Below are 56,234 nucleotides of genomic sequence, written 5' to 3'. Positions count from 1 at the left end.
CTAGGGCTGAAGTCGACCATCTCCAACGCGGCCTTCGACGGGCTCATCCCCGGCCTGCAGAGTGACCGCTGGGACCTCGTGCTCTCCTCCATGAGCGACACCGAGGAGCGCCGGGCCGCCGTCGACTTCGTCGACTACTTCAACGCGGGCGGGGCCGTCATGGTGAAGAAGGGCAACCCGGAGGGCGTCAAGGACCTCGCCGACCTGTGCGGCCGTACCGTCGTGCTCGCCAAGGGCAGCTCCAACCTGGCCATCGGCGAGAAGCAGAACGACAAGTGCGACAAGAAGATGACGATCATGCAGAGCGAGGACGCCCCCACCGGCCTGCTCAGCATCGACTCCGGCCGCGCGGTCGCCACCATCGTCGACTCCCCGGTGGCCGCCATGTACGCCGAGGAGACCGGCAAGTACGAGGTGCTGCCCGGCCAGTACGACGCCGGGCCGTGGGGCATCGCCATCGACCGGCGCGACACCGCCCTGCGTGACGCGGTGGCCAAGGCCATGCAGGAGCTGATCGCCGACGGCGGCTACAAGAAGATCCTCGACACCTACGGCGTGGCCGCCAACGCCGTGCCCGAGGTCATGGTGAACACCAAGCCGTGGAAGTGACCGAACTGCCCGTGGACGCGGTACGGCCGCCGCGCCCCGGACGGTGGCTGGCCGCGGCCGTGGCCGGGCTGTTCCTGATCTGGCTCGCCTACACGATCATCGTCAACCCGAACCTGCACTGGGACGTGATCATCGCCTTCCTCGGTGACGGCAGGATCCTCGGCGGGCTGTGGGTCACCATCCAGCTCACCGTGCTGTCGATGGTGATCGGTCTGGCCCTCGGCGTGCTGACGGCGGTGATGCAGCAGTCGGGCGACCCGGTGCTACGCGGGGCCGCCGCGCTGTACACGTGGTTCTTCCGTGGCACGCCGCTGCTGGTCCAGCTGATCTTCTGGTTCAACATCGGGCTGGTCTTCCCGACGATCGCGATCGGCATACCGTTCGGCGGTCCGAAACTGGTCGAGTGGCAGGCGAACGAGCTGGTCACGCCGTTCACCGCGGCGCTGCTCGGGCTGGCGATCAACGAGGGCGCGTACATGGCGGAGATCGTCAGGGCCGGCATCCGTTCGGTCGACCCCGGGCAGCGGGAGGCGGCCGAAGCCCTCGGCATGTCTCACAGCCAGGTGCTGCGCAGGGTGGTGCTGCCCCAGGCGATGCGGGTGATCGTGCCACCGACCGGCAACCAGTTCATCTCCATGCTGAAGACGACGTCGATGGTGTCGGTCATCGCGGGAGCCGAGCTGCTGACCGTGGCCCAGCGCATCTACCTGGGCAACTTCGAGGTCATCGCGCTGCTGGTGGTCGCGTCGATCTGGTACGTGGTGCTCACCACGATCGCCAGCGTCGGGCAGCACTTCGTCGAGCGGCGGTTCGAACGCGGCCACGGCACGCTGCCTGCCAGGGTGCGCCGCAACCTGCGGCCGTTCGCCGGAGGTGGGGTCTAGTGGACCGTCCCATGGTGGAGATCCGCTCGGTGCGCAAGCGCTTCGGCGCGCTCGAAGTGCTGAAGGGCGTGAGCCTCGACGTGCCCGAAGGCGGCGTGGTGTGCGTGGTGGGCCCGTCGGGGTCCGGCAAGTCCACCCTGCTGCGCTGCGTCAACCGGCTCGAGACGATCGACGCCGGTCGGATCAAGGTGGACGGCGAGCTGATCGGATTCGAGGAGCGCGACGGCCGGCTGCGCCACCTTCCCCCGGCGAGGCTGAACCGGCAGCGCCAGAACATCGGCATGGTCTTCCAGCGGTTCCACCTCTTCCCGCACCGCACGGCGTTGGAGAACGTCATGGAGGGGCCACTGATCGTCGGCGGGGTGTCCAGGGAAGAGGCCCGGCGACAGGCCGAGGAGCTGCTCGACCGGGTGGGCATGGCCGAGCGGGCCGGCCACTACCCGGGGCAGCTCTCCGGCGGCCAGCAGCAGCGGGTGGCGATCGCCCGCAGCCTGGCCATGCGCCCCAAGGTGATGTTGTTCGACGAACCGACCAGCGCGCTCGACCCCGAGCTGGTGCAGGAGGTGCTGGCGGTGATGCGCGACCTGGCGGCCAGCGGGATGACCATGATGGTGGTGACGCACGAGATGGGCTTCGCCCGTGAGGTGGGCGACCACCTGGTCTTCATCGACGACGGCGTGATCGTCGAGCAGGGTGACCCGCGTGAGGTGCTCGCGGACCCCCGCAACGAGCGCTTCCGCGCGTTCCTGGGACGGGTGCTGTGAGACTCGACCTGCTGGTCCGTGGCGGGCTGCTGGTCGACGGCACGGGGGCGCCGCCGCGGACCGCCGACGTGGGCGTGGCCGGGGGGCGGCTGGCCGTACTGCCCGCCGGGTCGGGCGCGGACGCCCGCGAGACCCTGGACGCGTCCGGGCTGGCCGTCGCCCCCGGATTCATCGACGTGCACACCCACTCCGACGGGATCGCGCTGCTCAGCGGCGACCGGGAGCTCGTACGGGCCCCGGTGCTGGGCGGGGTGACGGCCGAGATCTGCGGCAACTGCGGCTCCGGGCTCTTCCCGGCGCTGCCCGAGCGGATGCCGGAGCTGCGGGCCGAGGCGTCCGTCACTTTCGGCGGCGACGTCGGCTTCTGGGAGGACTTCGCCGGGTTCGCCGCGGCGCACGCCGCCGCGCCGCGCGTCAACCACATCACCTCGCTGGTGGGGCACGGCACCCTGCGCGCCGGGGTGCTGGGGCCTGCGGACCGTCCCGCGACCCCCGCCGAGCTGGCGATGATGTGCTCGCTGCTCGACCGGTCGCTCGCCCAGGGGGCCGCGGGCCTGTCCACCGGGCTGATCTACACGCCCGGCACCTACGCGGACACCGACGAGGTGGTCGCGCTGGCCCGCGTCGCGGCCCGCCACGGCAAGCCGTACGTCACCCACCTGCGCGACGAGATGTCGCGGGTCGAGGAGGCCCTGGAGGAAGCCGTGGAGATCGCCCGCCGCAGTGGCGCGGCCCTGCACGTCTCGCACCACAAGACCGCCGGCAAGTACGCCTGGGGCCGCACCGAGCGGACCCTGTCCAGACTGGCCGGGCTGCGCGCCGAGGGCCTCGACGTGACCTGCGACGTCTACCCCTACACCGCGGCCAGCACGCACCTGTCCGCGATGCTGCCGCCCTGGGCGTCCGACGGCGGCACCGCCGCGCTCACCGCGCGGCTGGCCGACCCCGGGCAGCGCGACCGGATGCGGGCCGCGATCGCCGAGGGCGTGCCCGGCTGGGAGAACACCGTGGGCAACACCGGCTGGGACCGCATCGCCGTCGCCCGCGCCCCCCGCCACCCGCACACCGAGGGCCGTACGGTCGCCGAACTGGCTGCGAGGGACGGCCGCGATCCCTTCGACGTGGCCGCCGACCTGCTGCTGGCCGAGCGCGGCGAGGTGGTGATCATCAGCCACTCGATGGTGGAGGACGACGTGCGCCGGGTGCTGGCCGCGCCGTACGCGATGATCGGCTCGGACGGCGTGCCGATGCCGGGCGGGCGTCCCCATCCGCGCTGGGCGGGCACGTTCCCTCGCGTGCTCGGCCGCTACACCAGGGACCTCGGGCTGCTCGACCTGGCGACGGCGGTGCGGAAGATGACGAGCCTGGCGGCGGAGCGGTTCGGGCTGGCCGGGCGCGGGACGATCGTGGACGGGGCGCACGCCGACCTGGTGGTGTTCGACCCGGCCACGGTGTGCGACGGCGCGACCTTCGCCGAGCCGCTGTTGCCGTCGAAGGGCGTGCACACCGTGGTGGTGGCGGGCCGGATCGTGGTACGGCAGGGCGAGGAGACGGCCGCGCGGCCGGGAACGGTGCTGACGCCATGATGATCGCGGTCTCGGTGCCCGGTGAGATCGCGATCAACGACGACGCCGAGCTGCCGCTCGCCAGCGTCGGCAAGCTGCCGCTGCTGGCCACGGTGGCGCGGGCGATCTCCGCGGGCGCGCTGGACCCCGCCGAGCCGGTCGAGCTGCGCGACGAGGACTACGCGGGCGGATCGGGGCTGCTGCGAGCCCTTTCGGGACGCCGGTGGCCGGTCGCCGACCTGGCCCTGCTGACCGCCGCGGTGAGCGACAACATCGCCACCAACGCACTGCTGCGCCACGTCGGCCTGGACCGGGTCGCCGAGCAGTCGCGGGCGCTGGGCCTGTACCGTACCCGCGTTCTCGACCGCATCCGCGAGCCGCGCCTGCCCTCCGACCCGCCTGCCTTCGCCGTCGGTACGGCCGGCGAACTGGCGCGGTTCGCCGCCGCATTGGACGGGCGGGAGGAGTGGACGCGGCTGATGCTCGGCTGGCTGGCGTACAACACCGACCGCGCCCTCGTCCCCGCCCTCCTGCCGCACGACGCCGAGGATCGCCGGTTCGCGGCGACGGCGCCGCCCGGCACGGTGTGGGTGGCCAACAAGACGGGCACCGACGGCGGCGTGCGCGCGGACGTGGGGGTGATGGTCGGCGAACGGCGCATCGGCTACGCCGTCCTCGCGTCCGGGCCGCCGGGAAGCGACCACGAGCTGGTCGCCCGCGTCCGCGAGGCCGGCCTGGACGTCGGCCGGCTCGTCGGAGCCGCCCCGGCCGGGCCCCGCGACCAGTAACGGCTTCCTGGAGGGCACGGCCTCAGCAGGTGGTGCTGCGCAGGCGAGCGGCGGCGTCCAGAAGGTAGTCGAGCAACGACCGCAGGGCCGGGTTCGGGTTGGTCGGCCGTACGGCGGCGCCGATCCGGCGGTGCAGCCGAGGCCCCTCCACCCGGCACACCTGCACGCCCGTGGCCCCGTGAACGCCGAGGCTCGGCACCAGGGCGACGCCGAGCCCGGCCCTGACGAGGCCGAGGGTCACCTCGTAGTGGTCGCTGCGGCAGCGGATCCGCGGGCTGAACCCCTCCAGCGCGCCGGCCCGTTCCAGCACCGAGACGGGAGTGTCGGTGCCATGGGTGGTGATCCACGACTCGTCGGCCAGGTCCGCCAGCCGTACCCTGGCCGCCCGGCCGGCCGGGTGCCCAAGGGGCAGCACCAGTAGCTGGGGCTCCTCCAGCAGGGGAGTGATCTCCACGCCCTCCGGCGGCCGCCACGGATCCAGCCCGTGCTCGAACACCACGAGGACGTCGAGCGCGCCCCGTTCCAGGTCGGGCATCAGCTCGTGCGGCTGCCCCTCCACGAGGTCAAGGTCGACGGCGGGGTGGCGGGCCGCGAACCCCGACAGCGCCAGCGGCAGCAGCCGGTAGCCCGACGAGGCGAAGAAGCCGATCCTGAGCTGGCCGGCGTCGGCCCTGGCCTGGGCCAGGAGGTCCTTCTCCGCGGCTTCGATGAGGTCGAGCACCTCCTGCGCCCTGGTGGCGAGCCGCCGGCCGGCCACGGTGAGCCGCAGGCTCTGCGCGCCCCGCTCGACCAGCCCCACCCCGGCCTCCTCCTCCAGCCGGGACAGCTGGTGCGACACGGCGGACGGCGAGAGCCGCAACGTCCGGGCGGCTCCCGCGATGCTCCCCGTCCTGAAGACCTCCCTGAGAACCCGCAGGCGGTGACTGCTCAACACGTCACCAGTATCCCGCCCACGTGCCGGACATCCCTTTCCCGCCGGCGTCCGTGATCAACGGGCGGCCGGCAGCGCCGCCATCACCCGGGGATCACCACTTGTTCGAGCAGACCCGGATGGTGCGGGCGAGAACGACCGGATCGAGACGGACTTGCTCTTCGGCGCGATCCGACCGTTCGCCGGTGTCGCCGCAGCCGAGGCGGGCGCGGACCCGACGGCGGCCATGGCGACGCCCATCGCGAATCGCGGTGTTGTCGCCGCCCGCCAAGTGGCCGCTGTGCCAGTGCTCACATCGCGGTCCCGTCACGCAGCCTGGCCCGGTTTCGTCGTATCTCTGACGCAACCAACCTGGACGAGGGATGCCCTGATGACGAACACCCGGACAGCTCTGCTCCGCGACCTGCACAAGCCCGGCGACCCGCTGGTCCTGCCGAACGTGTGGGACGTGGCCTCCGCGACCATCGTGGCCGACGCGGGCAATCCCGCCCTGGCGACCGCCAGTGCGTCCATCTCAGCCATGCTGGGATACGACGACCACGAGGGCGCGCCCGTCGACGAGATGCTGGACATCGCGGCCAGGATCATCCGTGCGGTCGACGTGCCCGTGACCGTTGACGCCGAGGCCGGTTACGGCCTGACACCCGCGGAGCTCGTCGAGCGGCTCACCGCCATGGGCGCGGCCGGTTTCAACTTCGAGGAGACCGACCATCGCGCGGGCGGACTGCTCGACGTGGATGCCCAGGCCGCCCGTATCGCGGCGCTCCGGGCGGCGAGCCCCGACCTGGTGATCAACGCCCGGATCGACCTGTTCCTGACCGGCTCCCCCTCGGTGGAGGAGGTCGCCGAACGCGGCCGGCGCTATCTGGAGGCCGGCGCCGACTGCGTCTTCCCCATTCTGGCGCCCTCGGAGAAGGTGGTCGCCGAGCTGGTCAAGGCCATCCCCGGACCGGTCAACGTCACGTGCCTGCCCGGCATGGACCTGGGCAGGCTGGCCGCGCTCGGCGTGGCCCGGATCTCGTTCGGCCCGATGACCTACCTGACGGCGCTGGAGGCCCTCAAGTCCATGACCAGCCGGATCCGGTCGGGCCAGGACCCCTACGCAGCTTGACACCCGCCCCCGGCGCCGTGCCTTCCGGCCGGCGCCGCGGGCACGCCCGGCGGCGATTCCCTCTTGCGGCACGACGCGACGCTATCTATCGTTGCGATGTATCGACTCGATATATCGGGTCAACGGGGCTCCGTAGCCCGGCAGACGCGGGAGATGCGATGAGGCGGATCGACTACGACACGGAGCAGCACCAGAACTACGCGCGCGGCCGTGCGCTGTCCGAGCAGCAGCTGCGGACCTGGATCAGCGCCTTCGAAGCGGTGCTGCCCGAGCGGCGGCCGCTGGAGGGGCTGGACGTCGGCTCAGGGACCGGCAGGTTCACCCCGGCGCTGGCCCGGACGTTCGGCCCGGTGACCGGCGTCGAGCCGTCGGTCCGCATGCGCTCGGTGGCCGAGGAGCAGTCCCGGCATCCCGACGTGCGCTATCTGGCAGGCTCCGCCGAGGACATGCCCGTGCCCTCCGGCAGCGCCGACTACGCTCTCATGTTCCTGTCCTGGCACCACGTCCAGGACAAGCCGCGGGCGGCCAAGGAGCTGGCCAGAGTGCTCAGGCCCGGCGGGCGGCTGCTCCTGCGCGCGAACTTCCGCGACCACCATCCCAGGCCGTGGTGGCTGGACCACTTCCCCCGCGGCTTCGAGGCGGACGCGGCGCTGTTCCAGCCGCTGCACGAGGTCATCGAGATGTTCACCTCGGACGGCTGGCGCGTCGTCAGCTTCGGCATGGTCACCGAGCCGTCCTACGGCACCCTCGGTGACATGCTCGAACGGCTGCGCCTGCGCACCCTTTCGTTCTTCTCGCAGCTCAGTCCCGACGAGCTGGAGGCCGGCTTCCGCAGCCTGGAGCAGGCCGTCGCCGCAGATCCCGGCGCGCCGGCGCCGGTCTTCTCCGAGCCGCTGCTCACACTCGAACGGAGCCGGCCGACGGCACCTCGGTGACCCGCGTCACCACGCCGTCAGCGCGACCCGCTCTCCTTGACGTACTCGGCTCCGAGGACGTTCAGGAGAGCCAGGGCCTCGGCGCCGGTGGATCCCGGCGGCGCGCTGTAAAGGACGAGGTGCTGGTCGCGGTCGGTCAGCGCGAGCGCGTCGCAGTCGACGGTGACCTCGCCGACGACGGGGTGACGGAAGGTCTTCGTGAGCATCGGCGCAGCCGCGACGTCGTGCCGCTCCCAGAGCCGGGCGAACTCGGGGCTGCCCTCACGGAGCTCGTCGACGAGTCCGGTCACCGCGGGGTCGGACGGGTACCGGGCCAGGGCGGATCGCAGCTCCATGACGACGTGCTCCCGGAACTCCGCGGCGTCGGAGACCCCGTACAGCGGCGCATCGGCGCGCGGCGAGTGGAGGAACGCCCGGCGCGCGAGATTGCGGTCCTCCGGGGCGAGCTCGCCGAAGTCCTCCATGAGCGCGGCCGCGAGGTCGTTCCACGCGAGCACCTCGAACACGGCGGACGTCACGAAAGCGGCCGTCTGCGGCAGCCGATCGAGCAGCGCGAGGATGCTCGGGCGGACGTCGCGCCGATGCAGTCCGGTACGGCTCGGCGCAGTGCCCGCGAGGACGTGGAGATGATCGGACTCGGCGGCCGTGAGCCGCAGCGCGCCCGCGATCCCGGCGAGGACCTCGCCCGACGGCCGCGGCGCCCTGCCCTGTTCGAGGCGGACGTAGTACTCGGTGGAGATGTGCGCGAGGACCGCCACCTCCTCGCGGCGAAGACCCGGTGTGCGGCGTCGCGAGCCCGAGGGGAGACCGACGTCCTCCGGCCGGAGCCGCTCACGACGGCTACGGAGGAACGCCCCAAGTTCCTGTCTGTCCATACCTCCAGTCTGCCCACTGCACGGCGACGGATCCTGGTACTGCCTGTGCCTGCATCCGGTCCGGTGGCCCGGCTGACACTGGCGTCATGACGAACAACACCATCGACATCGCACCCGTCGGCCTGCTCACCGGCAAGGTCGTGTTCATCACCGGCGCCAGCCGCGGCATCGGGGCGGCCGCCGCCCGGCTCTTCGCCTCCGAGGGAGCCGCGGTCGTGCTCGCCGCCCGCAGCACCGACGCCCTCGAGCAGATCGTCACCGAGATCCGCGCCGCCGGCGGCGTCGCGGACGCCGTGACAGTGGACCTCGCCGACCGTGCGAGCATCCGCGCGGCGGTCGACCGCGTCGAGCAGCTGCACGGCCGGCTCGACGGCGCCTTCAACAACGGCGCGACGATCCAGCAGCCGGGACCGCTCGACACCACGAGCGACGAGGACATCGACCAGCAGTTCGCCGTGAACTTCCGCGCGCACTGGACCGCCATGACCGCCGAGGCCGCCCTCATGCGGCGGAACGGCGGCGGGGCCATCGTCAACACCTCGAGCATCGGCAGCCGCCGCGCGAACCCCGCCCTCCCCGCGTACGGCGCCATGAAGCGCGCGCTCAACAGCATCACCGAGACCGCCGCGGTGAGCTGGGCCCGTGACGGCATCCGGGTGAACGGCATCACCCCCGGCGGCACCGCCACGGAGATGATCGACACGTGGGAGTCGGCGACCCCGGGCATCATCAAGCGGATCAACGCATCGAGCCCGCTCGGCCGGATGGCCGAGCCTCGCGAGATCGCCGAGGTGGCCGCGTGGCTGCTCAGCGACCGCGCCTCGATGGTGACCGGCGCGAGCGTGCCGGTGGACGGCGGCGCCGGCGCCTGAACCTCCCGTCCAGGTCATCACTTCCGGCCGTACGGATCGTGACGACCTCCGTGGGCACACCATTGTCCACCTCGGTGATGAGAAAGCTGTCCGTACATTCGACGCGCAGACTGTCGAGAGCGCTCGCAAGGAGGACTGCCATGGGGATTTTCTTTCTGTGAGCCGCGCCATGATCCTGGAAAGTCTTCTGTTGGCTATCGCCGTAGGCTCAGTGGTCATGGCGGATGTCGTTATCCGGGTGAAGCCCTGCGAACGCAAGAATCACAACCCAGATACAGAGGGATGCGGCTGGCGGAGTGACCTCCGAATCGAGGGCACCGGTCGTCAGGACAGCACTAGAAGGACTACGAACGGGAGTGGGATGAGGGTAGCCGTACCGAGCCATGCCGCCAGCCTTTGTCCGCGCCCGAGTGGGAGAAACACGTCGACCGCAACCACCAATGCCAACGTGAAAACGCTCGTCACCGCCAGGAGGTACATGACGACGGGCGAGTGATCGAGCGTCGTGTAGTCGCAGTTGACGAGATCAGGCTTGGCCAGGTCTTCCGTGCTCTTGCAGTCCATCGGCATGTACTCGGTCAGCAGCCACCACGCTAGATAGAGCGGGATGATCGCGGGCACGCCACGAGCGAGGTTGGCCAAGGCAGGGCCCCACAGGCCGCGGCCTAGCTGTCCGAGGCCGCATCCGACGGCGGGACCTCGCCGACGAAGACCAGGAAGGCGAGCTTGCCCGCGAAGTGCTGGAAGTCGTCGGTGAACGCCTCACGGAGGACCGGGTCGACCTGGGGCTCGCTGATCGCGCCAAGGCGGAACCCGGCCGCCATGAAGGCATCGGTCATCGCATGCAACGGCCGGCGCCAGAAGGTCAGCGGGAAGGACTGCCCGTCGAACGTCCATGCGTCGGTATTGCTGGTGGTGGAGAAATAGCTGGGCCGAGGATTCGAGGCCAGGTGGTCCACGAAGGGGTGGTTGACCGACACGATCAGCCGGCCGCCGGGCTTGAGCACTCGCCGCATCTCGGCCAGCGTCGGCCCCCAGTCCTCCAGATAGTGCAGCACCAGCGACGCGACCACGTCGTCGAACTCACCATCGGCGAACGGCAGCGGGTCACGCACGTCGACCACCTGCAGAGCCACGTCGTCACCCAGCCGCCGCCTGGCGATCGCCAGCATCCCGGCGCTGGCGTCGATGCCGGTGACGTTGGCACCGCGGTCGCGTAGTGCAGCCGACAGAGGGCCCGAGCCGCAGCCGGCGTCCAGGATCCGGCGGCCGGCCACGTCTCCGACGAGAGCCATGATCGCGGGCCGCGCCCAGTACGCGTTCAGGATGTTGTTCTCGGTCTCCGCCGAGTACGCCTCGGCGAAAGCGTCGTAGTTGTTCACCTGCGCCGGATCTGCGGGCTCGCTTGCGGTCGAAACCCAGTCAGGACGCCCTACGGAGAAATTTTCCGGCGACTCGGGTACGCGTTCCATCGTCGCAGCCTAGCGATCCTTGGCCGCACTTCCGGCTGTTTGTAGAAATTTCCCGACACGCGCCAATCGGCCGTGCGCCACTCGACCATGCCCGACGACCCGGATGATCTCGCGTTATGGGCTTATATTTTCCAATGACATCTCGCCATAGCCGCTATGGCACGTTTGGACGTTCACGGGACTCACATTATTGAGTACGGTCATCAATGTCATTGGCTATGGCAAACACAATTCCTCGTCCAACCCTTCGGCGGCCGGCACGGCGCTGGATGCCCGGACGACCCGCCCGGGCGTGTGACTTTTGTCAGTCCGAAGGCACGACAACGTTCACTAACACCGTGAGCTGGGCGTTTCTAGCGTTGAGGGCATGGAAGCGATCAGCGTTGAAGGCGTGGCCAAGAGCTACGGGAACGTGCGGGCCGTCGAGTCGTTGAGCCTGCGGGTGCCCGCCGGCCAGGTCGTGGCGGTGCTCGGGCCGAACGGGGCCGGGAAGAGCACCACGGTCGGCATGATGCTCGGCCTCATCGAGCCCGATGCGGGGCGGGTCGAGGTGTTCGGGAAGACCCCGGCCGAGGCCGGCGCCGCCGGGTTCGTCGGCGCGATGCTCCAGAACGGCGAGCTGGCCCCGAATTTGACCGTCCGGGAGGTCGTCGGGTTCGTACGGGGCCTGTACCCCGACCCGATGCCGCTGGACGAGGTGCTGGAGCTGGCCGACCTGACCGATCTGGCCAAGCGGCGCACCGGACGGCTGTCGGGCGGGCAGGCGCAGCGCGTACGGTTCGCGATGGCGATCGCGGGCGCGCCGAAGGTGCTGGTGCTGGACGAGCCGACGGCCGCGCTGGACGTGGAGTCGCGGCGGACGTTCTGGGCGGGGATGCGCGCGTACGCGGCGCACGGGCGGACGATCCTGTTCGCCACCCACCACCTGGAGGAGGCCGACGAGAACGCCGACCGGGTGGTCGTCGTCGCGCGCGGCCGGATCGTCGCCGACGGGACGCCCGCCGAGATCAAGCAGCGGGCGGGGGGCCGGGCGGTCCGGTTCACGCTGGGCGGCCAGCCGGCCGCCGGGCTGGAACGGCTGCCGGCGGTGACCACCGTGGAGGTGGACGGCGACGTCGCCACGTTGCACACCGCCGACCCCGACACCGTGGTCGCCGCCCTCTACGGCACGGGCCTGACGGTCCGCGACCTGGAGATCACCACCCCCGCGCTGGAGGACGCCTTCCTCTCCCTGACCGCCGCCAACCGCTGAAAGGCCCCGTCATGCTGAGCTACCTCCATCTCGAACTCCTCCAGGTGCTGCGCAACCGGCAGTACCTGTTCTTCACGCTGGCCGTCCCGGTCGGCTTCTACCTGCTGTGGTCGAGCGTCTTCACCGGCGACCGGCCCGACCCCGTCACCGGCCTGGCCGCTCCGGTGGACATCATGGTCTCGATGGCCTCCTACGGCGCGCTCGGCGCGACGCTGATGACCACGGGCGTGCGGCTGGCCATCGAGCGGCGCAGCGGGTGGCTGCGGCAGTTGCGGGTGACGCCGTTGAGGCCCGGCACGGTGATCGTGGTGAAGACCCTCGCCGCCATGTCGCTGGGGCTGCCCGCCGTGGTCCTGGTCGGGCTGGCGTCGGTGGTGTGGCAGGGCGTACGGCTGGACCTCGCGCAGTGGATCGCGATCACGGCGCTGCTGTGGCTGGGGACGCTGCCGTTCGCGGCGCTGGGCACGATGATCGGGTCGCTGGCCGGGCCGGACGCCGCCCAGCCGATCACCGTCGGGGCCTACTTCGCGCTGGCGATCGGCGGCGGGATGTGGATGCCGTTGTCGGTGCTGCCGCAGTTCGTCCAGGACGTCGCCGGGTGGCTGCCCTCGACCCGGTTCGCCGAGCTGGGCCGGGCCGTGGCCGCCGGGCACGCGCCGTCGGCGACCGCCGGCCTCGTGCTGACCGCCTGGACGCTGGGGCTGGGCGCGCTGGCGGTCGCCGCCTACCGGCGCGCTAGCGTTACGGCCTGATGAACCGACTTCTCAGGGGCGACGCCGAAGGCCCCGAGCTGCTGCAACGGGCCTTCTGGATGACGTTCGGGCTGCTGTTCCTGACCCCGGTCGGGGTGGCGGTGGCCCACTACGAGGGAACGCGGCGCTGGCTGGGCTTGGCGGCCATGGTGGTGTTCGCGCTGGTGTATTACGCGGCGGCGTTCGTGCGGTGGAACTGGGACGATCCGCTCACGGTGCGGTCGCTCGCCGTGCTCGGGACGTTCGCGCTGCTGGCGGCGGGGCTGCCGCCGCTGTTCGGGCAAGAGTGGCTGGGTCTGCCGGTCTACCTGGCGTTCGTGCTGGCGATGACGCTGCCGCAGCGGTGGGCCCCGTTCGGCGTGCTGGGGTCGATGGCGGTGGTGGCCGGGGACGGGGTGCTGATGGGCGCCCCGACCACGATGATCGGCGGGATCGCGCTGATGCTGCTGGCGTTCGGGATGATGATGGTCGCGCTGCGGCACTCGCGGACGTTGGTGGCGCAGCTGCGCGAAGCGCGCGGCGAGGTCGCCCGGCTCGCCGCCGCCGACGAGCGGCTGCGCATCGCCCGCGACCTGCACGACCTGCTCGGCCACAGCCTGTCGCTGATCGTGCTGAAGAGCGAGCTGGCGCGGCGGCTGGCCGAACGCGACCCGGCCCGCGCCGTCACCGAGATCGGCGACATCGAGACGGTGGCGCGGTCCTCGCTGGCGGACGTACGCGAGGCGATCTCCGGCTACCGGCGGCGCGACCTGGGCGAGGAGCTGGACGGCGCACGGGCGGTCCTGGCGGAGGCCGGGGTCGACACGACAGTCCGGATGGCGGGCGCGCCCCTACCGGAGGCGGCCGACGGAGTGTTCGGCTGGGCGGTGCGCGAATCGGTCACCAACGTCATCCGCCACGCCCGAGCCTCCCACTGCGTCATCGAGGTGGGACGCGACGATGACGAGGCGGTCCTGGAGGTCCGCGACAACGGCCGGGCCAAGGGGAAGCACGTTCCTGGCAACGGCCTGAACGGCCTGTCCGAGCGCGTCGCGGCGGAGGGCGGCACGATGGAGTCCGGCCCGCTGCCGGGCGGAGGCTTCCGAGTCGCGGTCCGCGTTCCCGTAGGGTCCGCCTCATGATCAGAGTCATGCTGGCGGAAGACCAGAACATGGTACGGGGCGCGCTGGCGGCCTTGCTCGGGCTGGAGGAGGACCTCGAGGTCGTCGCGGAAGCGGCGAACGGTGACGAGGCGGTCGTCGTCGCCGAACGGGCCCGGCCCGACGTGGCGTTGCTGGACATCGAGATGCCGGGCAAGGACGGGCTGACCACGGCCGCCGAGATCCGGGCGACGGTGCCGGAGTGCCGGGTGGTGATCCTGACGACGTTCGGACGGCCGGGCTACCTGCGGCGGGCCATGGAGGCCGGCGCGTCGGCGTTCCTGATCAAGGACGGACCGGCGCAGGAGCTGGCGGCGGCGATCCGGCGGGTCGTGGCCGGGGAACGCGTCATCGACCCGGCGCTGGCGGCGGCCGCGTTGAGCGCCGGCCCCAACCCGCTGTCGCCGCGCGAACGTGACGTGCTGGCGGCCGGGGCCGACGGGTCCACGATCGCGGACATCGCGGCCCGGCTCCACCTGTCCGAGGGGACCGTCCGCAACTACCTGTCGTCGGCGATCAACAAGGTCGGCGTACGCAACCGCATCGAAGCCGCCAAGGCAGCCGAACGCAACGGCTGGTTGTAGACGCGAGCCGGCGGATCTACCTTCCCAGGTGGGTCGTGAGCCGGTCCATCGCCTCCTGCCTCGGCAGGCTCGCGCCACGCCGGTACGCCTCCAGGTAGCCCTCGTCGCCGAGCCGCCCGGCCAGGACGGGCACCAGCCGGCGCAGATCGAGGTCGCCCTCGTCGAAGACGCCTCTGATCACGTGGCTCATCCCGAGCGCCGTCGCGGCCCCCGCCGGGTCGCCTTCCAGCCCGAGCAGTCTGGCCAGCAGCTCCGCGCCCCGGGCCATGGCGTTGGCGTTGGTGTGCCCGAGCACGCCGCGCATCGCGCGGGGCAGCAGCTCGCGCGCCCGCTCCGCCGCCCCCTCGGCCATGAGGACGGCCATCCGGGAGGACACGATCACGTCGCTGTTCAGCTCGGGCGGGCCGGGTAGCCGGTGGACGACCGTCTCGAGCTCGTCCACGACCTGATGGGCCAGTTCCAGGTCGCCGGCGTGGCGGTGCACCTCGGCGAGCGGGAACAACATGCTGGCTTCCAGCCTCCGGTGACCGTGTTCGCGACCCTGGCGCCGCGCGGCGTGGATGTCGTGCAGTGCGCCGTCCAGGTCGCCACCGCGCATTCGGTTCTGGGCGAGATGCGACTTGGTGATGAAGAGGTGTTCCTCGGTGCCGAGCTCGGAGGCGATCGCGACGGCGCGCTCGCAGGCCGCGACCGCACGTTCGTGCTCGCCGCGCAGGCCGTGGACGCGGCTCTGCCGTACCAGGCTCATCACCAGCCCCCAGCGGTCGCCGACCTGCTCGAACAGGCGCAGTGCCTCCTCCCTGTGGCGGGCGCCGGTCTCCTGGTCGCCCTGTTCCGTGAGGAGGAAGTCGTAGGCCCAGTGGGCGCTGGCGCGCACCCAGGGGTCGGGCGAGTCCAGCGCCTCCAGGTCCTGGGCGTCCTGGGTGGCGAGCTTGGAGATGCGGAGCAACGGCAGCGCGTTGTGGAACTTCGTCACCCCGGGACGGCGGAGGTCCTCCCGGATTCCCTGCCCGCCTCCCCTGCCCGACGTCGACCGCACCACTTCCAAGGCAGTGCGCGCGTCGGCCGGCAGCATGTCGCCGAACGCCAGCACCTCGCTCAGAAAGGCGTCGGACTGGGTGGACATCCCGCGCATGCCCCAGTACCAGATCATCGACCTGACGAGCCGCGCGGCCGTGGCCGCGTCGCCCGCCTCGATGGCGGCCCGCAGCACGGCGACCAGGTTGTCGTGCTCGGCGTCGAAGACCTCGATGGCGCGCAACTGGTCCCCGGTACGCAGCAGCGGCTCGTTCTCCTCGGCCAGCGCCAGGAAGTACGCGCGGAAACGGTCGTCGATCGGCTCCGCGAGCTGGGCCGCCGCGTACGCGCGGATGGTCTCCAGCATCCGGTACCTGTCGCCGACCTGCTGGATCATGGACTTCTCGACCAGTGCACCCGCGACGTACGCCATGTCGTCGGCGGTGAGGGATGCGTCGGAGCAGATCGCCTCGAGCGCGGCCAGGTCGGCTCCGCCGGGGAAGGCGGCCAGCCGGGCGGCCAGCACCCGCTCGGGCTCCTCCAGCAGGTCCCAGCTCCACTCCACCATCGCGAGCAGGGTGCGCTGGCGCGGCAGCGCGGTCCTGCTCCCCGAGGTGAGCAGGCGGAAACGATCATCCAGCCGCCGGACGATCTGCACCACGCTCATCGCCCGCAGCTTGGCCGCGGCCAGTTCGAGCGCCAGCGGCATGCCGTCCAACCGGCGGCAGATCTCCACCGCGGGCTCCAGGGTCGTCCGGTCGAGCGCGAACCCCTGGCGCACGTCGGCAGCCCGCTCGACGAACAGCCGCACGGCGGCCGACTCAGCGGCCTCGGCCAGGTCCGCGTCCTCCACGGGCAGGTCGAGCGGGCCGAGGTGGCACAAGACCTCACCGTTGATCGCCAGAGCCTCCCTGCTGGTGGCCAGGATGCGCAGCTGCGGAAGCCGGACGAGCAGCTGGTCGGCAAGCCGAGCGGCCGCCTCCACCAGGTGCTCGCAGTTGTCCAGCACCAGTACGGCGGGGCCGACGTCGAGCTGGGCGGCCAGCCGCGCGGGGGCAGGAGCCTGCGGCTTGAACCCGCCCTCGAACAGGCCGCCGCAGGCGCTGAGCACCGCGTCTGCGATCTGGTCCGGCTGGGTGGCCCCGGCGAGCGAGACGAACCATGTCCGTTCCCCGAGGTGGTCCGCGGCCTCCAACGCCAGCCTGGTCTTGCCCGCGCCTCCCGGTCCGACGATCGTCACCAGCCGCGCGCCGGCCATCAGCCGGGCGAGCTCGCCGAGCTCACGCTCCCGGCCGACGAAGCTGGTCAGCCTGGCCGGGAGCCGGCTGGGCGCGGCCTGGGGCCGTACGGAGGGCCGGTTCAGCTCACCGCGGAGGAGGGCGAGGTGGACCGCGCGGAGCTCGGGCGAGGGGTCCATGCCCAGCTCGTCGCCGAGCTTGCCGCGGACCTCCTCGTACACGGCCAGCGCCTCCGAGTGGCGTCCGGCGGCCGACAGGGCCCGGATCCGCAGTTCGGCCAGGCGCTCGCTCAGCGGGCGGGCGACGGCGGCGGAAGCCAGGTCGGTGAGCACCTCGGTGTGGCGGCCGAGCCGTACCTCCGCGTCGAAGAAGTCCTCGGCGACGGTGGCGCGCAGCTCCTCCAACCGGGCCGCGACGTTGCGGGCGAACGAGGCCTCCAGCACGTCCGCGAGCGCGGCGCCCCGCCATTGCTCCAGGGCGGCGCGGAACAAGGAGGAGGCCTCACGCGGCCTGTCGGCCGCGAGCTCCCGCCTGGCCTGCCCGGCAAGCTGCTCGAATCGGTGCGCGTCCACGTCCTCGTGGCGCAGCGGCAGCCGGTAGCCGCCGGCCACCAATTCCACGGACTCCGGCCCGCCCAGCGTCCTGCGCAACCGGGAGATCAGGCCATGCAGCGCGTTGACGACGCGGGTGGGGGGCTCCTCGCCCCAGATGTCGTCGATCAGGGAGTCGGCTGACACCGGGCGGCCGGCCTCCAGCGCGAGCCGCGCCAGCAGCATCCGCAGGCGCGCGCCGGGGATGTCGATCGGGGAGGCGTCGTCGGAGGCGACTTCGACCGGACCGAGGAGGGAGATCTGCACCGAGCCAGCTTCCCATCCGCGCCTGTCGGACGGTCTCGGTCCCCCGGCCTTGCCCGCCCCAGAGCCTGCTGCACCCCCTGTAACGGGGTGCCGCGCTCGATCCAAGCAAGGGTGTGATGAGACGCACGTATGAACCAGGGAGCTTTCGTGCCGCCTGAACATAGGGACACCATCCAGGATCCCGAGGCCTTCGAGGCCTTCTACCGGCGCCACGTCGAGGCCGTGACCCGCTTCCTGGCGAGGCGTGTGCTGGATCCCCAGGCGGTGGCCGATCTTACGGCGGAGGTGTTCCTCGCCGTCCTGGACTCGGCACATACCTACCGGCCCGACAAGGGCAGCGAGATCGCCTGGCTGTACGGGGTGGCGCGGAACACCGTCCTGGCCGAGCAGCGGCGGTCCGTCAGAGAAACCAGGGCGAACGGCCGGATCGCGGGACGTCGGCTGCTTGACGGCGACGACATCTCACGGCTTGAGGACCGGATCGACGCCGAGTCCCCGGCGCGACGCGCCCTGGAGGCCATGGCCACACTGCCGGAAAGGGACCGGGCCCTGTTAGAGCTCGTGGCCGTCGACGGCCTCAGCCCGGACGGCTCGATCAACCTGCGGACGTTCAGGGACCCTGATCAGGTCGAGCGGGACCTGGCACGCCTGGGCGTTCGAACGGACATGACGTACCTTCCGCTAGGTGTATTGACCCGCTGGGTTGTTGACACGGGTGATCGGTGGGCGGCCGCCGAGGAACTCAAGAGCGAGGACCCCGCCGTGCGGGCCCGGGTACGCGCGCGGGCGATGAACACAGCATCCTCCAAGGCCATCCGTCCCGAGCACGGCATCACCATCTACCCCCGACACATCAAGCCCGGGCAGATCGTGCTGATCGAGGTGATGGAAAATCCGGTGGAGCCGACGGTCGAACGCCCCGGGGTCGCTTGGCAGTTCTCCGGTCGCCTGACGGACGGCCCCGTCGCGCCGTGCCAGGTCGTCGACGACCGATCGGCCTTCGACATCGGCAACGCCACACCTCCTCCTGGCAACTGACCACGGCTTGGCCACGTCGGCTCCCATTCTCGGTAGCGGGCCGGGCCGACCGGCCACGCTCAAGACATCCGTCCCGAACCGGACCCGCCCTCAGAGCAGCCGGGCGGATCATCGGTCAGGTCCAGTACACGGAGACGTACGCGCGGTCGAAGCGTCGTGCCGCCACGTCCTGCCGGCTGATCGACCAGTGAGAAACCGCGTCTTCCCAGCCGCGGATGGAAGGGTGCCGTTCGGCTAGAAGCACCCAGTCCTCGGGGCGTGGCGGTTCTCCTGACCCCGGTCGTAGGCCGTCTCTCTCTGCCCACCGAGCGGATGACGTGACGGGGTCATGCTCGCCGGAGTAGTCAGAGGCGTAACCGCCGATCTCCAGCGTATTGCTGATGCCTTCCATGCCTTCGAGTCGCACTCTTCGCCCCATCCCGAGGGTGAGGGATCGCCGAACAACAGAAGCCGGCCGTCGGGCGGCAGGGGGAGGTCTGTCGTGTCCTGCGGCAACGCGGCGAGGTCGAGGGACGCGAAGAGGGGGTACTCAGGATCGGGGACGTCGGGCGGAAGCATCAGGGGGCCGCCGAGGTGGCCCACGACCGGCCCGTTCGCCTGCGGCGACAACGTGGCGCACCGCCGTACGGTGCCCAACCACCGTTCCACGTCCGCGGTCGGAATGCCACGTGCGAGCGCCATCTCACGGGACGGGTTCAGCTTCTCCACCGGATCATGCGATGCAGCCTAGTGACACGCTCCGAAGCCGCTGGGCGACCGTCTCCGGGGGTTCCAGCGAGTACTCCGCGACTGGTGATCACTGGCCTCCTGGTGATCGATCGATAGGGTCACTTGCATGCGGCCCTGACGCAGGCAGGCCGCCAGACGGTCCGGGAGGCCGAATGGCCGGGTGGCGGCGGTTCGAGCGGCAAGAGGCCGCGCTCGAATACTGGGAGATCCGGCAGGAAGGGATCCGCTGCTTCCTCAGGTGGGGCTCCGACCGAACACCGGGCAAGGCGAGCACGTCGGTTCTCGACGACGAGGAGCAGGCACGGCGCCACGCGGCACGCAAGATCAACGAACACCTCCGCAAGGGCTTCACCGAGGTGAACCCGCTCTGCGACCCGGCGGAAGCCGAGGCCGAGACGCCGGTCCTGGACGTCATCACGCGGGCCACCGGCCCCCACGCACCACGACCCCAGTACCTGCCGGTCGGCGACTTCGACCAGGTCTACAGCCGTGCCCACACGCCCGATCATCCGATGGGCTTCTACGAGTACTACGTGCTGCGCGACCACGGACGCGGCGCTATCCGCTTCACGGTCCGAGCCGGCAGCCATCAGGCCGACGCCGTCGCCGCCTTCCTGGAGTTCCTCTGTTCCAGGCGCGACCTGCCCTTCGACGGCCGGTCCCACCACAAGGCGTCCCTGTCGAGCCCGGTGGGGTCTTTCGACTACGCGCTGCTTTGTTCGCCGGCGCTTGGGCGGGCTTGCGCCGCGTACCCGGCAGTGGCAGCTCGTGTGGCGACGGCCTTTCCCATTTTCAACTGCGAGATCGGGGATGAGGACCCGGAGGTGCTGGTCGACGCCCGTATCCACGGTCACGCCGCGCTGCCCTACAGCGACTGGGGCCGATCCCGGCAGCCCGTGGTGGACCTGCGCTTCGACGTCCAGCCGTCGTTCTACCGACGTACGCAGACGTTCAAGGTCTACAGAACCGCCGATCTCGAGAAACTCATGGACGTGCTGCCGCAGGCATCGCCGGAAAGCTGGGTGGAAGTGCGGTCCTTCAGCGGCGAAACTCTACGTCTCGAACCCGGCAAGACACCGCCCTTCGCCGACATGCTGTCCTTCCTGGTCGGCTGAGCTGCAACGCCGGAGTCCGGGCCGAGCATCTCCGCGACCCGGGTAGCGTTTCGGTGTGGCTGATCTGCTGGGGGACGGGGCGCCACAAGACTCCGAGCTGGTGCGCGCCGCACACGCGGGCGACGTCAGCGCTCTCGGCCTGCTGCTCGCCAGGCACCACGCCGGCATGCGAGCGGTCGCACTGGCCTTGCTGGGCCACAGCCAGGACGCCGAGGACGCCGTACAGGAGGCGACCCTCATCGCGCTGCGCCGCATCGGCGACATACGTGACCCGGACGCGGTCGGCCCGTGGCTGCGGATGGTGGTGCGCAACGTGTGCCGCGCCCAGCTGCGCAAGATGTCGGCGATGCCGACGGCCGAACCCGCGATGGCCGCCGCCGTGGACCGGTTGTCGGACGGTCCACCGGACCCGGCGGAGGTCCTCGACCGGCACGCGCTGCGGGACTGGGTCTGGAGCTCGCTGGAGGACCTGTCCCCGGACGTGCGGCTGGTGACGATGCTGCGCTACTTCACCGACGTCACGTCGTACGAGGACATCGCGGCGCTGTGTGCCACGCCGGTGGGCACCGTGCGCAGCAGGCTCCACCAGGCGCGTACGAAGCTGGCCGATGCGCTGCTGAGCTCGGCCGACCGGGCCCACGACGATGCCACGGCCTTGAACGCACGGCACCGCAGGATTGCCATGGAGACCATGGTGGCCGCCCATAGTGGCCAACTCGCCTCGGCACTGTCCGAAGGGTGGTCACCACAGGCGGAAGTGATATGGCCGACCGGCAAACGCACGGGCATCGGCTACATGCCCGTCGCGTTCAATCGTGACTTGTCCCACGGCGTACGCCACGAGCTGCTGAACGTGGTGGCCAGCCGTGATGTGGTCATCTGGGAGGCCGCCATGCACAACCCGCCGGAGGACCCGTTCCACTGCCCGCCCGGCGTCGTGTGGGTGCAGTCCCTGGACCGGGGCCGCGTCAGCAAGCTGCGCCTCTACCACACACGCCGCCGCTGAAATTGATCCGGCGCCAACCGAACTTCCGCGTCCCTCACCGCATCCTGCGGATATGAGCACAACGAACCACTGGGATCAGCTCGGCACGACCCAGCCTGCCGACACCGATGATCGCCGCCGCCGCCGTACTGCTCTTCGTAAGCAGCAAAGAGATGGAAAACCGGATATGAAGACCACTGTGCCGTTCGGACTGGCCGAGCAGACCGAGATCAGGTCGTACGCCGGCTTCGTGGCCGCGCCGACGGCGATACGGACGACGCTGGGCATCAGCTCCCTGCGCGTCGGCTCGGTCGATGCGATAGCGATGCGCCGGCACCCGTCCTTCCTCTTCAACCGGGTCGGCGGGTTCGAAACCAGCGAGTCGATCACCGTAGACGTCGTGGCACAGATGTGCGACTTCTACCGCGAACAGGGCCCGGGCGCGGGCGCGTTCATCATCGCACCGCCACTGCTGCCGCCGGACTGGGCCTCGATCGCCGCCAAGCTGAACCTCACCGAAGGCGGGCGCTTCCACAAGCTGTGGTGCGAGACCAGAAGCGCGTTGTCCGCACCCGACGGCATCGCAGCCCTCGACCCCGGCCTGCGCGTCGGCCCGATCGAGCCTCACCATGCGCACGAGTGGGCCACCGTCATGATGACCACCTTCGGGATGCCCATGCCGGACATGATCGACTTGGCCGCATCAAACGTGGGCAAGCCGAACTGGCGGCAGTACGCCGTCTGGGACGACGAGCGCATAGTCGCAGTCGGCAGCCTGTTCATCAACGGAGAATGCGCGAACATGTTCGGCGGAGCGACCCTCCCGGAAAGCCGAGGCCGCGGCGCCCAGTCCGCACTGCTCACCGCCCGCGTCCAGGCAGCCCAGGCTGCGGGTTGCCGATGGCTCGTCGCCGAGACCGGAGTGGAAGGACCCGGCGACCACAACTCATCCCTGCACAACATGCTGCGCGCCGGCTTCGAGCGACTGTACGACCGGACCAACTGGATCTGGCGCGCGTAACCGGCTCCGGACTGAAGCAAGGTGAGCACAGTGGTGCCCGGAACTGGAACCGTTCCGGGCACCATGCCGGAACGGTGACGCGGCATCCAGACGCAGACCCGGCCCAGCCCACGCCCATCGTCGACCTGTAAAACGAGACCTGTACTCGAAGGTCTCATCAACGAGGACGAGGCCGCACAGGCGAATCAACGGGCCCAAGGACCCGACCCTGAATCCCAGCGGCACGCGGTGGGGTGGGGCGTGAGCAACCCTAATTCTTCGCTTCAATATCGCCGATCCATCACGTAAATGACGCGTCGGTGTCGGTTCGTAGGAGTTGGTTGACGAAGTCGTCTATCGTCCTGAACAGGAGCCAACCTACGTGCCTCCCTCCCGCCGTACCCTCCTCGCAAGCGGCGCCGTCGGCGTAGGCCTTGCCATCACCGGTAGCGTCCCGTCTCTGGCCCAGTCCCACCCCGGCCGGCCCCGCCCGGTTGGGGCCGATCATGCACCCTTCCCGCCGCTCGTGGACGACCCCGACGGCATCCTGGCTCTGCCTGAGGGCTTCAGCTACACCGTGGTCACGCGGACTGGCGTCACCCGGCTCGACGATGGTCAAGGACTGACCCCTGCCGACCACGACGGCATGGCCGTCTACGACGCCGGCCGCGACCGTTACACGTTGATCCAGAATCACGAGATCGACCCGGGCGCCGAGTTCGGCGTACCGCACGTCAAGGGCACCGTCTACGATCCCGGCGCCGTCGACGCCGGCGGTTGCACCGTGATCAGGACCGACCGCGCGGGCCGCAACCGCGGTGAGTTCGTCGCCCTCTCCGGCACCGTCTCCAACTGCGCGGGCGGGCCTACCCCTTGGGGAACGTGGCTGACTTGCGAGGAGACCGAGGACCGGGCCGGGGACGACTGGGAGGAGAACGGCCGGTCCGGCGTCTTCCAGAAAGATCACGGCTACGTCTTCGAGGTCTGGGCCGACGGCAGCGCGGACCCGAGGCCGATCAAGTGCCTGGGCCGCTACTCCCATGAGGCCCTGGCGATCGACAAGGACCGCACCAAGATCTACCTCTCCGAGGACGCCGACGGACCCAATGGCCTCTTCTACCGCTGGACCGCCCCCCGCGGCGTCAAGCTCGGTCCCGGTGTGCTCACCCGCCTGGCTCCGGACGCCGGCGTCCTCGCCGCGATGCAGATCATCATGGACGACGGCTCGGTGCTGCCGGACGTCGCCTACCTGACCTCCGCTCAGCTGGGCCGCCCCTTCCCCGTGAGGTGGATCGAGGTGCCTGAGCGCGACGCGCAGACCACGGCCGTGCGCGAGCAGTTCGCCGATGGCCAGGTCACTCGCGGACGCAAGTTCGAGGGCGTGTGGGGCACCGACGAGGGCGTGTACGTGGTCAACTCCTACGCGTGGGACGAAGGTGAGCTCCCGGCTGACGCGGCTCCGCACGACGGCATGGTCTGGTTCTACAACTACCGGGCCCAGACAATCCAGCTGGTGACGTACTTCCCGCACCAGACCGCGTCGGAGGAGGGTACGCCGGTCAAGTACAACGACCTCACCTTCGACGGTCCGGACAACGTGACCGTCACCCCATGGGGAAGCCTCGTTCTCGCCGAGGACGGCTCGGGCGCCTCCCACGTGCTCAGCGCGATCCCAGGCGGCCCGACGTACGCGATCGCCCGCAACCAGCTCAACGACTCGGAGTTCTGCGGGCCGACCTTCACCGCCGACGGCAAGGTCCTCTTCGTCAACATGCAGGACCCCGGCCTCACCTTGGCCATCACGGGCCCGTGGGAGAAGTACCTCGGCTGACGAGCCAGTTCGACCGTGGGGTCAGGCAATCCGCCTGACCCCCTTGATCCCAAGGGCGTGAAGTGCTGCGCCGTGTCAACGACACCCTGGAGTGGCTGGTCCTGGCCGACTCCGTCCTCCTCTTGGACGTCGTTGAGGCGGCAGAACCCGTGGTCGCCTGTGACGATCGCGAGGCCCAGTTCGGGGCGTTCCAGGCTGTCGACTCGTTACGAAACTGTGGATGGTCTTCGTAGCGTGGTCCGTGCGCTGGACGCTAGACCCAGCCGCCGAGCAAAGTGTGATCATGATGAGATCTGCCACTGAGAAGATCCCTGGTTTATGAGGCGACGAACGGCGGTGGCTGTTCTCCTGATGGCCGCATCCGCGGTGACTGCGGGACCGGCCCTGCGAGCCGATGCCGTAGTGGATCCGGCCGGAGCCATCCAACGCCAGCTCGTCCCCGGCCATGGGGTGAAGATCGTCGAGCGTTCCCGGATGTTCATGTTCGGCAGTTGGTCTACCGTCAAGCCGGTGCGCGGCGTCGTGGGGTTCGGCAAAGGCAAGATCGTGGCGACGGACATGAAGAACCCCAACCTGGGACTTCGCGGTACTCGCAACATCTGCATCGGCAAGCGCGGCTACGAGTCATACGTCCAGCGTGACCCTGACGATCCACTGCCGCCGGGCAAAACCTGGTTCACCTACGACAGGCCGCCGTGCCGGCTTGTGCTGAAGTCCGGCTTTGTCGACCTCGCCGACCAGGACACGCTGAGAGCGGTGCTGGCCACCACCACGGACAAGCGGCCCGCAGGCGTGTACGACGGTGTGCGCACCACCCTCTACCAGGGCACCATCACCTTTGCGCAGCTCGGCAAAGCGAAACCGAACCTGCGCATCGGCTTCCGGAGCAAGCCCACCGGCAAGCACGGCACCTGGAAGGTGTCCTGGCGGTTGTGGATCGGTGGCGACCAACTCATCCGCAGAGCGTGGAGCTCCTGGCGCGAGCCGAACGACGGCCCCAATAAATCCCCTGGTGACGACCGGTACTACGCCTTCGTGGATGACCTCCGCCTGTCGGACTGGGGGATGAAGGTGGACATCAAGCCGCCGCCAGCCGATGAGACGGTGTCATCGGAGGAACTGCACGACTGACCGGACATGCGGGAAGTTGAGGCACTGAGCCACGTCTGGGCGTCGTGCCGCAGCCCAAGCTGCCGTGGTTTGTGGGCGCGGACACGCACCATAGACCAAAGCCCTCATGGGCAGGTGGCATGTAGTCGAGGACTGCAGCAAAACTCGTTCGGCATGGGTGTTTACCCCTAGACAGCTCCTTGAAGCAAAGCGGTCGCAACTGTCAAGGGATACACAAGGGAGACGGTGGACGATGGCACTTCAGGGACCGATCCCTGTGACGTTCGAGATGATCTTTCGCACGGCTGCTACATCGTCGGGGAGGTCGAGCCGGTCATGAACTTCGACGCCTCGACCAACGGGCGGTTCGTACAGGCGCGGGACAAGCAGATCGGCGAACTGGTCTGGTAAGACAGCGACCGGGCAGCGCTGACCTACCAGCACCCCACGCGCGACGCCGACCGGCGAATCGCCGACGCCCTGAGCATCGCGTGGCGGCGGAACAACAGAAGATCGCCAAAGGCTAATGGCACGTTAATGGCACGAACACCCCGTCACATGATCAGTGACGGGGCGTTTCACAAGGTGGAGCCTAGGAGATTCGAACTCCTGACTTCCTGCTTGCAAACGGGAGCCAGTCACCTTGTATACGGCTCTCCATCCCTGGTCGAACGGCAGATGCGAACTGGTGACGTGTGGTCGCGTAAGGCGATGTTGCTGTACGCGATCCCCGGCTGGCGTCCCGGGACGGGCAGTTCTTCCGGCTGGATCGCGCGACGTCGAACGCACTGGCCGACAAGCGGCGCCCGGCCACCTGGTTGAACGGGGTGGGCACCGTGCGGGACGCTACACCGTCGCCGAGGTCACGGTGATGGAGGAAGGCATGCATACCGGATCAAATCAACGGCGTTGTCGCTGGAGTATTACACCTTACTGCCGGTCAACTGTTCGCTCAGGTCCCACAGGCGGTCGGCGAGCTGTGGGTCGACGGCGTAGGACATCACCCCGACGGGTGTCTCCACCCGACCCGTCATCACGTCGATGCTCTCGTCGTGTGAGGTGAGCAGCGGAGAGATCTCGTTGTTCTCGCAGTAGACGCCGCCCATGCCGTCGAGCTGCGGTGCGGTGGCGCACCAGACGATGGTCGACGCCCCCTGTTCGGCGGTCTTGCGGCCCGACTGCGGGTCGATGACGCGGTTGCCGTGCTCGTCGACGAGGCCATTCGCTCGCAGATACTCCGGCGTGGTCCACGGGCTGAGGTTGGTGCCGATGATGAGACCCGGGTGCAGGGAGAAGCCGCGGATGTCATCGGCTTCGCCGCGCTGGTCCAGCCCGACCGCGAACAGGATGTTGGCGGTCTTCGACTGGCCGTAGCCCAGCCAGCCGTCGTATTCGCGTCGTTCGAAGTTCGGGTCGTCGAACACCACGGGCGAGAGGTGGTGTGCCCAGGCCGAGACCGTGACCACCCGCGCGCCCCTGGCCCGGCGCAGGGCGGGCCAGAGCCGTGTGGTGAGTTGGAAGTGTCCCAGGTGGTTCGTGGCGAACTGCGCCTCGTACCCGCGGGCGTCCCGAGTCAGCGGTACGTTCTGGATCCCCGCGCCGTTGACCAGGATGTCCAGCGGCCGCCCGGTGGCGAGGAACCGATCGGCGAACGCGTCGATCGAGGCCGGATCCATCAGGTCCAACTGGTCGATCTCGACGCCGTCGATCCCCCTGAGCATGTCGCGGGCACGGTCCGGGGAGCGCACCGGGACGACGACGGTGGCGCCGGCAGAGCGCAGGGCACGGGTGGTCTCCAGGCCGAGGCCGGAGTGGCCGCCCGTGACTACTGCGGTTCTGCCCGAGAGGTCTGTCCCCTTGATGACGTCGGCAGCGGTGGACGCGGCGCCGAAGCTGGAGCCGATCGGTTGTTGTGGACCAGTCATGTCAGATTTCTCCTTGAAAAGGTGCTGCAGACCCGCGTCTACCTCGCGCCTTTCGGGCGTGCATGCGCGTTCGTCGAGTTTCTGTTCGACGCTGATCGCCGTCATAGTCGCGTTCCGCGACGACAGTCCTTCATGGAGGGACGGATGCGGACGTCACGACATCGTTGTCGAGCGGCTGAGCGTCTCCCAAGTGACCATGTCGGCCAGCAGGGACTCGTGGTGAGCACGCAGCGCATCGACCGCGTCGCCGCCGAGTACGAGACGGAGCGGCGGGTTGTCGGCGTCGAGCACCTCGACGATGGCCGCGGCGCCCTTCGCGGGGTCACCCGGTTCGTTGCCCGCGATCCCCGCGACCATCTGCCGGAGACCTCCCGAGCTCGCCTGGTAGACCGGGTTCTCGGGAGCCAGAACCATGTTGTTGGTGATCTTGGTGCGGAACATACCCGGTTCCACCAGCAGCACCCGAACGCCCAAGGGGGCCAGTTCGCTCGACAGCGCCTCGCTGAAAGCCTCGAGCGCGTGCTTCGCGGCGTCATAGCCGGCCAGCCCCGGGTAGGTCATCCGGCCGCCCAGCGAGCTCATCTGCACGATCGTCCCGCTGCCCTGCTCGCGCATCAGGGGGACGATAGCCTTGGTGACCTGTGCGGCACCGAAGAAATTGACCTCCATCAGCGAGCGCAACTGCTCCATCGAGGTTTCCTCGACGGCCCCGATCATGGTGAACCCTGCGTTGTTCACCAGGACGTCGATGCGGCCGAACACAGCCAGCGTCGCCTTTGTCGCGGCCTGGACGGACTCGGGGTCCGTGACGTCGAGCGCCGCCGTGCTGACCCGGTCGCCGCCGATCTCCGCAAGGTCGGCGAGCGTCTCCGGACGGCGTGCGGTGGCCATGACCCGGTCGCCGGCGGCCAGCGCGGCCAGCGCGATCTCCCGGCCGAACCCGGTGGAGCAGCCCGTGATCAACCAGACGCGGCCCTGCGTTTCGTTCGTCATTCCCATGCCCTTCAACGTGGTGTTTGCCGAGGTCAATGGTGGTTGCGGCACGCCAAAGCCGTCCAACACCCACTACCTGTCGCGGTTGTAGGCTTTTCCTGTGACCCCTGATCTTCGGCAACTGAGGTACTTCGTCGCCGTCGCCGAGGAATCCAGTTACACACGTGCCGCCGAGCGACTCCTGATCAGCCAGCAGTCCCTGTCCCAGCAGATCGCCCTGCTGGAACGCATGCTGGGTGCGAAGCTGTTCGACCGCGGTACCCGGGGCACCAGGCTGACCGCCGTCGGTGCGCTGTTCCTCCCCGAGGCCCGCGCGGTACTCGACCGAGCCGACGAAGCCATCGACGTCGTGGCACGAGCCGTCCGTGGCGAGATCGGCAGCCTCCGCCTCGCCTTCCTCGCCACCACCACGAACCACCTGCTCCCCCCGGTGGTCCGGGCCGTCCGGAAACGACTGCCGGGAATCAGCCTGACGACGGAGGAGACAACGATCGCGCCTCTGGTCGAAGGCGTGCTCAAAGGCCGCTACGACGTCGCGTTCACCCGGCCTCCGCTGGTGGCCGGTCTGGCGACCAGAACGCTGATCAGCGAGCCGGCATGCGCCGTCCTGCCCGAGGAGCATCCGCTCGCCGATCGAACGGAGTTGACCCTGCGTGAGCTGGCCGCCGAACGGTGGGTGCTGACCCCGCGTAGCTCATGGGAACCCTGGCACCAGGCGTTCGACCACTCTTTCCGTACGGCGGGGTTCACCCCTGACGTGGTCCAGCGGGACGCAAGCGTGCAAGGGCTTCTCGGCCTTGTGGCGGCCGGTGTCGGGGTAACCCGGCTCGCCAGGTCCGCGAGCAGTCTCCGGCGCACCGGAGTGGTGTTCGTACCGCTGACCGGGGAGTTCGTTCCCACCGAGATGGTGTGGTTGCCCGACAACACCTCACCCGCGCTGCACGGTCTACTGGACGTCGTCACCGAACTGGCCGCTTCCACTGACCTCACCGAATCCGGCTGACCCCCACGCCATACCTGCCAGAACCAGGGCCGCTACGTCCGTCGCATGGAGCCAGGAGCAGGCGCAAGGGAGAGTTGCTCCGAGCTAACAGGGTCAGGCTGTGACCGTTGCAGGCAACTCATGTTGGACGAAGCAAGCCGTGCCCGACAAGATTGCTTTTGTCAACCACTGTGCTGACGAGATGCGCTGCTGGGCGGCGGAGGGGCTACGGGCCAAGTTCGCATTCCGCATCACCGACCCCGACAACGGGACGAGTTCGGCTGCTCCACAGCGACTACCGCTGCCGCAGCGGACCGGCACCAAACACGCTCGCGGGTGCCGCCCTGGGCTCGCACTACCGCGACTGCGCAGGTGGATGTGGCCCGCCCCACCGTGCCGCCGATAACGATTTCTGCAAGTCTGCACCATCCGACAAGGAATGTTCTCATGACCGTGCTCATCACCACACCGTTCAACGCCGACAGCACCGCTGCCGACGTTGTCGCCGGCCGAGACCTGTCCGGGCAGAGAGCCATCGTCACCGGCGCGTCCTCGGGTATCGGGATCGAAATCGCGCGGGCACTGGCCTCAGCCGGAGCCGAGGTGACCTTGGCTGTGCGCAATACCGGTGCCGGCGATCAGGTCGCCCGGGACATCGTGGCGAGCACCGGCAATTCAACCGTCCGCGTCGCGCACCTGGACCTGTCCGACCTCACATCGGTGGACGCATTGGTCGCGGCCTGGAGCGGCCCCCTGCACATCCTGGTCAACAACGCCGGCGTGTGCTTCCCGCCCGAGACACACAACGCTCAGAGCCTGGAGACGCAATTCGCCGTCAACCACTTGGGGCATTTCGCACTCACCACCGGCTTGCACCCGGCGCTCGCTGCTGCGGGACGCGCGCGATTGGTCACCCTCAGCTCGGATGCCCACATTTACGGACCCGTCGACTTCAACGACCTCAACTTCCGCGATCGGCCCTACAATCCAGCCGTCGCCTACGGCCAGTCCAAGACCGCCACCGCGCTGTTCGCCGTCGAGGCCCAGCGGCGCTGGTCCGCCGACGGTGTCACCGCCAACACCGTGCACCCAGGGCCGATCAAGACCAATCTCGACCGGCACCTGAGTGCTGAGACCCGGGCCGCGCTGCCCGACTTCGACTACCGGACGGCCGAGCAGGGCGCGGCCACCCCGACCCTTCTCGCCACCTGGCCCGACCTGGAGGGCAACGGCGGAATGTACTTCGAGAACTGCAACCAGGCCGTACGTAACGAGCCCGGCCAGAGCACCGGAGTCGCAGACCACGCGCTGGACCCCGAAGCGGCCGAGCGCCTGTGGCAGGTATCCCTCGACCTGCTCGCCGCCGGCCGCTGAGCCAGGGACAACAACGCCGCGTGCGCGCAGAGATCACCGGCCCAGGTCCGGGGCACGAAGCCCTGAACGACTCTACGGAAGATCGAAAGCCCCAGGCCATTGACCTGGGGCTTTCGTACGTGTGGAGCCTAGGAGATTCGAACTCCTGACTTCCTGCTTGCAAATCGGTCTGATCTTCGAGGACTGCGGCTTTGACCTGGGCGAGGAGCTACCTGTGCGTAACCGTGAGTACCCCCTGTTGACCGCCCTTAATGGCCCGCTAATGGCCCGGCGACCAAGGCCACGACCGGTGCCGACGCGGCCCGCCTCCTGGTCCGCCCCGTCCCCCTTATAGCTGTCGGCCCCAGGGCGGGCCCGCCGTGTCAAGGTCAGCAAAGCTGATCACAAAGCGACGACGCACGCGCCCTTGACCATGAGGGCACGTCGGGGACGCTCAACGAGCGAGGAAGGCGAAGGGCCGTCGGATTAGAAATGGAACGCCGTTTCCTCAGGCGGCACGCCGGTCTGCGGCTGGCGTTGCTGGCTCTTCTTGAGAGGCAGTGCACGTTCGCGCATGTTCCGGATCACGCACACGCTGTGGACGGTCACAGGGTTCGGCTCGACCTGTCGCTCGGTATCCAGTGGGCCGGGGCTGAGGAACGAAGCTCCGGACCGTCGATCGCCCCCAACACCCTGCGGCGACCAGCCACAACCGGGCGATCGGGAGGCCAGCACCGTTACGGCGATGTCTAAGTTTCTACCATGTCACGCAGCTCGCTCGCCTCACCTAATCGATACATATCGCCAGGCGTCAAGCTCCTGGTAACAAACGAGCAGCAAGTGGTCTTGATCCGGTGGGCTCCTCTAGGGACACTCGCTACACGAACATGTAGACCGGCCGCACGGGCACCGATTGAGCCTTGCCTCTGCAGCGTAGGAGCAAGGTGAGAATCAACAGAGAGATGGCTAGCATGAGCGATGATTTGATTACAGCGGCCAAGAGCTTTAGCTCGGATCAGGTCAAGCACTTGGAATTCATTCAGGCGACAATAAACCGAATTAGCGGAAATTCCTTCCTTATTAAAGGGTGGACACTGACCATAGCCAGCAGTCTACTAGCCTTCTCGGTATCGAATTCGAATTGGCAAATCGCCCTGATATCACTGATTCCAGTAGTTGCCTTCTGGCTACTCGACGGCTATTTTCTATTTCAAGAAAGACTATTTAGAGCCCTTTACGACGAAGCGCGCACTCCCGGTTCGACACTGGAGCCTTTTGCAATGGACCTAACACAATATCGTCAGAGAGCGGGATACTTGCATGCGGCACGCTCCGTCACACTTATCGCCTTCTATGGAGGCTTACTGACAGCCCAAATCCTCGTTATCGGTATAACCGCAACTAGCTAGCGCGAGCCACTTGCTATTACGCCATAAGACTTCTCGCCATACCAGGAGTGCACAGAGTCTGACATAGCAGGACATATCGGAAGGGCAAAACGGGCTAATTGTGGTGTAGGATCGGTCCAAGTCATACGAACGTGATGTCGAGGTATTAGTGGCTGCAAACAAGCGTCCGAACGAGAAGCGCAATGGGCCAACTCTGGAAAGTGTCTTCAAAATCGGAGGCGTTCCAGACTTCACGTTCGTCCACCCCAGTCGCTGGGGTGCTCTGCTGACCAATCTCCGCACACCGGGCCGCGGCCTCGTCATAGAAGGTCCGTCTGGAATCGGCAAGACCACTGCCGTGAAGCAGGCCCTGGCGGAACTTGGCTGGCAAGCTAGAGCGCAGTACCTCTCAGCTCGTCGTCCGGACGACTTGGAACTTATTGAATTCCTTCCACATGTGGGCAACTTCGGCCTAGTCGTTATCGACGACTTCCACGTTCTGCAAGATCGTGTGCGTGCCGAGATAGCTGACCTGCTGAAGATCCTTGCAGACACCGAGGATCTTAGTAGTAAGCTAGTAGTGATTGGCATCAATCGGGCTGGTGAGCGACTCGTCGAGCATGCTCCCGACGTGGTAAATCGGCTCGACGTTATGAAATTCGATGCAGAACCGTCATCGAAGATTGCCGAGATGATATCGCTTGGCGAACGACATCTCAATATAAGCATAAAGGCCCGCGAAAACATCATAGAAGCCGTACATGGCAGCTTCTATCTAGCACAGCTTTTATGTCACGAGATATGCTCGGACGCCAACATCTTTGCTGCCCAGAGAAAGCATGTGGAGCTGACGGCTCCATATGCAAGGGTCAAGCGTCTCGTCTTGGAGCGGCATCAAACACGCTTTGAGCGAGTACTGACAAGATTCGCGAGGGGTAACAAGTTCCGCCCAAGTGGTCGCGCACCATACATGTACATTCTGCGCTGGTTTCAACAGCAGGCAACATGGGCTATATCACTGCCTGAAGCCATGACGCTCGACCCCGTCGCTCGGGCAAGTGTAAGCGTAGTACTCAAAAACGGATATCTAGCCAAACTGGTTTCCGACGAAGAGATAGCCGATATTTTTCATCTGGATCCAGTAACCAACGTTCTCTCGATCGAAGACCCTCAGCTCGCCTTCTATCTGCGTAATCTCGATCTTCCTGCATGGGGCCGCAAGATAGGTTTCCGGAAGATCAACTTTACGACGACATACGACGTTGCCCTGTCGTTCGCCGGCGAGGATCGCCGGTTCGCAGAGGCACTCAAGGAACAACTTGAAGAGTTGGGAGTAGTGGTCTTCTACGATCTGAACGAGCAGGCTCGCATACTCGGAGAAGATCTCGAAAAGTTCTTCGGCCCCATCTACGAAGCCGAAGCCGATTACGTGGTTGTCATCCTCGGCCCGACATACGGGCAGAAGCGGTGGACGCGGTTTGAGTCGGATATTTTCGAGAAGCGATTCGACATGGGGCATGTCATTCCCGTTTGGTCAAAGGCGGTACCTGAAACCGTATGGGATAAATCGAGGACTCGTGGAGGATGCGTGTTTGATCCTGCACAAGACATCGAGAAGCAAGCTATCTCAATCGCAGAGGAAATTTCCCGGAAGGTCAGCGGTGACGGCTGGTCTTCCTAGACGGTCACGAAGAAATATCATGATCACTTGGCCCATCCTTATCTGATAGCTCTCAGAGTGTTGTGCGGCCCGAGCGGTGGGGCGTGCGCGAGAACGGCCCCCAGGCCGCACGCGCAGCGCGCGGCCCGCAAGCTCGGGCCGCGCGGCGGCGCGTGCGCCGCCGCCTTGATCCATAAGAGATTAATTCGGCAAGTTCTCCAAGGTCAGCGACCATGGGTAGTTCTCGATGCGTTCTGCTCCGGAGCTTGGCGGGTGTGGCTCGAACTGGCCGGGGCCGAGCAGGATGCGTACGCCTTCGGCGCGGAGCTGGTCGACGCTGCGTTGGAAGGGGGCACGTGTGGCCAGGACGGTGTTGACGAACGGCAGGATGACGACGGGGATGCCGAGTCCCGGGGCTTCGGAGAGCACGCCGAGTGCGTAGGTGTCGGCGATGCCTTGCGCGAACTTGTTGATCGTGTTGTACGTGGCCGGGGCGACGATGATGGCGTCAGCGCGGGGGGATTTGGGCTCGTCGGGTTTGCGGTATTGGCTGCGGACGGGGCGGCCGGTCTGCTTCTCCAGTTCGGCAACGTCGATGAAGTCGAGTGCCGATGGGGTGGCGATGATCTGTACGGTCCAGCCGGCGTCCTGGGCGAGGTTGACGAGGCGCCCGACGTCGGGGGCTGGTCCTGCGGCGCAGACGATGATGTACAGGACTTCACCGGGTTGGGTCACGCGATGACTCCCAGGGTTGCTGCGTATTCGCGGGCTTCGCGGCGGACGCTGATCGGGGCTGTTGCCAGGATGTCACGTACCAGCCGGAGGGCCGCGGGGCGGCCGGCGATTTCCTCTGGGGCGATCTCGCCTGCGGCGCGCAGGATCTGCAGGGCCTTGTCGTGCCGGTTCCACGTGAGGAAGGCGCGGGAGGTGTCCAGGAGGAGGGTGGCCTTGCGTTCGTTGATGGGCAGCTGCTCCAGGTCGACTTGGCGGGCGTAGTCGATAGCGGTGCCCGCGTCGCCGAACCGAAGGGCGACGTTGACGCGGTGGCACAGGACGTTGTTCGGGCCGAAGGCGGTCCACATGTAGTTACCGTCCTGGCCGAGCCGCCTACCTGCCTCGGCTGCCTCGTCCAGGAGTTCGGCAGTGCTGTGACGGCTGCCCGTATCGGCGGCTGCGATGGCTCCCCGGAGCAGTAGAGATCCGTAGATCGACAGATCATCGGGGGTGGGCTCGGTGAGGTCGGCTGCCATGCGTTCGGCTGCTCTGCGGGCCGCGTCCGTGGCTGCGTGGTGGTGACTGCCATCCATCAAGGCGTGGGTGATGATGCGAGAGCTTGAGCCGATCATGAGCGGGCTCTGGCTGGCGTGTGCGGCTTGGACGCTGCGATCGGCTGCGAGCCAGGCGAGGCCCTTGTCTTCCTGCTTGAGCAGGATGGAGGCCGTGACGTGGTATGCCTCGGCGGAGAGGGCATGGGCCCGTAGGCGCTCATCGCCCTCCGTGAAGGCGCAGGCCGCGCGAAGTTCCCGGAGAAGAGCGGGGAGTTTGGCGGTCACCTCGCTGTACCGGCACGCCTGATAGTTGCGTTTTGCGGCAGCGACCGCCTTCGCCAGTGAATCGAGGCTGGCAGGTCCATCAGCCGGGCTGGTGTAGTCGACCAGTACGGCGGCTAGCTTCTCGATATCGAGGTCCGCGCCCTGGGCCGGTTTTCCGAGTACGGCGCTGAACAGAGCGGCTCCGGTGAGGCCGACGAATTCACGGCGTCGCACGTCTCTCTCTTCCCCTCCAAGCCCAGGAAGAGTTACAGCGCGCGGTGTATTTCTGATGTTATCGGCCGTTGTGGGGGTCTTTTCGGGCGTACGTCCACGTTTGGTGGGAGTGAAGCCCAGGTCTTCGGGGTCAAGGTGCGTGACTTCGGCCAGAGCCAACCGGTATGGCTCGCGTGGCCATGTGACCTCTCCGGCTTCCCAGCGGCGTATCCGTTCCTCGTCGCAGCTCAGGCGGTACTTGATCCCGCTCTTGGTCAGGTTGACCATTTTCGCCATTTCGGCGCGGGTCAAATCGGCCTGCTGTCGCCAGTTCCGAAGTCGCTCATTCGGTGCGGCGTCGGGCATATCTGGCCTTCTTTCCGAGCGGAGATCGAAAAGGGGTTATGAGGGGGGCCTATCGGCAGGTCCCCTCATTCTGCTTTGCCGGTGGACTTGCCATCAATCAACAAGGTAAGCGAACGCGGGCTCCCGCCGTAGGGAGTACCGAAAACGACTCGCGAGGAGATGGCGACGGTGACCCGGCCAGACGAGAACTGCGAGACAGCCCCCTGCTCCGCATGCCGGGGACGTGGCTACAAGCTCAAGAGCTCGCGCCACGCTCTCCTGATCGGCAGCGAAGAGGAGGCGGAACCGATGGGAGAGCGGATGTGTCTCGACTGCCTCGCAAGCGGCCGGGCCGGAGGGAGCGGGAAGTGAATTCGATCATGCAGGCGGCCTTGAACGGCTTCGGGCGACAGGACGAGGCGAACGCCCTGATCCGACTGCGAGACCAGCTCGTCAGCCGCGGCGTCAACTCCGAGCTGCGCGACAACAACAGCGCGCTCATGGTGCATCGGGCAGAGCCAGGATTGCCGGTGTGGGTGTTCGTCGGCTACGGCGGCGCCTACTACTCCTGGCAGAACGCCGAGAAGCGGCACCCGGTCAGCGATGTGGAGGGCGCGGCGAACGTCTTGGCGGAGTACGTCGCCAAGTGACAGGCAGGCGCGGCGGGGCGGTGACACCCCCGTCCGGAGAGGCACAGGGTCGGTCCTTACCTGCCTCGTCGCGCCTCATCGCCTGGCAGGCGGTCGAGTCCACACCCATGGAAGGGCGCCCCCGTCCCCTCCACGGCTGCCCGCCGGGCCTCTTCCCTGCTCCCTTGAGGGTGTGGACGAGCGGGCTGAACCGGGTTACGCTCAAACTTGGTAAAACAACCTGTCGGGTGTTGGACGGTCAAAATGTCGCTAGAGTCCGTGCCGCCGAAGTATGCGCAGCTTGTGCAGGCCCTTCAACGGCGTATCGAGTCGGGAACCTACCAGCCGGGCTCTCTCCTCCCCAGCGAACACCAGCTCATCGCGGAGTTCGGTGTCTCCCGGCCCACCGTGGTGGCCGCGCTGCGGGTGCTGCGTGAACAGGGCTGGATCGAGTCCCAGCAGGGCAAGGGCCGGTTCGTGCGCGGTCGTCCCGCGATGGCATCGGTGGAGTCCAACCGGCGTGGACAGGCTTTCCTGACCAATCCCGAGACCGACTCCCCCGGCAAACTCGTGGAGGCGGGCTCGGCCGCGCTGCCCAACCGTGTGGCCACGTTGCTGAACGTACAGCCCAAGAGCAGGGCGTTCCTGCGCCGACGCCTCGTGACCCGTGACGGCGAGCCAACCGAGCTGGTTTCTCTGTGGCTGCCCCTGGAGTTGTCCGAAGGCACCGATCTGACCAGCGGCGAGCCGCTGCCGCAGGGCATCCGTGAGCATCTGCAAACACGCAAGGGCGTGCGCTTCGATCACATCGTGGAGCAGATCACCGCGCGCATGCCCACCGCTGGTGAGGCCAAGCAGCTCGGCATGCCGAAGAACGTGCCGCTCCTGGCGGTGTTCGGAGCTGTCCGGGATGCCTCTGGTCTGCCGCTGGTCGTGGTTGAAGTGCTGCTTCCGGCTGATCGTCACGAGCTGGAGGACGCGTACCCGGTCCGGTAGGGCACCGCGACGACCTGATGGAGATCCTCATAGATCACGCTGCCGGGGGCGGTCGTCTCGACGCACACGCAGTGCAATTGGTGGGCGGCGAGGATCTCCAGGTAGCCGGAGACGCGTTCGATGAGAAGGCCGGCTGAGGACTTGAACCATGCTGCGGCGCCAACGCCCCTAGGGTAGATCAGATGCCCCCCGCTTTCCGTTGGTACGTCACCGCCGACGGCTTCAGCCAGTTCGGCACCCAAGTCACGCGCGTGGCCCTCCCGCTGGTCGCGCTGCTGGTGCTCGACGCGGGCCCGTTCGAGCTCGGCCTGCTCAGCGCCGCCGGGATGATCGGTTTCCTCCTCTTCGGGCTGCCCGCCGGCGTGTGGGTGGACCGGTTGCGCAGGAAGCCCATCCTGGTGACGGCCGACGTGATGCGCGCGGTGTCCCTGGCGTCCATCCCGATCGCTGCGCTGTTCGACGCGCTCACGCTGGCGCAGCTCTACGCGGTCGCCGTGATCGTCAGCATCGGCACGGCCTTCTTCGACGTCGCCCACCTGAGCTTCCTGCCCTCCATCGTGACCAAGGAGCAGCTGCCCAAGAGCATGGGGACCCTGGAGTCCGTGCGCAGCCTCGCCGGGCTCTTCGGCCCGGGCCTCGGCGGCTGGCTCGTGCAGGTGCTCACGGCGCCCATCGCCATCGTGGTCGACGCGGTGAGCTACATGGTCTCCGCCACCCTGCTGGCGACCGTCAAGGCCAAGGAGACTCCCTCCGGGGGGCGCGTAAGCCTGATGGAGGGCCTGCGCTACGTGCTCGGCCACCCCGTCCTGCGCCTGGTCGGCCTCGTCGGCGCCATGAACATGTTCATCAGCGGCATCTGGGCCATCGTCCAGCCGTTGTACCTGGTCGACGAGCTGGGCGTGAGCGCGGCGGGCTACGGCCTGATGGTCTCGGGCGCGGGAGTGGGCGGCCTGCTCGGCGCGCTCCTCGCGTCACGCGTGATCGCCCGCCTCGGTCACGGCCCCACGATGTGGGGCACAGCCGTCCTCATGCTGCCGCTCTTCGTGCTCGTCGCTTTCACGGGACCCGGGTGGCGGCTCGCCCTGTTCCCGATCGGCATGGCGCTCATCTCCCTGGTCGGGGTCATGAACAACGTCGCCCAGGGCAGTTACCGCCAGGCGATCTGCCCAGAAGCCCTGCGCGGCAGGATGAACGCCAGCCTCCGCTTCCTCATGTGGGGTTCGCTGCCGCTCGGCGGTGTCGTCGGCGGGCTGCTGGGCGAGGCCATCACCATTCACCAACTCCTGTGGATCGCCTGCCTCGGCTCCGTGGCGGCCAACCTACCCTTCGTGCTGGCACCCGCCATACGAAAGCTCAAGCTCACGGACGACGGCGGCCGTGAGGACTCCGAGGCCAAGGAGGACAGCCGCGCGTAGGTCGTCGGGGGTGTCGACGTTGCGCCTGACCGAGTCGATGTCGTCGAGGCACAGCTCCTTGGCGCCGCCCGCCAGATGCTTGGCCCGCGACTCGCCGCCGAAACGCGGCGTGAACGGCGTGCCGGTGTAGAAGGTCGTGCCCACGTCGAGCGCGTCGGGGACGAAGGCCTGCTCGAACTCCTCTGCCGCCCTCACGTACACCGGGCAATTCCTCCTTGATCGCGTGGCTATGTGTCTACCGGATTGGCAAGTGGTCCGTCACCTCGCTCCAGGTAACTTGACGTAGCAAGTTTGAGCGACCTAATCTCGGAGCATCACTTGATAGGTCAAGTGTCAGACATCCAAGAGAGGAGCCGTCATGGCTCTGCAAGGCCCCATCCCCGTCACCTTCGCCATGGTCTTCCCGCACGGCTGCTACATCGTCGGCGAGGTCGAGCCCGTCAAGGACTTCGACGCCTCGTCCAACGGCCGGTTCGTGCAGGCCCGCGACAAGCAGACCGCAGAACTGGTCTGGCAGGTCGCGGTCATGGACGGTGACCCGACCCTCAAGCCCGCCCAGAAGACAGTGGCGGTCAAGATCCTGGCTCCGGTTCAGCCGGTGCCGCCGCAGCCGATGCCGGGCCTACCCTTCACGCCGGTCGAGTTCGACGGCATCACGATCACGCCGTACGTCAACGCCGCCGGACGTCTCGCGTACTCGATCAAGGTCCGCGAGATGCGCGCACCCGGCCAGACCACCCACTCCACCCAGACCCAGAGCAAGGCTTCGGCCGGAAAGGACGCCGCTTAAATGACCCGTCGCCGTACCCCGCGCAACAGCGTGATCCGGCTGACCACCGGGCGCGCCGCCCGCACCCTCAACCACCCGTTCGCCCGCCGTGAGCCCGTCCTGGCGCTCGACTTCGGCGCCACCTCCGTCCTGGTCACCACCAACGGACCCGTGACCTTCGAGGACCTGGAATTCGCGCGCCAGCTCGCCCGCGAGTCCTACCGCTTCGCACGCTCTCTGGAGCGCAGCTTCCACGGCCTGCCCGACGGCAAGGGCGTAGCGGCGTGAACGAGCACGAGCACACGCCGTACACCTACGTCACCGTGTCCCTACGACCGGAAGCCACGCCGCACGTCGGTGTCTCCTTCCACACCGCTGACCTCAAGGTTCGTGCCGGGCTCCTGTTCGACAAGCCGCGCCCGTACCTGGAGCTGTGCTCGCACGAGGCCGCGGTGCACCTGTCCACCACCGGAGCCGGACCGGTCACCCACGCCGACCTGGCCACCGCCCGCGAACTCTTCACCGCCGCCGCTCGCTACCTGGCCGACTGTGAGCAGCTGCACGCCGAACAGCCGGCCAGCCCGGACGCCGCCGACACGGCGGCCTGACAAGAAGGCGGGGCCGCTGGAAGCGGCAACTTCCGGCGGCCCCTCGGTTCTCCCCTGAAATCCCAGACATCACGAGAGGTTCCCAGCTTATGTTCAAGCGGCTGCCTGGCGACGAGGCGCGCAACCTCGTCTCCACCACGCCCGACACGGCCGTCGTCTTCCGCCCGGCCGTGGTTACCACACCCGCCATCCTCACCATCGTCCTCCTCGTATGCCGCACACTGGCGAGGCTCGTCCGCACGATCTGGCGCCACCCCGTCGCCTGTGCCATCCCGGTCGTCCTCGGCGCTGCCTGGTACGTCTACGGCTGGCCTGCCTCGGCATCGCTGCTCGGCACGGTCGTTCTGGTCCTGGCATCGTGGGCGTTCATCGACCGGCCATCGTTCGCCCGCCTGGTCGGCTACCGGCTGCTGGCCTGGTGGCGGCTCGTCTGGATCTACCGGCGGCACTGGCAACCCGTCATGATCGTCTCCGGTCTCGGCCGTCACATCCGGGGACGTGACTACGTGCCCGTCCTTGGCAAGGTCACCTGCACATCATGGGCTGATCAGGTCACCGTGCGGATGCTGAAGGGCCAAGCGGTCAAGGACTGGGCCGACCGTACCGATCACCTGGCCCAAGGGTTCGGCGCGACGTCGTGCCGGGTCGCGCTGTCGCAGGCCGGACGGCTGACGCTGACCTTCCCGCGCAACGACCCACTGTCTCAACCTCTGCCAGCGCTTCCCGTGCATGAGGAACCGACGGTGGGACCGGTCGAGATCGGCAAGCGTGAGGACGGGCGACCGTGGCGGCTCAAGGTACATGGAACCCATGTCCTCGTCGCCGGAGCGACCGGGGCTGGCAAAGGGTCGATTATCTGGTCCGTCATCCGTTCCCTGCTTCCCGCCACCCGGGCGGGCCTGGTCGAGTTGTGGGCGCTGGACCCCAAGCTCATGGAGCTGTCCTACGGGCGCGACCTGTTCGGCTCCCGGTACGCGGCCACTCCCGAGGAGTGCGCCGACCTGCTGGACGAGGCGGTCAGCGTCATGCAGAAGCGAGCGGCGCACTTCGCTGGGCTCCAGCGCTCCCACACCCCCACCATCGAGGACCCGTTCGTCCTGGTCGTCGTGGATGAGGTGGCGTTCCTGACCGCCTACCAATCCGATCGGCAACTGCGGCAACGCATCTCCTCAGCGCTGGCCATCCTCACCACCCAAGGACGCGCGGTCGGGGTCGGCGTCCTGGCCGCTCTCCAGGACCCGCGCAAGGAGGTCATGAACATCCGCAACCTGTTCCCCGACAAGATCGCTCTCCGGCTGGATGAGTCGGAACAGGTGGACATGGTCCTCGGCGACGGCGCACGCGACCGAGGCGCCCTCGCCGACCACATCTCACCCGTCCCCGAGCTGGGCGCGGGCATCGGCTACATCCGGCTGGAAGCCAACCCCGAACCCGTCCGGGTCCGCGCCGCCTACGTCTCCGACCACGACATCCGCGCCATGGTCGACGCCTACGCCTCCTACGGGGAGGCCGCGTGAAGATCTGCTTCCACGGCACCGCCGACGAAATCAGCCTGGTCGCAGCCCGCCCGCTGATGGTCCTGCTGACCGCGCACGACCTGCCCCGCATGCGGGTCTTCGAGCTCTACCGCTCCCACATCGCCAAGGCTCACCCGGACCTGGAGCGCTACCGGCTGTGCGCCGTGATGACCGAGACCACCGACGAAGGGAGGACCGTATGACCCATCCGCACGACCGCGCACTCCCCCGGGCCGTCCGCCAGGCCATGCCGCTGGCCCGTGACGTGCTCGAAGAGGTCGCGAAGCTCCACGGTGTCTGCATCCGGCCCGTCGCTCTGCGGCGGCTCGACGTTGTCACCGGTAAGGCCGAGATCATCGATGTCCCGTGCGGCTCCACCCTGGACAGCAAGTGCCCTCCGTGTGCCAAGCGCAATCGTCAGCTGCGCATGGCCCAGTGCCGGGAGGGCTGGCACCTCGACGCCGAACCGGCCATCACGCCGGACGAGTCGACCGAGGAACAGCGCTGGCTGGTCGAGTTCCGCGCCGACATGCAGGCCAAGCGGGACGCCGCCGAACAGGCCGGCGACGACACCGCCGACCTGGACGCCGTCCTCGTCGGCCTGGACGAGGAGATCAATGCCGCCGGGATGCGGGGCAGCGTCACCGGATCCGCGGTGTCCAAGCGCACCCGTTCAACTCGGCGGCGACAGGACGCGCCGAACCTGCCCAAGCGGAAGATGACCGACACCACCTTGGGCCGTACCTTCACCAGTTCTGATGGCAAGGTCTACCGGCCGTCGCTGTTCGTTACGCTTACCCTGCCCAGCTACGGCAAAGTCCGTGATGGCGTCCCGATCGACCCGGACACCTACGACTACCGGCGTGCTGCTCGGGACGCGCTGCACTTCCCTAAGGTGATCGATCGGTTCGTGCAGAACCTGCGCCGGGTCGCGGGCTATGACGTGCAGTACTTCGCCTCCGTCGAACCCCAGAAGCGGCTTGCTCCGCACCTGCACATGGCCATCCGGGGCACCCTGCCCCGCGCGGAGATCAAGCAGATCGCCGCTGCCACCTATCACCAGGTGTGGTGGCCATCCGCTGATGAGGTGCGCTTCAACGGCGATCATCTGCCGGTATGGGACGAGCAGAGCGGCTACGTTGACCCGGCTACCGGGGAGGTCCTGCCCACCTGGGATCAAGCCCTCGACCACCTCGACACCGACGAGGACGCCGAGCCCTTGCACGTGATCCGCTTCGGCACTCAGGTGGACGTGCAAGGCGTCCTCTCCGGAACCCCGGACGCCGATCAGTGCATCCGGTACCTGTCCAAGTACCTGACCAAGTCAATCGGCGACACTCTCGACGGCGGCCAGGCCCAGCGTGAACACGCCACCCGCATGGTCGATGCCTTGCGCTACGAACCCTGCTCACCCGCCTGCCCGAACTGGCTGCGCTACGGCGTCCAGCCCAAGAACGCCAAGCCCGGCATGCAGCCCGGCCGATGCCGCTCGAAGGCACACAAGCCCGAACACCTCGGCTACGCGGGCCGTCGCGTCCTGGTCTCCCGTAAGTGGTCGAACAAGACCCTCGCTGAACACAAGCAGGACCGCCGTACCTGGGTCCTGGAAGCCCTCGGCCAGGCCGACGAACCCACCGACCCCCACCGCTACATCTGGCGACCCATCCCGGCCGCAGACGCCAACGTGCCATCCCTGGCAATGCGGCTCCTGCGGTCGGTCCGTGAACGCCAACGCTGGCGAGCCCACCTCAGAGAGCTGGAAGCCACAGCCGGACAAGACCTCTCGGCAACTCCACAGGCCGCGTGAAGGAGGGAGATAGATGGAGCAACTACTGACCGTCGATGAAGCGGCCGACATGCTGCACACCTCGGTCCGCTTCGTCCGCCGCCTGATCTCTGAACGCCGGATCGAGTTCGTGAAGGTCGGACGCCACGTCCGCATCCGAGAGTCCGCACTGGTCGCTTTCGTTGTCGCCGGAACCGTCACGCCGATGACGGCCGGCACCGTCTAGGAAAGGGCAGCCTGATGGCCAACAAAGACGGACACCGACGTTTCGGCAATATCCGCAAGCGCGAGTCCGGGCGATACCAGATCCGCTATCCAGGGCCGGACGGGCGTCTTCGCACGGGAACGACCACCTACGCCACCAGGACAGAGGCCGACCGTGCTCTGACGATCATCGAGGCGAAGATGATTTCAGGCAACTGGACAGATCCCGATCGCGGCAAGATCCTGCTGGGCGAGTACGCCCGAGCCTGGATCAAGGAGCGTCCCGGCCTGCGTCCCAAGACCATCGAGAACTACACGTGGCTGCTGGAGCGGCACATCCTGCCAACGCTCGGCGGCGTTCAGGTCGGCAAGATCACAACGCAGATGATCCGCGCATGGCGATCCGAACGCCTGGAGCAGGGCGCGGCAATCTCGGTGGTCGCCAAGGCGTACCGGTTCCTCCGAGCCGTCCTCATGACGGCGGCAGAAGAGGACAAGCTGATCAGCCGTAACCCGTGCCGGATCAAGGGTGCGGACAATGAGCACACGCCCGAACGACCCGTGATCACGGTGTCTCAGGTGTTCGAGCTTGCCGACCGGATGACGGACAAGCGATTTCGGGCGCTGATCCTGCTGGCCACGTTCGCAAGCCTGCGCTGGGGTGAGGTGATCGCACTTCGGCGGCATGACCTCGACCTGGTCGCGCGCACGGTTCGGGTCCGGGAACAGCTCATCGAACTGGACGGCGGCGAGATGCGCCTGTGCCCGGTCAAGTCCAAGGCCGGCCGCCGTACGATCGGCATCCCTGCCGCCATCATCCCCGCCCTCAGCGAACATCTTGCGTCCTATGTCGGCCCCGAAGAGGACGCGTTCGTGTTCCTCGGGAAGAACGGCGGCTTCCTGCGTGGCAGCAACTTCCGGCGCTCCGCGAAGTGGGGAGACGCGCTCAAGGAGATGGGGCTTACGGGCCTGCACTTCCACGATCTTCGCCACACGGGGAACACACTGGCCGCGCAGTCAGGGGCGAGCCTGGCCGACCTCAAGGCGCGGATGGGACACGACAGCGATCGGGCCGCGGTCATCTACCAGCATGCGACCATGGATGCTGACCAGCGGATCGCAGACGCTCTCAGCGCGCGGGTGGAGGCGGAGAGGAAGGATCGCCGTCTGGATGGCTAATGGCCCGTTAATGGCCCGAGCACCCCGCCACAAGATCAGTGGCGGGGTGTTTTCGCTGGTGGAGCCTAGGAGATTCGAACTCCTGACTTCCTGCTTGCAAAGCAGGCGCTCTGCCAACTGAGCTAAGGCCCCCTGGGACGAAGATAGCTTACCCGGCCGAGGATGGCGCCTGTGTCTCCCCCAGGAGGATCAGGCCGGGGAAGTCGGCGATCGAGTCGAGGATGTGGGTGGCGCCGCCCTTGAGGAGGCGTTCGCGGCTGTGTACGCCGGTCATCACGCCCGCCACGATCGAGGCGCCGGCGCGCTTGCCGCACAACATGTCGCTCTCCGAGTCGCCCACGACGGCCACCTGGCGGACGTCGTCCACGCCCAGGCGCAGCACCGCGTGCAGGACCATGTCGGGCCAGGGGCGGCCGCGGCCGCCGGCGTCTTCCGGGGAGATGGCGAGGTCGATCTTGTCGTGCCAGCCGAGCACGCTGAGGACGCGGCTCAGCGTCGTACGGCTGAAGCCGGTGATCAGGGCGAGCTTGATGCCCGTGCCGCGGAGCTTGTCGAGGACCTCCAGGACGCCGGGCATGGGAACGAGGCCCGCGCGCTCGATGGCGCCCTCGTAGGAGCGTTCGAACGTCAGGTTCGCCGCCTGGGCCTGGGCCTCGTTTCCGGGGAAGATCCCGCGGAACACGTCGATCTTGGGGCAGCCCCGGGACCGGTGCACGTGAACCATGGCACGCGCGTACGCTCCGGTCCCGGGCACTATGCCCTGGGTCGCGATCGCCTCGGCGAAGGCGCGCTCGACCATGGCGATGTCACCGACTGTGGTGCCCGCCAGGTCCAGGCACACCAGCTTGATGGGGACGACGTCACTCATCGCCTCGCCGGTCGGTTAGTTCTCGCTGCCGGTCGCCTCGGTCCAGAGATCGAGCTCTGCGCGGTCGGCCTGCACCTTACGCCAGATCAGCAACCCCCCAAGGGCGATCAGCGCCAGAACGAGCAGCTTCTTCACGGTGTGACCCCACTTCTTCGACGGCCTCACCTGCCGGGGTGAGACCCAACGGTTGACAAGCAGCCTAGCAAGGTATGGCTGCGCTCCCTGTGTTGTGCACTGTCCAGATGTGCGGAATGCGCGAAGGTGGCCCTTCACCCCCAGGTGAGGCCCACCTTCGCTCCTGACCGAATCCGGCCGGCCCGCCGTGGACGACATCCGAGACCCCGTTCCGGGCAACCCCATCATGGACAACAGCCTGATCATGCCAAATATCCCGCCGACGCGCGCATCCACGGTATGTCGCCCAGAGTTGACATACCCCTGGCGGGTATATTACGTTCCGCCTTGAAGTCGAGTACATACCCTAGGGGGGTACGGTGTTAGACTTCGAGACGAAGAATGGACGGCAACGCCACACCTGAGGAGAGACCATGAGCACCACCACTTTCACCGTGAAGGGCATGACCTGCGGCCACTGCGTGAGCTCCGTCAAGGAGGAGGTCGGCGAGGTGGCCGGCGTGACCAAGGTCGACGTCGACCTGGCCAGCGGCCTGCTGACCGTTGACAGCGACGGCCCCGTCGACCCGGCGCGGATCGCCGCCGCGGTCGAAGAGGCCGGATACGAGTTGGCCGGGCGGTCATGAACACGGCCGCCAAGCTCGGTTCCTACGCTCTGGGGCTCGCCGTCGTCTTCGGCGGCGCCCTGGGCGTGGGCAAGGCCACGGCCGTGAGCCCGAGCCCGGCGGCGGCCGCACCGGCGACAAAGCCTGCACATGCCACGGAAGACGCCGCCATCAATACCCCCGGGGGGCTCCAAGTGTCCCAGGACGGCTACACCCTCGATCCCACCACCCCGATCGCGACCGGCGCGCCCGCCGACTTCACGTTCCGGATCATCGGCCCCGACGGCGGCCCGGTCACCGGCTACGAGGTCGCGCACGACAAGTCCATGCACCTCATCGTCGCCTCCCGCGACCTGACGAGCTTCCAGCACGTGCATCCCGAGATGGCCCCCGACGGCACGTGGTCGGTCAAGCTGGCGGTCCCGGAGGCGGGCCCGTACCGCGCGTTCGCGGACTTCGTGCCGAAGGGCGGGCAAGGTCTCACGCTGGGGGCCGACCTGCAGGCCGCGGGCGACTACCGGCCCAGGCCGCTCCCCCAGGCCGGCCGCACGGCGACGGTCGGCGACTACACTGTGAGCCTCGCCGGAGACCTGGTCGCCGGGCGTTCCAGCAAGGTCACGCTGACGGTGAGCAAGGGCGGCGAGCCGGTCACCGACCTGCAGCCCTACCTCGGCGCGTACGGTCACCTGGTCGCGCTGCGCGCCGGCGACCTGGCCTATCTCCACGTACATCCCGAAGAGAGCGCAGAGGCGGGCCCGGAGATCACGTTCTACGTGGAGGCGCCGAGCCGCGGCGACTACCGCCTGTTCCTCGACTTCCAGCACGGGGGCGAGGTCCGTACGGCGGCCTTCACCGCCACGGCCACCCCCGGCGACGGAGACGCCACCCCCCACGGCCGCAGCTGAAGGACGCGAAGAAAGGAGAGGTCATGACTTCGCTCACCGAGCCCGGCACCGAGTCCGGGCAGAGAGCCGTCGAGCTCACCATCGGCGGCATGACCTGCGCGTCCTGTGCCAACCGCATCGAACGCAAGCTCAACAAACTTGACGGCGTGACGGCGTCGGTCAACTACGCGACGGAGAAGGCCAAGGTCGTCTTCCCTGCGGGCGTCGACCCGCAGGACCTGATCAGCGAGGTGGAGAAGGCCGGTTACACGGCCGCGCTGCCGGCGCCGCCGCAGGCCGAGGAGCCACCGGACGAGCTGCGTTCGCTGCGGCAACGACTGGTCACCGCGGTGGTGCTGTCCGTGCCGGTGGTGGCGATGGCGATGATCCCGCCGCTGCAGTTCACGTACTGGCAGTGGTCGTCGCTGACGCTGGCGGCGCCGGTGGTGGCGTACGCGGGCTGGCCGTTCCACAAGGCGGCGTGGACGAATCTGCGCCACGGCGCCGCGACGATGGACACGCTGATCTCGCTCGGCACGCTGGCGGCGCTCGGCTGGTCGGTGTGGGCGCTGTTCTTCGGCGAGGCGGGCATGCCGGGCATGACCCACCCGTTCTCGTTCGCGATCGAGCGGGGCGCCGGGGCGGACGCGATCTACCTGGAGACGGCGGCGGCGGTGACGGCGTTCATCCTGGCCGGGCGCTACTTCGAGGCCCGCTCCAAGCGGCGGGCCGGGGCGGCGCTGCGGGCGTTGATGGAGCTGGGCGCCAAGGACGTCGAGCTCGCCGACGGCGGGCGTGTGCCGGTCGAGCGGCTCAAGGCCGGCGACCGGTTCGTGGTGCGGCCCGGTGAGAAGATCGCCACCGACGGCGTGGTCGAAGAGGGCTCCTCGGCGGTGGACGCCTCGATGCTGACGGGCGAGTCCGTTCCGGTCGAGGTCAAGCCGGGCGACGGGGTGACCGGCGCGACGGTGAACGCGGGCGGCCGGCTGGTCGTCCGGGCGACCCGGGTGGGGGCCGACACGCAGCTCGCGCAGATGGCGCGGCTCGTGGAGGAGGCCCAGACGGGCAAGGCGCAGGTGCAGCGGCTCGCCGACCGCGTCTCGGGCGTGTTCGTCCCCGTCGTGATCGCGCTCGCCGTGGGGACACTGGGCTACTGGCTCGGTACGGGCGAGGGCGCGACGGCGGCGTTCACCGCGGCGGTGGCGGTGCTGATCATCGCCTGCCCGTGCGCGCTCGGCCTGGCCACGCCGACGGCGCTGCTGGTCGGCACCGGCCGCGGCGCCCAGCTCGGCATCCTGATCAAGGGCCCCGAGGTGCTGGAGTCGACACGCAGGATCGACACGATCGTCCTCGACAAGACGGGCACGGTCACGGCGGGCACGATGTCCCTCACGGCCGTGCACCTGGCCGAGGGCGAGAGCCGCGAGGAGGTGCTGCGGCTCGCCGGGGCGCTGGAGCACGCCTCCGAGCACCCGATCGCCCGCGCCGTCGCGAAGGAGGCCCGCTCCGACGCGGCCGTGGAGGGCTTCACGAACGTCGAGGGTCTCGGCGTGCAGGGCGTCGTGGACGGGCACGCGGTGCTCGTCGGCCGCCCCCGGCTGCTGGAGGAGTGGTCCCAGCGCCTGCCCGCCGACCTGGCCCGCAGGCTGGCCGAGGAGGAGGCCGCGGGCCGTACGGCGGTGGCGGTCGGCTGGGACGGCAGGGCCCGCGCGGTGCTGGTCGTGTCCGACGTGGTCAAGCCGACCAGCAAGGAGGCGATCGCGCAGCTCAAGGCCCTGGGCCTGACCCCGGTGCTGCTCACCGGCGACAACGAGGCCGTGGCCCGGACGGTCGCGGCCGAGGTCGGCATCGACGAGGTGATCGCCGGAGTGCTGCCCGCGGGCAAGGTCGACGTGGTCAAGCGGCTGCAGTCGGAGGGCAAGGTCGTGGCGATGGTGGGCGACGGCGTCAACGACGCCGCCGCGCTGGCCCAGGCCGACCTGGGCCTCGCGATGGGCACCGGCACCGACGCGGCCATCGAGGCCTCCGACCTCACCCTCGTCCGGGGTGACCTGAAGGTCGCGCCCGACGCGATCAGGCTCGCGCGCCGGACCCTCAAGGTCATCAAGGGCAACCTGTTCTGGGCGTTCGCCTACAACGTGGCCGCGCTGCCGCTGGCCGCGCTGGGCCTGCTCAACCCGATGATCGCCGGGGCGGCGATGGCGTTCTCCAGCGTGTTCGTGGTCAGCAACAGCCTGCGGCTACGCGGGTTCAGGTGACCTGCGCGGAAGGGCCCATCTGACGGCCGGCGCCATCGCGGCGCCGGCCGCCACGAACACGGCGCCGGTCACCAGCCACCCCAGGGTGCCGCCGCCGATCACCAGCGTGGTCAGCACGACGGGCCCGAGCATCCGGGCCACGGCCACGCCGGTGCCGAAGAACCCCTGGTACTGCCCCTGACGGTCGTCGGGGGCGAGCGTGAAGCTGATCTCCCACGACCCGGAGGCCAGCAGCATCTCCGCCGCCACCTGCAGCACCACGCCGACGAGCAGGAACATCCATCCGTACGGGCTGAGCGCGAACACCGCGCAGGCCGCGAACATCACCAGCCCCGCCAGCCGGACCGCCGCCGAGGCGTCCCGCAGCCCCTTGATCCGCCGGGCGACGCGCACCTGGAAGAGCAGCACGCTCGCCGTGTTGACGAGCAGCAGCGCGGAGACCATCCAGGACGGCGCGCTGGTACGGGTGGCGATCCACAGCGGCACGACCAGGCTGAGCAGCGGCATGTAGAACAACATCACCGCGTTGATCAGCGTGACCAGCGCGTACGGCCGGTCCCTGAGCACGGCGAGGCGCGGCCCCGGCGAGACGGGCGCGGGCGGCACGGCGGGCAGCCCGAGCAGCAGCCCGGCGGCGACCAGGAAGGCCAGGGCGTCCAGGGCGAAGAGGGTCAGGTACGCGGCCGGGGTGTCGAGGTGCAGCGCGATCCCGCCCAGCGCGGCGCCGACGGCCAGGCCGCCGTTGAGGGTGGCCTGCAACACGGCCCGGACGACCGTGCGTTCGGCGGGCTCGACCAGGGCGGCGAGCAGCGCCTGGCGGGCGGCCGACAGGCCGGTCTGCGCGGTGCCGTACAGGCTGGTAGCGAGGACGAACAGCGGAAACGACCGGACGACGAGGAAGGCGGCGACCGCCGCGGCGGTGGCCAGCGCGAGCGCGACGGCCACGCCGCGCGGCCCGCGCCGGTCGGCGAGATGCCCGAGCGGCACGCCGGCCACCGAGCCGACGGCCCAGCCCACGGTGAGGCCGAGCCCGATCTCGGTGGCCGACAGCCCGACGATCCTGGCGAAGTAGAACGCGGACGTGACGAGGAAGGCGCCGTCACCGATGGAGCCGACAAGCTGCGCATGCACCAAGATCCGGCGATATTTCATGATTCATACGTCCATTCGTTCGCTCATGAGTCCATCGTGGCCGACTGCTTGTCCCGCGATAAGCTCCAATTTCCGGCGAAATGATTGGGCCAAGATGGACGTGCACATCAGCCTCGAAGGCCGCTCCGACCTGGCCGCTCAGGTCTACCGCCAGCTGCTCGACGCCATCCTCGACGGCCGCCTCCGCTCGGGCGAGCGGCTCGCGCCGACCAGGGAGCTGGCCCGCCGGCTGGAGATCTCCAGGAACACCGTCGCCCTCGCCTACGACCGGCTGGTGGCGGACGGGTTCCTGGTGGGGCGGGCCGGCGCGGGCACGTTCGTGTCGGCCGAGCCGGTCAGGGGCCGCGCCGCCCCGACGGGCGTGGTGCTGCCACGCCCGTTCTGGCGTGGCGTGGAGCCCGAGCCCGCCGTGCCCGGCGCCCGGTACGACTTCCGCGCCGGCGTCCCCGACGCGCGGCTGTTCCCGATGGACACCTGGCGCCGGCTGGTGGGCCGCGAGCTGCGGGCGGGCATCGCGACCTACGGTGACCCGTCCGGTCACGGGCCGCTGCGCGAGGCGATCTCCCGGCACATCGGCATCAGCCGCTCGGTGCTCGCCGGTCCCGACGACGTGCTCGTCACCAACGGCGCGCAGCAGGCGCTCGACCTCGTCGGCCGCGTGCTGATCGAGCCGGGCGCCGTCGTGGCGGTCGAGGAGCCCGGCTATCCCCCGGCCCGGCTGTTGTTCCGCTCGCTCGGCGCGCGGGTCGTGGGCGTCCCGGTGGACGCCGAGGGCATCGACGTCGCGGCGATCCCGCGTTCGGCGCGCATCGTCTACGTCACGCCCTCCCACCAGTTCCCGCTGGGCACGCCGATGTCGCTGGCCCGCCGCGCCGCCCTGCTGGCCTGGGCCGAGCGCCGTCGCGCGGTGGTGATCGAGGACGACTACGACAGCGAGTTCCGCTTCGGCGCACGCCCGCTCGAACCCCTGCAGAGCCTCGACCGCGCCGGCCGCGTCATCTACGTCGGCTCGTTCTCCAAGACGCTGCTGCCCATGCTCAGGATCGGCTTCCTGGTCGCGCCCGCCTCGCTCGCGCCCGCGCTGCGCACGGCCAAACGACTGTGCGACTGGCACAGCGAGCTGCCCACGCAGGCGGCCCTGGCCCGCTTCATCGACGAGGGCCTGCTGGCCAGGCACATCAGAAAAGCCACCCGCGAGTACGCCGCCCGCCACGTCCTGATCGCCGAGGCGCTGGCCGCCGACGACCGCCTGGAGCCGGTGCCGTCCGCGGCGGGCCTGCACCTCTGCGCCCGCCTCGCCCCCGGAGTGTCCGTACGTCCGGCGCCCGGCGTGCTGGCGTTCGAGTCGCTGGAGGAGTACTGCGGCGAGGAACCCGCGCAGCGCGGACTGGTGCTCGGCTACGGCGTGATCGGCCGCGACGCCATCCCCGAAGGGCTGCGCCTGCTCAGGTCACGGATGTCGGCGGGTCCAGAAACGCCGGCCGCGCGCTTCTGACATCTCCGGGTCGTCGGGCGGCGTCGGCTGCTTGACGATGACGACCGTCGTGCGCGCGTGCCGCGCGCAGTACATGCTGGTCGAGGGCAGGAAGATGCGGCTGAACAGCCCGCGTCTCCCCCGGCCCAGCACCAGCAGATCGCCTTCGCGCGCCAGATCGACGAGGTGGTAGCCGGGGTCGCCGACCCGGGCGACGACGACGGTCGTCACGTCGTCGGGGATCCCGCCCGCGACGTCCTCGAACACGCCCTCGATCACCTCGGCGCAGCGCGCCTCCTCCCCTGCCCGGATGGCGTGCTGGACGGGCAGCGCCTCGGGGAAGGGATGGACAGGCGCGCGGCTGACGTGCACGGCCACGATGGCCATCCGGTGCAGCCTGGCCGCCCCGATGGCCCAGGCCAGCGCCCAGCGCGCGGCCGGTGATTCGTCGACTCCGACGACCAGCCGCGCACCGCCGGGCAGATCCTGTTCCACGGTGCCTCCTGTTGAAGTACGACCATAGTGCGCCTCCTGGCCTGTTACCGGGAGGTGGCACTTTGGGAACTCCGAAGTCCTCCTCGCAGCCTTCTAGACGAGTCTCAGCAGGCCCTCGTAGAGCGTCTCGCGCTCGGTGTCCGACAGGAGTCCGTACGGCGCTCCGGCCAGGCGGTTGGTCTCCGCCTCGATCGCGGCGCGCAGCGGCCCGTCCGGCAGGCCGACGATCTCGGCCGCCGACAGGCCCGCCGCCCGCCAGGCCGCGGCGTGGGCGTCGGCCCGGTGGTAGCGCAGGGCGGAGAGCCGGTTGAACAGCAGCAGCCCCGGCCCCGCCCCCTCCGGCTCGTACGGCGGCGCGACCAGCTCCAGCGCGCCGCCGGGCAGCCGTTCGGCCCCGTCGAGCACGCGGCCCGCCAGCGCGGCCAGGCCCGGCAGGTCGTCGCCCGTCCAGACGCGCGCGGACGCCTCATCGTGCAGCTCGTAGAGCCGGCGGACGAACGCCGAACCCCGGCCCGCGAGGCGCAGCGTGCCGTCGGCGTCCTCGGCCAGGGTGCCCTCGCGCAGGTGTTCCGCCACGCCGGACTCGTGGTCGGCCGGGTCGCCGTACCGGTAGATCGTGGCCAGGTCGCGGCGGGAGAGCGGGCGCAGGGGGAGGATGAAGCGCAGGTCCGACAGCAGGCCGGGGGTCACGTCCGACGCTTCGGCGAGGTCGGCGACCGCTCGGGCCGCCGCCGCGTGCACGTTGACGTAGGCCGCGCCGATGACGGGCGCAATCATCGCCGCATACTCCGCCAGGTCCTGAAATTTCGGCATCAGCGGGATTATGCCGCTTTTGCGGCTAGCCGTAACGGCCTTCAGCGGCGGGGAGGAGTGCGGCGGCCAGGTCGGCCGCGAGCGGCTCGATCTCCTCGGGACGCAGCGACGAGACGGTCACGCGCAGCCCGGGCGGCGAGCCGATCCGGTTGCGGGCGCCCGGCGCGCAGGCCCAGCCGCGGGGGAGCAGCCGGGTGATCGCGGTGGTCTCGTCGGCGACGGGGATCCACACGTTCAGGCCGCTGCGCCCGTGCGCGCGCACGCCGTGCCCGGCGAGCGCCTCGACCAGGCCGTCCCGCCGCCTGCCGTACGCCGCCGCGACCGCCGCTGTGTCCACCGCCCGCGTACGCCACAGGTGCGCGACGGCGCGCTGCAGCAGGTGGCTGACCCAGCCCGCGGCCAGCCGCTGACGCCCGCGCAGCCGGCCCAGCGTGACCGGGTCGCCGGTGACCAGGGCGAGCCGCAGGTCGGGCCCGAGCGCCTTGGCCGTGGACCGGATGAGGATCCACTTGTTCACCGAGCCGGCCAGCGGATGCAGGGGGAGGTCCACGAACCCGGAGCCGTGGTCGTCCTCGATCAGCAGCACCTCGGGGTGGCCCGCCAGCGCTTCCCGCAGCTCGGCGGCGCGGGCGGCGGTGACGGCGGCACCGGTGGGGTTCTGAGCGCGCGCCGTGATGACGACCGCCCGCGCGCCCGCCCGCAGGGCTCGGGCGAGCTCGTCAGGCAGCGGGCCGTCGTCGTCGAGGCGCATCGGCACCGGACGCAGCCCGAGCACGGTGACGAGGTCGAGCAGCGCCGTCCAACCGGGGTCCTCGACGGCGATCGGGTCGCCGGGGCGCAGATGGGCGGCGAGCACGCGCTCCACCGCGTCGAGGGTGCCCGACGTGATCGCCAGCGGTCCTTCGGGAACGCCGTCCGCTCGCAGGCGTTCCCCGGCCAGCGCGACGAGCTCCTCGTCGTCGCCGGTGCCGTACATGGCGGGGCGTTCCTCGTGGGCGCGCGCGGCGGCGGCCAGCGCGTCGTACAGGGGAGGGAGCAGCGCGGGATCGGGGTTGCCGGTCGCCAGGTCGCGCGCGCCCGGCGGCACCTCGATGCGGATCGCCTCCCGGAACGTGCTGGCCGGCCGGGGCCTGACGCGGGTGCCGCGCCGTCCGGCCGTCTCCACGACGCCGCGCTCGCGCAGCAGCCGGTACGCCGCCGCGGCCGTGCCCGCGCTGACCCCGGCGCGGGCGGCGACCTCCCGCACCGGCGGCAGGAGCGCGCCCGGCGGGAGCCGTCCCTCGGACACGGCGACCTCGACACCGGCCGCGATCTCACTGGCCGTCCCACCGGCAATCGTGTAATTTTCTAGCACAAACCACATTATGTACTAATACAAAGAGGCAAACGTGCTCATCCATCCTTGGGACGCCGCCCGCGACGACGACGAATGGCGGAGCTGGCTGCGTACGCGCGACTTCGGGCAGCTCGCGGCCAACGGCGTGGACGGAGGCGCCCCGGTGGTGGTGCCGACGCACTTCCGGTACGACGGCGACGAGGTCGTGCTCCACCTGGCCAGACCGAACCCGATCTGGGCGGCGCTGGAGGCCAATCCGGCGGCGGTGGTGAGCGTGCACGACGAGTACGCCTACATCCCCACCGGCTGGCGCTCCGACTCGCCGGAGACCGGGGTGCCGACGAGCTACTACGCGGCCGTCCAGCTCGTCTGCCGCGCGCGGATCGTGGACGACCGGGAGGGCAAGGCCGACATCTTGCGCCGCCAGCTCGCCCACCACCAGCCGGACGGCGACCACGGCGAGGTCGCCGCCGACGCGGGCCCGTACCACAGGAACCTGTCGGCGATCCGCGGCCTGCGGCTGGAGGTCGTGGACGTGCGCGCCAAGTTCAAGTACGACGACCACAAGCCGGACGCGCTCCGGACCCGCGTCGCCGCGGGGCTCGCCGAGCGCCGGCTGCCCGGCGACGCGGCCGTCCTGGAGCGGCAGCGAAGCCGGGGGGCCGGAAGGAGCGCGGGTTAGTCTGGCCGCATGCGGGACGGTCCGGACCTGACGAAGGTGCTCGACTGGGTCGAGCGGGTGGCGGCGTTCGTCTCGGGGGAGTGGGGGCTCACTCCGGTCACCGGCCGCGTGCTGGCCTGGCTGATGGCCTGCGACCCGCCGGAGCAGACGGCCGCGGAGATCGCCGGGGCCGTCGGGGCGAGCCGGGCCTCGCTCACCACGAGCCTGCGGCTGCTGACGTCCGCCCGGGTCGTCGGCCGGGTGCGCAGGCCCGGTGACCGTACGGTGTACTACCGGATCGAGGACGACGCCTGGAGCCGGATCATCGAGCAGCGGCTGGCCGCGTTCTCGGCGTTCGACCGGCTGGCGGCCGAGGGGCTGCGGCTGGGCTGGGCCGACGAGGTGCAGACGGCCCGCATCCGCTCGGCCAGGAGCTCCATCGCCGACCTGCTTCGCAGGCTTGACGACACGTCACCCACAGCCTGTGGATAACCACCCCAATCTGTGGACAACACGCCTTCGCCCAGCTCGGGACGCCTTCTCTCCCGACCCTCGCCGAGCGAGCGCCGCCCGCCTGCCCTTCGGCGCGTTTCCCCAGCTCAACCC

Annotated in this window: 57 protein-coding genes and 1 tRNA gene (1 of these 58 running past the window's edge); 40 read left to right on the top strand and 18 right to left on the bottom strand. The window is 68.9% G+C overall.

Translation table 11 applies throughout. The features are described 5' to 3' along the window. The 5 genes in view from C1J01_RS08150 to C1J01_RS08130 are tightly spaced (at most 11 nt apart) and all read left to right on the top strand, a layout consistent with a single transcriptional unit that may run on beyond the window. Positions 1 to 609, top strand: partial view of an ABC transporter substrate-binding protein gene (locus C1J01_RS08150; protein ID WP_111177687.1) — the 3' portion only. The gene continues 276 nt to the left of window position 1, outside the view; only the last 609 of its 885 coding nucleotides appear in the window; the start codon falls outside the window, past its left edge; it ends in the stop codon at positions 607 to 609. After that, positions 600 to 1,493 (top strand): amino acid ABC transporter permease, encoded by an 894-nt coding sequence (locus C1J01_RS08145; RefSeq protein WP_235854323.1) that lies wholly within the window; start codon positions 600 to 602, stop codon positions 1,491 to 1,493. The genes C1J01_RS08150 and C1J01_RS08145 overlap by 10 nt, the downstream gene beginning before the upstream one ends. An 11-nt stretch (positions 1,494 to 1,504) precedes the next feature. After that, the gene (locus tag C1J01_RS08140; protein WP_111177697.1) at positions 1,505 to 2,257 is read left to right on the top strand and encodes an amino acid ABC transporter ATP-binding protein; all 753 of its coding nucleotides are present in this window, start codon (positions 1,505 to 1,507) and stop codon (positions 2,255 to 2,257) included. Beyond that, complete coding sequence (locus C1J01_RS08135; RefSeq protein ID WP_111177684.1) at positions 2,254 to 3,843, top strand: N-acyl-D-amino-acid deacylase family protein; 1,590 nt, start codon at positions 2,254 to 2,256, stop codon at positions 3,841 to 3,843. The genes C1J01_RS08140 and C1J01_RS08135 overlap by 4 nt, the downstream gene beginning before the upstream one ends. After that, the gene (locus tag C1J01_RS08130) at positions 3,840 to 4,610 is read left to right on the top strand and encodes a serine hydrolase (protein WP_111177682.1); all 771 of its coding nucleotides are present in this window, start codon (positions 3,840 to 3,842) and stop codon (positions 4,608 to 4,610) included. Before C1J01_RS08135 ends, C1J01_RS08130 begins: the two co-directional genes overlap by 4 nt. 22 nt (positions 4,611 to 4,632) lie before the next feature. On the opposite strand, the gene C1J01_RS08125 is transcribed toward C1J01_RS08130, so the two are convergent. Continuing rightward, on the bottom strand, positions 4,633 to 5,544 hold the full coding sequence (locus C1J01_RS08125; protein ID WP_111177680.1) for a LysR family transcriptional regulator: 912 nt from the start codon (positions 5,542 to 5,544) through the stop codon (positions 4,633 to 4,635). Between the two features lie 91 nt (positions 5,545 to 5,635). After that, entirely contained in the window at positions 5,636 to 5,812 is a 177-nt protein-coding gene (locus C1J01_RS49645; protein ID WP_181448627.1) for a hypothetical protein, read from the bottom strand. A gap of 99 nt (positions 5,813 to 5,911) precedes the next feature. On the opposite strand from C1J01_RS49645, the gene C1J01_RS08120 reads away from it, so the two are divergent. Then, on the top strand, positions 5,912 to 6,652 hold the full coding sequence (locus tag C1J01_RS08120) for an isocitrate lyase/PEP mutase family protein (RefSeq protein ID WP_111177678.1): 741 nt from the start codon (positions 5,912 to 5,914) through the stop codon (positions 6,650 to 6,652). 158 nt (positions 6,653 to 6,810) lie between these two features. After that, positions 6,811 to 7,587 (top strand): class I SAM-dependent methyltransferase, encoded by a 777-nt coding sequence (locus C1J01_RS08115; RefSeq protein ID WP_111177676.1) that lies wholly within the window; start codon positions 6,811 to 6,813, stop codon positions 7,585 to 7,587. 17 nt (positions 7,588 to 7,604) lie between these two features. On the opposite strand, the gene C1J01_RS08110 is transcribed toward C1J01_RS08115, so the two are convergent. Then, positions 7,605 to 8,462 carry a helix-turn-helix transcriptional regulator gene (locus tag C1J01_RS08110; protein WP_111177674.1) on the bottom strand — a complete coding sequence of 286 codons (858 nt, stop codon included), beginning with the start codon at positions 8,460 to 8,462 and terminating at the stop codon, positions 7,605 to 7,607. Between the two features lie 86 nt (positions 8,463 to 8,548). On the opposite strand from C1J01_RS08110, the gene C1J01_RS08105 reads away from it, so the two are divergent. Further along, on the top strand, positions 8,549 to 9,334 hold the full coding sequence (locus tag C1J01_RS08105; protein WP_111177672.1) for an SDR family NAD(P)-dependent oxidoreductase: 786 nt from the start codon (positions 8,549 to 8,551) through the stop codon (positions 9,332 to 9,334). 324 nt (positions 9,335 to 9,658) lie between these two features. Here C1J01_RS08105 and C1J01_RS08100 read toward each other — a convergent pair whose 3' ends face one another. Together C1J01_RS08100 and C1J01_RS08095 are read right to left on the bottom strand one after the other, a co-directional pair. Continuing rightward, the gene (locus C1J01_RS08100) at positions 9,659 to 9,955 is read right to left on the bottom strand and encodes a hypothetical protein (RefSeq protein ID WP_111177670.1); all 297 of its coding nucleotides are present in this window, start codon (positions 9,953 to 9,955) and stop codon (positions 9,659 to 9,661) included. A 44-nt stretch (positions 9,956 to 9,999) separates the two neighbouring features. Then, positions 10,000 to 10,806 carry a class I SAM-dependent methyltransferase gene (locus tag C1J01_RS08095; protein WP_111177668.1) on the bottom strand — a complete coding sequence of 269 codons (807 nt, stop codon included), beginning with the start codon at positions 10,804 to 10,806 and terminating at the stop codon, positions 10,000 to 10,002. Positions 10,807 to 11,173: 367 nt separating this feature from the next. Here C1J01_RS08095 and C1J01_RS08090 point away from each other — a divergent pair, with 367 nt between their 5' ends. Genes C1J01_RS08090 through C1J01_RS08075 form a run of 4 tightly spaced genes read left to right on the top strand, consistent with a single transcriptional unit; the run spans position 11,174 to position 14,533 of the window. Further along, the gene (locus tag C1J01_RS08090) at positions 11,174 to 12,058 is read left to right on the top strand and encodes an ABC transporter ATP-binding protein (RefSeq protein WP_111177666.1); all 885 of its coding nucleotides are present in this window, start codon (positions 11,174 to 11,176) and stop codon (positions 12,056 to 12,058) included. 11 nt (positions 12,059 to 12,069) lie between these two features. Then, positions 12,070 to 12,810, top strand: coding sequence for an ABC transporter permease (locus tag C1J01_RS08085; RefSeq protein ID WP_111177663.1), 741 nt, complete (start codon positions 12,070 to 12,072; stop codon positions 12,808 to 12,810). Then, positions 12,810 to 13,931: a sensor histidine kinase gene (locus C1J01_RS08080; RefSeq protein ID WP_111177661.1), complete on the top strand. Its 1,122-nt coding sequence runs from the start codon at positions 12,810 to 12,812 to the stop codon at positions 13,929 to 13,931. The genes C1J01_RS08085 and C1J01_RS08080 overlap by 1 nt, the downstream gene beginning before the upstream one ends. After that, the gene (locus C1J01_RS08075; protein WP_111177659.1) at positions 13,928 to 14,533 is read left to right on the top strand and encodes a response regulator transcription factor; all 606 of its coding nucleotides are present in this window, start codon (positions 13,928 to 13,930) and stop codon (positions 14,531 to 14,533) included. The genes C1J01_RS08080 and C1J01_RS08075 overlap by 4 nt, the downstream gene beginning before the upstream one ends. A 16-nt stretch (positions 14,534 to 14,549) precedes the next feature. Here the strand turns inward: C1J01_RS08075 and C1J01_RS08070 are convergent, their stop codons facing one another. Further along, positions 14,550 to 17,645: an AfsR/SARP family transcriptional regulator gene (locus C1J01_RS08070; protein ID WP_111177657.1), complete on the bottom strand. Its 3,096-nt coding sequence runs from the start codon at positions 17,643 to 17,645 to the stop codon at positions 14,550 to 14,552. Between the two features lie 147 nt (positions 17,646 to 17,792). Here C1J01_RS08070 and C1J01_RS08065 point away from each other — a divergent pair, with 147 nt between their 5' ends. The 7 genes from C1J01_RS08065 to C1J01_RS08030 all read left to right on the top strand — a co-directional run bounded on the left by C1J01_RS08065 (position 17,793) and on the right by C1J01_RS08030 (position 25,864). Continuing rightward, positions 17,793 to 18,683 carry an RNA polymerase sigma factor gene (locus tag C1J01_RS08065; RefSeq protein ID WP_235854321.1) on the top strand — a complete coding sequence of 297 codons (891 nt, stop codon included), beginning with the start codon at positions 17,793 to 17,795 and terminating at the stop codon, positions 18,681 to 18,683. An 881-nt stretch (positions 18,684 to 19,564) separates the two neighbouring features. After that, on the top strand, positions 19,565 to 20,527 hold the full coding sequence (locus tag C1J01_RS08055; RefSeq protein ID WP_111177655.1) for a WGR domain-containing protein: 963 nt from the start codon (positions 19,565 to 19,567) through the stop codon (positions 20,525 to 20,527). 55 nt (positions 20,528 to 20,582) lie between these two features. Beyond that, positions 20,583 to 21,533 (top strand): RNA polymerase sigma factor, encoded by a 951-nt coding sequence (locus C1J01_RS08050; protein ID WP_220039792.1) that lies wholly within the window; start codon positions 20,583 to 20,585, stop codon positions 21,531 to 21,533. Between the two features lie 52 nt (positions 21,534 to 21,585). Further along, positions 21,586 to 22,533 (top strand): GNAT family N-acetyltransferase, encoded by a 948-nt coding sequence (locus C1J01_RS08045; protein ID WP_220039791.1) that lies wholly within the window; start codon positions 21,586 to 21,588, stop codon positions 22,531 to 22,533. Positions 22,534 to 23,038: 505 nt separating this feature from the next. After that, entirely contained in the window at positions 23,039 to 24,343 is a 1,305-nt protein-coding gene (locus C1J01_RS08040) for an alkaline phosphatase PhoX (RefSeq protein ID WP_235854320.1), read from the top strand. 336 nt (positions 24,344 to 24,679) lie between these two features. Beyond that, on the top strand, positions 24,680 to 25,474 hold the full coding sequence (locus C1J01_RS08035; RefSeq protein WP_146615497.1) for a hypothetical protein: 795 nt from the start codon (positions 24,680 to 24,682) through the stop codon (positions 25,472 to 25,474). A 225-nt stretch (positions 25,475 to 25,699) separates the two neighbouring features. Further along, the gene (locus tag C1J01_RS08030) at positions 25,700 to 25,864 is read left to right on the top strand and encodes a hypothetical protein (RefSeq protein WP_235854319.1); all 165 of its coding nucleotides are present in this window, start codon (positions 25,700 to 25,702) and stop codon (positions 25,862 to 25,864) included. Positions 25,865 to 26,376: 512 nt separating this feature from the next. On the opposite strand, the gene C1J01_RS08025 is transcribed toward C1J01_RS08030, so the two are convergent. Both C1J01_RS08025 and C1J01_RS08020 read right to left on the bottom strand, forming a co-directional pair. Further along, a complete protein-coding gene (locus C1J01_RS08025) occupies positions 26,377 to 27,483 on the bottom strand; it encodes an SDR family NAD(P)-dependent oxidoreductase (RefSeq protein ID WP_328589605.1) in 1,107 nt (368 codons plus the stop codon). A 48-nt stretch (positions 27,484 to 27,531) separates the two neighbouring features. Continuing rightward, positions 27,532 to 28,437, bottom strand: coding sequence for an SDR family NAD(P)-dependent oxidoreductase (locus C1J01_RS08020; protein ID WP_235854318.1), 906 nt, complete (start codon positions 28,435 to 28,437; stop codon positions 27,532 to 27,534). A 34-nt stretch (positions 28,438 to 28,471) separates the two neighbouring features. Between C1J01_RS08020 and C1J01_RS08015 the strand changes: the two genes are divergently transcribed. The 4 genes from C1J01_RS08015 to C1J01_RS08005 all read left to right on the top strand — a co-directional run bounded on the left by C1J01_RS08015 (position 28,472) and on the right by C1J01_RS08005 (position 33,775). Next, a complete protein-coding gene (locus tag C1J01_RS08015) occupies positions 28,472 to 29,374 on the top strand; it encodes a LysR family transcriptional regulator (RefSeq protein ID WP_111177643.1) in 903 nt (300 codons plus the stop codon). A 426-nt stretch (positions 29,375 to 29,800) separates the two neighbouring features. After that, positions 29,801 to 30,727, top strand: coding sequence for an SDR family NAD(P)-dependent oxidoreductase (locus C1J01_RS08010; RefSeq protein ID WP_111177641.1), 927 nt, complete (start codon positions 29,801 to 29,803; stop codon positions 30,725 to 30,727). Positions 30,728 to 31,677: 950 nt separating this feature from the next. Further along, on the top strand, positions 31,678 to 32,115 hold the full coding sequence (locus tag C1J01_RS49010; protein WP_146615496.1) for a hypothetical protein: 438 nt from the start codon (positions 31,678 to 31,680) through the stop codon (positions 32,113 to 32,115). Between the two features lie 148 nt (positions 32,116 to 32,263). Then, entirely contained in the window at positions 32,264 to 33,775 is a 1,512-nt protein-coding gene (locus C1J01_RS08005; RefSeq protein ID WP_146615495.1) for a TIR domain-containing protein, read from the top strand. A 180-nt stretch (positions 33,776 to 33,955) separates the two neighbouring features. Here the strand turns inward: C1J01_RS08005 and C1J01_RS08000 are convergent, their stop codons facing one another. Then, entirely contained in the window at positions 33,956 to 34,489 is a 534-nt protein-coding gene (locus C1J01_RS08000; protein WP_111177637.1) for a flavoprotein, read from the bottom strand. Next, positions 34,486 to 35,865 carry a helix-turn-helix domain-containing protein gene (locus C1J01_RS07995; RefSeq protein WP_111177635.1) on the bottom strand — a complete coding sequence of 460 codons (1,380 nt, stop codon included), beginning with the start codon at positions 35,863 to 35,865 and terminating at the stop codon, positions 34,486 to 34,488. The genes C1J01_RS08000 and C1J01_RS07995 overlap by 4 nt, the downstream gene beginning before the upstream one ends. A gap of 347 nt (positions 35,866 to 36,212) precedes the next feature. Between C1J01_RS07995 and C1J01_RS07990 the strand changes: the two genes are divergently transcribed. From C1J01_RS07990 to C1J01_RS07980, 3 genes are all read left to right on the top strand, one after another. Then, complete coding sequence (locus tag C1J01_RS07990) at positions 36,213 to 36,494, top strand: hypothetical protein (RefSeq protein WP_146615494.1); 282 nt, start codon at positions 36,213 to 36,215, stop codon at positions 36,492 to 36,494. A 258-nt stretch (positions 36,495 to 36,752) separates the two neighbouring features. Next, positions 36,753 to 37,469: a GntR family transcriptional regulator gene (locus C1J01_RS07985; RefSeq protein ID WP_220039790.1), complete on the top strand. Its 717-nt coding sequence runs from the start codon at positions 36,753 to 36,755 to the stop codon at positions 37,467 to 37,469. Between the two features lie 182 nt (positions 37,470 to 37,651). Next, on the top strand, positions 37,652 to 38,884 hold the full coding sequence (locus C1J01_RS07980) for an MFS transporter (RefSeq protein WP_111177629.1): 1,233 nt from the start codon (positions 37,652 to 37,654) through the stop codon (positions 38,882 to 38,884). On the opposite strand, the gene C1J01_RS07975 is transcribed toward C1J01_RS07980, so the two are convergent. After that, complete coding sequence (locus C1J01_RS07975; protein ID WP_235854317.1) at positions 38,789 to 39,085, bottom strand: glycosyltransferase family protein; 297 nt, start codon at positions 39,083 to 39,085, stop codon at positions 38,789 to 38,791. The two genes, C1J01_RS07980 and C1J01_RS07975, sit on opposite strands and share 96 nt — an antisense overlap. A gap of 157 nt (positions 39,086 to 39,242) precedes the next feature. Here C1J01_RS07975 and C1J01_RS07970 point away from each other — a divergent pair, with 157 nt between their 5' ends. From C1J01_RS07970 to C1J01_RS07935, 8 genes are all read left to right on the top strand, one after another. After that, positions 39,243 to 39,674, top strand: a complete 432-nt coding sequence (locus tag C1J01_RS07970; protein WP_111177627.1) for a plasmid replication, integration and excision activator — start codon at positions 39,243 to 39,245, stop codon at positions 39,672 to 39,674. After that, positions 39,675 to 39,941 (top strand): hypothetical protein, encoded by a 267-nt coding sequence (locus C1J01_RS07965; RefSeq protein ID WP_111177625.1) that lies wholly within the window; start codon positions 39,675 to 39,677, stop codon positions 39,939 to 39,941. After that, positions 39,938 to 40,261 carry a hypothetical protein gene (locus tag C1J01_RS07960; protein ID WP_111177623.1) on the top strand — a complete coding sequence of 108 codons (324 nt, stop codon included), beginning with the start codon at positions 39,938 to 39,940 and terminating at the stop codon, positions 40,259 to 40,261. Before C1J01_RS07965 ends, C1J01_RS07960 begins: the two co-directional genes overlap by 4 nt. Positions 40,262 to 40,350: 89 nt before the next feature. Continuing rightward, positions 40,351 to 41,778, top strand: coding sequence for an FtsK/SpoIIIE domain-containing protein (locus tag C1J01_RS07955; protein WP_111177621.1), 1,428 nt, complete (start codon positions 40,351 to 40,353; stop codon positions 41,776 to 41,778). After that, positions 41,775 to 41,981, top strand: coding sequence for a hypothetical protein (locus C1J01_RS07950; protein WP_111177619.1), 207 nt, complete (start codon positions 41,775 to 41,777; stop codon positions 41,979 to 41,981). The genes C1J01_RS07955 and C1J01_RS07950 overlap by 4 nt, the downstream gene beginning before the upstream one ends. Further along, the gene (locus C1J01_RS07945) at positions 41,978 to 43,585 is read left to right on the top strand and encodes a replication initiator (RefSeq protein ID WP_111177617.1); all 1,608 of its coding nucleotides are present in this window, start codon (positions 41,978 to 41,980) and stop codon (positions 43,583 to 43,585) included. The genes C1J01_RS07950 and C1J01_RS07945 overlap by 4 nt, the downstream gene beginning before the upstream one ends. Before the next feature lie 13 nt (positions 43,586 to 43,598). Beyond that, the gene (locus C1J01_RS07940) at positions 43,599 to 43,790 is read left to right on the top strand and encodes a helix-turn-helix domain-containing protein (protein WP_111177615.1); all 192 of its coding nucleotides are present in this window, start codon (positions 43,599 to 43,601) and stop codon (positions 43,788 to 43,790) included. 14 nt (positions 43,791 to 43,804) lie between these two features. Then, positions 43,805 to 44,947, top strand: a complete 1,143-nt coding sequence (locus C1J01_RS07935) for a tyrosine-type recombinase/integrase (protein ID WP_111177613.1) — start codon at positions 43,805 to 43,807, stop codon at positions 44,945 to 44,947. Between the two features lie 56 nt (positions 44,948 to 45,003). Here C1J01_RS07935 and C1J01_RS07930 read toward each other — a convergent pair. The 3 genes from C1J01_RS07930 to C1J01_RS51130 all read right to left on the bottom strand — a co-directional run bounded on the left by C1J01_RS07930 (position 45,004) and on the right by C1J01_RS51130 (position 45,950). Next, positions 45,004 to 45,079: transfer RNA gene (locus C1J01_RS07930), tRNA-Ala, on the bottom strand. Positions 45,080 to 45,095: 16 nt separating this feature from the next. Continuing rightward, positions 45,096 to 45,815: an HAD-IA family hydrolase gene (locus tag C1J01_RS07925; RefSeq protein WP_111177611.1), complete on the bottom strand. Its 720-nt coding sequence runs from the start codon at positions 45,813 to 45,815 to the stop codon at positions 45,096 to 45,098. 15 nt (positions 45,816 to 45,830) lie between these two features. After that, on the bottom strand, positions 45,831 to 45,950 hold the full coding sequence (locus C1J01_RS51130; protein WP_020542320.1) for a DLW-39 family protein: 120 nt from the start codon (positions 45,948 to 45,950) through the stop codon (positions 45,831 to 45,833). Positions 45,951 to 46,363: 413 nt separating this feature from the next. On the opposite strand from C1J01_RS51130, the gene C1J01_RS07920 reads away from it, so the two are divergent. From C1J01_RS07920 to C1J01_RS07910, 3 genes are read left to right on the top strand one after another with little or no spacing between them, the layout of a single operon-like run. Further along, positions 46,364 to 46,576 carry a heavy-metal-associated domain-containing protein gene (locus tag C1J01_RS07920; protein WP_111177609.1) on the top strand — a complete coding sequence of 71 codons (213 nt, stop codon included), beginning with the start codon at positions 46,364 to 46,366 and terminating at the stop codon, positions 46,574 to 46,576. Then, positions 46,573 to 47,460 (top strand): DUF8832 domain-containing protein, encoded by an 888-nt coding sequence (locus tag C1J01_RS07915; protein WP_111177607.1) that lies wholly within the window; start codon positions 46,573 to 46,575, stop codon positions 47,458 to 47,460. Before C1J01_RS07920 ends, C1J01_RS07915 begins: the two co-directional genes overlap by 4 nt. A 23-nt stretch (positions 47,461 to 47,483) precedes the next feature. Continuing rightward, a complete protein-coding gene (locus tag C1J01_RS07910; protein WP_111177605.1) occupies positions 47,484 to 49,697 on the top strand; it encodes a heavy metal translocating P-type ATPase in 2,214 nt (737 codons plus the stop codon). Here the strand turns inward: C1J01_RS07910 and C1J01_RS07905 are convergent. Further along, positions 49,680 to 50,828 (bottom strand): MFS transporter, encoded by a 1,149-nt coding sequence (locus tag C1J01_RS07905; protein ID WP_235854324.1) that lies wholly within the window; start codon positions 50,826 to 50,828, stop codon positions 49,680 to 49,682. The two genes, C1J01_RS07910 and C1J01_RS07905, sit on opposite strands and share 18 nt — an antisense overlap. A gap of 115 nt (positions 50,829 to 50,943) precedes the next feature. On the opposite strand from C1J01_RS07905, the gene pdxR reads away from it, so the two are divergent. Beyond that, positions 50,944 to 52,344, top strand: a complete 1,401-nt coding sequence (gene pdxR / locus C1J01_RS07900) for a MocR-like pyridoxine biosynthesis transcription factor PdxR (RefSeq protein WP_111177601.1) — start codon at positions 50,944 to 50,946, stop codon at positions 52,342 to 52,344. Here pdxR and C1J01_RS07895 read toward each other — a convergent pair. The 3 genes from C1J01_RS07895 to C1J01_RS07885 all read right to left on the bottom strand — a co-directional run bounded on the left by C1J01_RS07895 (position 52,300) and on the right by C1J01_RS07885 (position 54,994). Next, complete coding sequence (locus tag C1J01_RS07895) at positions 52,300 to 52,818, bottom strand: universal stress protein (protein ID WP_111177599.1); 519 nt, start codon at positions 52,816 to 52,818, stop codon at positions 52,300 to 52,302. The two genes, pdxR and C1J01_RS07895, sit on opposite strands and share 45 nt — an antisense overlap. 93 nt (positions 52,819 to 52,911) lie before the next feature. After that, entirely contained in the window at positions 52,912 to 53,631 is a 720-nt protein-coding gene (locus C1J01_RS07890) for a hypothetical protein (RefSeq protein WP_146615493.1), read from the bottom strand. A 25-nt stretch (positions 53,632 to 53,656) separates the two neighbouring features. After that, positions 53,657 to 54,994, bottom strand: coding sequence for an aminotransferase class I/II-fold pyridoxal phosphate-dependent enzyme (locus C1J01_RS07885; RefSeq protein ID WP_111177595.1), 1,338 nt, complete (start codon positions 54,992 to 54,994; stop codon positions 53,657 to 53,659). A 25-nt stretch (positions 54,995 to 55,019) separates the two neighbouring features. On the opposite strand from C1J01_RS07885, the gene C1J01_RS07880 reads away from it, so the two are divergent. After that, a complete protein-coding gene (locus C1J01_RS07880; protein WP_111177593.1) occupies positions 55,020 to 55,649 on the top strand; it encodes an FMN-binding negative transcriptional regulator in 630 nt (209 codons plus the stop codon). 9 nt (positions 55,650 to 55,658) lie between these two features. After that, complete coding sequence (locus tag C1J01_RS07875; protein ID WP_111177591.1) at positions 55,659 to 56,120, top strand: GbsR/MarR family transcriptional regulator; 462 nt, start codon at positions 55,659 to 55,661, stop codon at positions 56,118 to 56,120. The last annotated feature ends 114 nt before the right edge of the window (positions 56,121 to 56,234 follow it).

This window comes from Nonomuraea aridisoli, from assembly GCF_003236395.1.
GTDB lineage: Bacteria > Actinomycetota > Actinomycetes > Streptosporangiales > Streptosporangiaceae > Nonomuraea > Nonomuraea aridisoli.
The sequence above is the reverse complement of the archived record's forward strand: the minus strand, read 5'-3'. Positions and strand labels throughout refer to the sequence as shown.

Coding starts and splice junctions, on each gene's coding strand:
- C1J01_RS08140 (WP_111177697.1), top strand. CDS start 1,505: ATGGTGGAGATCCGCTCGGTGCGCAAGCGCTTCGGCGCGCTCGAAGTG.
- C1J01_RS08130 (WP_111177682.1), top strand. CDS start 3,840: ATGATGATCGCGGTCTCGGTGCCCGGTGAGATCGCGATCAACGACGAC.
- C1J01_RS08120 (WP_111177678.1), top strand. CDS start 5,912: ATGACGAACACCCGGACAGCTCTGCTCCGCGACCTGCACAAGCCCGGC.
- C1J01_RS08115 (WP_111177676.1), top strand. CDS start 6,811: ATGAGGCGGATCGACTACGACACGGAGCAGCACCAGAACTACGCGCGC.
- C1J01_RS08110 (WP_111177674.1), bottom strand. CDS start 8,462: ATGGACAGACAGGAACTTGGGGCGTTCCTCCGTAGCCGTCGTGAGCGG.
- C1J01_RS08105 (WP_111177672.1), top strand. CDS start 8,549: ATGACGAACAACACCATCGACATCGCACCCGTCGGCCTGCTCACCGGC.
- C1J01_RS08095 (WP_111177668.1), bottom strand. CDS start 10,806: ATGGAACGCGTACCCGAGTCGCCGGAAAATTTCTCCGTAGGGCGTCCT.
- C1J01_RS08090 (WP_111177666.1), top strand. CDS start 11,174: ATGGAAGCGATCAGCGTTGAAGGCGTGGCCAAGAGCTACGGGAACGTG.
- C1J01_RS08085 (WP_111177663.1), top strand. CDS start 12,070: ATGCTGAGCTACCTCCATCTCGAACTCCTCCAGGTGCTGCGCAACCGG.
- C1J01_RS08080 (WP_111177661.1), top strand. CDS start 12,810: ATGAACCGACTTCTCAGGGGCGACGCCGAAGGCCCCGAGCTGCTGCAA.
- C1J01_RS08075 (WP_111177659.1), top strand. CDS start 13,928: ATGATCAGAGTCATGCTGGCGGAAGACCAGAACATGGTACGGGGCGCG.
- C1J01_RS08055 (WP_111177655.1), top strand. CDS start 19,565: ATGGCCGGGTGGCGGCGGTTCGAGCGGCAAGAGGCCGCGCTCGAATAC.
- C1J01_RS08045 (WP_220039791.1), top strand. CDS start 21,586: ATGAGCACAACGAACCACTGGGATCAGCTCGGCACGACCCAGCCTGCC.
- C1J01_RS08025 (WP_328589605.1), bottom strand. CDS start 27,483: ATGACGGCGATCAGCGTCGAACAGAAACTCGACGAACGCGCATGCACG.
- C1J01_RS08010 (WP_111177641.1), top strand. CDS start 29,801: ATGACCGTGCTCATCACCACACCGTTCAACGCCGACAGCACCGCTGCC.
- C1J01_RS49010 (WP_146615496.1), top strand. CDS start 31,678: ATGAGCGATGATTTGATTACAGCGGCCAAGAGCTTTAGCTCGGATCAG.
- C1J01_RS07995 (WP_111177635.1), bottom strand. CDS start 35,865: ATGCCCGACGCCGCACCGAATGAGCGACTTCGGAACTGGCGACAGCAG.
- C1J01_RS07980 (WP_111177629.1), top strand. CDS start 37,652: ATGCCCCCCGCTTTCCGTTGGTACGTCACCGCCGACGGCTTCAGCCAG.
- C1J01_RS07970 (WP_111177627.1), top strand. CDS start 39,243: ATGGCTCTGCAAGGCCCCATCCCCGTCACCTTCGCCATGGTCTTCCCG.
- C1J01_RS07965 (WP_111177625.1), top strand. CDS start 39,675: ATGACCCGTCGCCGTACCCCGCGCAACAGCGTGATCCGGCTGACCACC.
- C1J01_RS07955 (WP_111177621.1), top strand. CDS start 40,351: ATGTTCAAGCGGCTGCCTGGCGACGAGGCGCGCAACCTCGTCTCCACC.
- C1J01_RS07945 (WP_111177617.1), top strand. CDS start 41,978: ATGACCCATCCGCACGACCGCGCACTCCCCCGGGCCGTCCGCCAGGCC.
- C1J01_RS07940 (WP_111177615.1), top strand. CDS start 43,599: ATGGAGCAACTACTGACCGTCGATGAAGCGGCCGACATGCTGCACACC.
- C1J01_RS07935 (WP_111177613.1), top strand. CDS start 43,805: ATGGCCAACAAAGACGGACACCGACGTTTCGGCAATATCCGCAAGCGC.
- C1J01_RS07925 (WP_111177611.1), bottom strand. CDS start 45,815: ATGAGTGACGTCGTCCCCATCAAGCTGGTGTGCCTGGACCTGGCGGGC.
- C1J01_RS07920 (WP_111177609.1), top strand. CDS start 46,364: ATGAGCACCACCACTTTCACCGTGAAGGGCATGACCTGCGGCCACTGC.
- C1J01_RS07915 (WP_111177607.1), top strand. CDS start 46,573: ATGAACACGGCCGCCAAGCTCGGTTCCTACGCTCTGGGGCTCGCCGTC.
- C1J01_RS07910 (WP_111177605.1), top strand. CDS start 47,484: ATGACTTCGCTCACCGAGCCCGGCACCGAGTCCGGGCAGAGAGCCGTC.
- pdxR (WP_111177601.1), top strand. CDS start 50,944: ATGGACGTGCACATCAGCCTCGAAGGCCGCTCCGACCTGGCCGCTCAG.
- C1J01_RS07890 (WP_146615493.1), bottom strand. CDS start 53,631: ATGCCGAAATTTCAGGACCTGGCGGAGTATGCGGCGATGATTGCGCCC.
- C1J01_RS07885 (WP_111177595.1), bottom strand. CDS start 54,994: ATGTGGTTTGTGCTAGAAAATTACACGATTGCCGGTGGGACGGCCAGT.
- C1J01_RS07875 (WP_111177591.1), top strand. CDS start 55,659: ATGCGGGACGGTCCGGACCTGACGAAGGTGCTCGACTGGGTCGAGCGG.